The 56,801-nt window shown below is 44.6% G+C and carries 64 protein-coding genes (2 of these 64 only partly in view); 16 read left to right on the top strand and 48 right to left on the bottom strand.

The genetic code is table 11. From position 1 onward, the window contains the following. The 5 genes from galU to G6R08_RS07310 all read right to left on the bottom strand — a co-directional run. Positions 1-269, bottom strand: partial view of a UTP--glucose-1-phosphate uridylyltransferase GalU gene (gene galU / locus G6R08_RS07290; protein WP_163527376.1) — the 5' portion only. 610 nt of this gene lie to the left of the window's left edge; only the first 269 of its 879 coding nucleotides appear in the window; its start codon is at positions 267-269; its stop codon lies off the left edge, out of view. Positions 270-308: 39 nt separating this feature from the next. After that, complete coding sequence (locus tag G6R08_RS07295) at positions 309-1,076, bottom strand: tyrosine-protein phosphatase (RefSeq protein WP_163527377.1); 768 nt, start codon at positions 1,074-1,076, stop codon at positions 309-311. 486 nt (positions 1,077-1,562) lie between these two features. Continuing rightward, positions 1,563-2,321 carry a tyrosine-protein phosphatase gene (locus G6R08_RS07300; RefSeq protein WP_163527378.1) on the bottom strand — a complete coding sequence of 253 codons (759 nt, stop codon included), beginning with the start codon at positions 2,319-2,321 and terminating at the stop codon, positions 1,563-1,565. Positions 2,322-2,548: 227 nt separating this feature from the next. Then, the gene (locus G6R08_RS07305) at positions 2,549-2,863 is read right to left on the bottom strand and encodes a helix-turn-helix domain-containing protein (protein WP_163527379.1); all 315 of its coding nucleotides are present in this window, start codon (positions 2,861-2,863) and stop codon (positions 2,549-2,551) included. Between the two features lie 202 nt (positions 2,864-3,065). Continuing rightward, complete coding sequence (locus G6R08_RS07310; RefSeq protein WP_163531183.1) at positions 3,066-3,395, bottom strand: helix-turn-helix domain-containing protein; 330 nt, start codon at positions 3,393-3,395, stop codon at positions 3,066-3,068. 550 nt (positions 3,396-3,945) lie between these two features. Here G6R08_RS07310 and G6R08_RS07315 point away from each other — a divergent pair. Further along, the gene (locus G6R08_RS07315; protein ID WP_163527380.1) at positions 3,946-4,650 is read left to right on the top strand and encodes a CBS domain-containing protein; all 705 of its coding nucleotides are present in this window, start codon (positions 3,946-3,948) and stop codon (positions 4,648-4,650) included. Between the two features lie 314 nt (positions 4,651-4,964). On the opposite strand, the gene G6R08_RS07320 is transcribed toward G6R08_RS07315, so the two are convergent. Together G6R08_RS07320 and G6R08_RS07325 are read right to left on the bottom strand one after the other, a co-directional pair. Further along, positions 4,965-5,174 carry a hypothetical protein gene (locus G6R08_RS07320; RefSeq protein ID WP_163527381.1) on the bottom strand — a complete coding sequence of 70 codons (210 nt, stop codon included), beginning with the start codon at positions 5,172-5,174 and terminating at the stop codon, positions 4,965-4,967. A 69-nt stretch (positions 5,175-5,243) separates the two neighbouring features. Beyond that, positions 5,244-5,687, bottom strand: coding sequence for a hypothetical protein (locus tag G6R08_RS07325; protein WP_163527382.1), 444 nt, complete (start codon positions 5,685-5,687; stop codon positions 5,244-5,246). A 95-nt stretch (positions 5,688-5,782) separates the two neighbouring features. Between G6R08_RS07325 and G6R08_RS07330 the strand changes: the two genes are divergently transcribed. From G6R08_RS07330 to G6R08_RS07340, 3 genes are all read left to right on the top strand, one after another. Further along, positions 5,783-6,046 (top strand): hypothetical protein, encoded by a 264-nt coding sequence (locus tag G6R08_RS07330; protein WP_163527383.1) that lies wholly within the window; start codon positions 5,783-5,785, stop codon positions 6,044-6,046. 163 nt (positions 6,047-6,209) lie between these two features. Then, a complete protein-coding gene (locus tag G6R08_RS07335; protein WP_163527384.1) occupies positions 6,210-7,238 on the top strand; it encodes a DUF3231 family protein in 1,029 nt (342 codons plus the stop codon). After that, complete coding sequence (locus tag G6R08_RS07340) at positions 7,228-7,710, top strand: hypothetical protein (protein WP_163527385.1); 483 nt, start codon at positions 7,228-7,230, stop codon at positions 7,708-7,710. Before G6R08_RS07335 ends, G6R08_RS07340 begins: the two co-directional genes overlap by 11 nt. Before the next feature lie 224 nt (positions 7,711-7,934). Here the strand turns inward: G6R08_RS07340 and G6R08_RS07345 are convergent, their stop codons facing one another. From G6R08_RS07345 to G6R08_RS07360, 4 genes are all read right to left on the bottom strand, one after another. Then, a complete protein-coding gene (locus G6R08_RS07345; protein ID WP_163527386.1) occupies positions 7,935-8,684 on the bottom strand; it encodes a MerR family transcriptional regulator in 750 nt (249 codons plus the stop codon). Positions 8,685-8,775: 91 nt separating this feature from the next. Beyond that, a complete protein-coding gene (locus G6R08_RS07350; protein ID WP_163527387.1) occupies positions 8,776-9,129 on the bottom strand; it encodes a DUF4260 domain-containing protein in 354 nt (117 codons plus the stop codon). 530 nt (positions 9,130-9,659) lie between these two features. After that, the gene (locus tag G6R08_RS07355) at positions 9,660-10,355 is read right to left on the bottom strand and encodes a YetF domain-containing protein (protein WP_163527388.1); all 696 of its coding nucleotides are present in this window, start codon (positions 10,353-10,355) and stop codon (positions 9,660-9,662) included. A gap of 153 nt (positions 10,356-10,508) precedes the next feature. Next, on the bottom strand, positions 10,509-10,781 hold the full coding sequence (locus G6R08_RS07360; RefSeq protein WP_163527389.1) for a spore coat protein: 273 nt from the start codon (positions 10,779-10,781) through the stop codon (positions 10,509-10,511). Between the two features lie 269 nt (positions 10,782-11,050). Here G6R08_RS07360 and G6R08_RS07365 point away from each other — a divergent pair, with 269 nt between their 5' ends. Then, positions 11,051-11,524, top strand: a complete 474-nt coding sequence (locus tag G6R08_RS07365; RefSeq protein ID WP_163527390.1) for a YndM family protein — start codon at positions 11,051-11,053, stop codon at positions 11,522-11,524. A 61-nt stretch (positions 11,525-11,585) separates the two neighbouring features. Here the strand turns inward: G6R08_RS07365 and G6R08_RS07370 are convergent, their stop codons facing one another. Next, positions 11,586-12,911, bottom strand: coding sequence for an FAD-dependent oxidoreductase (locus G6R08_RS07370; RefSeq protein ID WP_163527391.1), 1,326 nt, complete (start codon positions 12,909-12,911; stop codon positions 11,586-11,588). 393 nt (positions 12,912-13,304) lie between these two features. Between G6R08_RS07370 and G6R08_RS07375 the strand changes: the two genes are divergently transcribed. Both G6R08_RS07375 and G6R08_RS07380 read left to right on the top strand, forming a co-directional pair. Further along, on the top strand, positions 13,305-14,708 hold the full coding sequence (locus tag G6R08_RS07375) for a spore germination protein (RefSeq protein ID WP_420810419.1): 1,404 nt from the start codon (positions 13,305-13,307) through the stop codon (positions 14,706-14,708). 321 nt (positions 14,709-15,029) lie between these two features. After that, positions 15,030-15,686 carry a hypothetical protein gene (locus G6R08_RS07380; RefSeq protein WP_163527393.1) on the top strand — a complete coding sequence of 219 codons (657 nt, stop codon included), beginning with the start codon at positions 15,030-15,032 and terminating at the stop codon, positions 15,684-15,686. Positions 15,687-15,947: 261 nt separating this feature from the next. On the opposite strand, the gene G6R08_RS07385 is transcribed toward G6R08_RS07380, so the two are convergent. The 6 genes from G6R08_RS07385 to G6R08_RS07410 all read right to left on the bottom strand — a co-directional run bounded on the left by G6R08_RS07385 (position 15,948) and on the right by G6R08_RS07410 (position 18,649). Next, on the bottom strand, positions 15,948-16,241 hold the full coding sequence (locus tag G6R08_RS07385; protein WP_163527394.1) for a hypothetical protein: 294 nt from the start codon (positions 16,239-16,241) through the stop codon (positions 15,948-15,950). Next, positions 16,228-16,659: a hypothetical protein gene (locus G6R08_RS07390; RefSeq protein WP_163527395.1), complete on the bottom strand. Its 432-nt coding sequence runs from the start codon at positions 16,657-16,659 to the stop codon at positions 16,228-16,230. The genes G6R08_RS07385 and G6R08_RS07390 overlap by 14 nt, the downstream gene beginning before the upstream one ends. Then, entirely contained in the window at positions 16,660-16,824 is a 165-nt protein-coding gene (locus G6R08_RS07395; protein ID WP_163527396.1) for a hypothetical protein, read from the bottom strand. It abuts the gene before it with no gap. Between the two features lie 391 nt (positions 16,825-17,215). Further along, positions 17,216-17,320 carry a YjcZ family sporulation protein gene (locus G6R08_RS07400; protein WP_079528214.1) on the bottom strand — a complete coding sequence of 35 codons (105 nt, stop codon included), beginning with the start codon at positions 17,318-17,320 and terminating at the stop codon, positions 17,216-17,218. A gap of 178 nt (positions 17,321-17,498) precedes the next feature. After that, positions 17,499-18,257 (bottom strand): 2-dehydro-3-deoxy-D-gluconate 5-dehydrogenase KduD, encoded by a 759-nt coding sequence (gene kduD / locus G6R08_RS07405; RefSeq protein ID WP_163527397.1) that lies wholly within the window; start codon positions 18,255-18,257, stop codon positions 17,499-17,501. Between the two features lie 281 nt (positions 18,258-18,538). Beyond that, the gene (locus tag G6R08_RS07410; protein ID WP_163527398.1) at positions 18,539-18,649 is read right to left on the bottom strand and encodes a YjcZ family sporulation protein; all 111 of its coding nucleotides are present in this window, start codon (positions 18,647-18,649) and stop codon (positions 18,539-18,541) included. A gap of 42 nt (positions 18,650-18,691) precedes the next feature. On the opposite strand from G6R08_RS07410, the gene G6R08_RS07415 reads away from it, so the two are divergent. Then, positions 18,692-18,853 carry a hypothetical protein gene (locus G6R08_RS07415; RefSeq protein WP_163527399.1) on the top strand — a complete coding sequence of 54 codons (162 nt, stop codon included), beginning with the start codon at positions 18,692-18,694 and terminating at the stop codon, positions 18,851-18,853. 50 nt (positions 18,854-18,903) lie between these two features. Here the strand turns inward: G6R08_RS07415 and G6R08_RS07420 are convergent, their stop codons facing one another. Together G6R08_RS07420 and G6R08_RS07425 are read right to left on the bottom strand one after the other, a co-directional pair. After that, on the bottom strand, positions 18,904-19,887 hold the full coding sequence (locus G6R08_RS07420; protein WP_163527400.1) for a class F sortase: 984 nt from the start codon (positions 19,885-19,887) through the stop codon (positions 18,904-18,906). Positions 19,888-20,157: 270 nt separating this feature from the next. Then, positions 20,158-21,495 (bottom strand): copper amine oxidase, encoded by a 1,338-nt coding sequence (locus G6R08_RS07425; protein ID WP_240339663.1) that lies wholly within the window; start codon positions 21,493-21,495, stop codon positions 20,158-20,160. Between the two features lie 476 nt (positions 21,496-21,971). Between G6R08_RS07425 and G6R08_RS07430 the strand changes: the two genes are divergently transcribed. Further along, a complete protein-coding gene (locus tag G6R08_RS07430) occupies positions 21,972-22,724 on the top strand; it encodes a sulfite exporter TauE/SafE family protein (RefSeq protein WP_163527401.1) in 753 nt (250 codons plus the stop codon). A gap of 80 nt (positions 22,725-22,804) precedes the next feature. Here G6R08_RS07430 and G6R08_RS07435 read toward each other — a convergent pair whose 3' ends face one another. Then, entirely contained in the window at positions 22,805-23,815 is a 1,011-nt protein-coding gene (locus tag G6R08_RS07435) for a DUF3231 family protein (protein WP_163527402.1), read from the bottom strand. A gap of 228 nt (positions 23,816-24,043) precedes the next feature. Between G6R08_RS07435 and G6R08_RS07440 the strand changes: the two genes are divergently transcribed. The 3 genes from G6R08_RS07440 (at position 24,044) to G6R08_RS07450 (ending at position 26,767) form a co-directional block, all read left to right on the top strand. After that, positions 24,044-24,349: a PadR family transcriptional regulator gene (locus tag G6R08_RS07440; RefSeq protein ID WP_163527403.1), complete on the top strand. Its 306-nt coding sequence runs from the start codon at positions 24,044-24,046 to the stop codon at positions 24,347-24,349. Positions 24,350-24,367: 18 nt separating this feature from the next. Further along, a complete protein-coding gene (locus tag G6R08_RS07445) occupies positions 24,368-25,570 on the top strand; it encodes a chromate transporter (protein ID WP_163527404.1) in 1,203 nt (400 codons plus the stop codon). A gap of 192 nt (positions 25,571-25,762) precedes the next feature. Then, positions 25,763-26,767 (top strand): DUF3231 family protein, encoded by a 1,005-nt coding sequence (locus G6R08_RS07450; RefSeq protein ID WP_163527405.1) that lies wholly within the window; start codon positions 25,763-25,765, stop codon positions 26,765-26,767. 78 nt (positions 26,768-26,845) lie between these two features. Here G6R08_RS07450 and G6R08_RS07455 read toward each other — a convergent pair whose 3' ends face one another. The 3 genes from G6R08_RS07455 to G6R08_RS07465 form a co-directional block, all read right to left on the bottom strand. Next, the gene (locus G6R08_RS07455; protein ID WP_163527406.1) at positions 26,846-29,920 is read right to left on the bottom strand and encodes an efflux RND transporter permease subunit; all 3,075 of its coding nucleotides are present in this window, start codon (positions 29,918-29,920) and stop codon (positions 26,846-26,848) included. Beyond that, positions 29,921-31,264: an efflux RND transporter periplasmic adaptor subunit gene (locus G6R08_RS07460; protein ID WP_163527407.1), complete on the bottom strand. Its 1,344-nt coding sequence runs from the start codon at positions 31,262-31,264 to the stop codon at positions 29,921-29,923. Positions 31,265-31,544: 280 nt separating this feature from the next. After that, complete coding sequence (locus G6R08_RS07465; RefSeq protein ID WP_163527408.1) at positions 31,545-32,168, bottom strand: hypothetical protein; 624 nt, start codon at positions 32,166-32,168, stop codon at positions 31,545-31,547. A 249-nt stretch (positions 32,169-32,417) separates the two neighbouring features. Here G6R08_RS07465 and G6R08_RS07470 point away from each other — a divergent pair, with 249 nt between their 5' ends. Together G6R08_RS07470 and G6R08_RS07475 are read left to right on the top strand one after the other, a co-directional pair. Continuing rightward, complete coding sequence (locus G6R08_RS07470) at positions 32,418-32,606, top strand: YjfB family protein (protein WP_163527409.1); 189 nt, start codon at positions 32,418-32,420, stop codon at positions 32,604-32,606. A gap of 84 nt (positions 32,607-32,690) precedes the next feature. Next, complete coding sequence (locus G6R08_RS07475; protein ID WP_163527410.1) at positions 32,691-32,858, top strand: hypothetical protein; 168 nt, start codon at positions 32,691-32,693, stop codon at positions 32,856-32,858. A gap of 21 nt (positions 32,859-32,879) precedes the next feature. Here the strand turns inward: G6R08_RS07475 and G6R08_RS07480 are convergent, their stop codons facing one another. The 4 genes from G6R08_RS07480 to fabZ form a co-directional block, all read right to left on the bottom strand. Beyond that, positions 32,880-33,194 carry a hypothetical protein gene (locus G6R08_RS07480; protein ID WP_163527411.1) on the bottom strand — a complete coding sequence of 105 codons (315 nt, stop codon included), beginning with the start codon at positions 33,192-33,194 and terminating at the stop codon, positions 32,880-32,882. 168 nt (positions 33,195-33,362) lie between these two features. After that, positions 33,363-34,721 carry an N-acetylmuramoyl-L-alanine amidase gene (locus G6R08_RS07485; protein WP_163527412.1) on the bottom strand — a complete coding sequence of 453 codons (1,359 nt, stop codon included), beginning with the start codon at positions 34,719-34,721 and terminating at the stop codon, positions 33,363-33,365. Between the two features lie 138 nt (positions 34,722-34,859). Next, complete coding sequence (locus tag G6R08_RS07490; RefSeq protein WP_163527413.1) at positions 34,860-36,176, bottom strand: S8 family peptidase; 1,317 nt, start codon at positions 36,174-36,176, stop codon at positions 34,860-34,862. A 569-nt stretch (positions 36,177-36,745) separates the two neighbouring features. After that, the gene (gene fabZ / locus G6R08_RS07495) at positions 36,746-37,168 is read right to left on the bottom strand and encodes a 3-hydroxyacyl-ACP dehydratase FabZ (protein WP_163527414.1); all 423 of its coding nucleotides are present in this window, start codon (positions 37,166-37,168) and stop codon (positions 36,746-36,748) included. A 91-nt stretch (positions 37,169-37,259) separates the two neighbouring features. Between fabZ and G6R08_RS07500 the strand changes: the two genes are divergently transcribed. Beyond that, complete coding sequence (locus tag G6R08_RS07500) at positions 37,260-37,412, top strand: lmo0937 family membrane protein (protein WP_163527415.1); 153 nt, start codon at positions 37,260-37,262, stop codon at positions 37,410-37,412. Between the two features lie 90 nt (positions 37,413-37,502). Here G6R08_RS07500 and G6R08_RS07505 read toward each other — a convergent pair whose 3' ends face one another. Further along, entirely contained in the window at positions 37,503-38,579 is a 1,077-nt protein-coding gene (locus G6R08_RS07505; RefSeq protein ID WP_240339664.1) for a class I SAM-dependent methyltransferase, read from the bottom strand. 1 nt (position 38,580) lies between these two features. Further along, positions 38,581-39,909: an FAD-dependent oxidoreductase gene (locus G6R08_RS07510; protein ID WP_163527416.1), complete on the bottom strand. Its 1,329-nt coding sequence runs from the start codon at positions 39,907-39,909 to the stop codon at positions 38,581-38,583. Positions 39,910-40,266: 357 nt separating this feature from the next. On the opposite strand from G6R08_RS07510, the gene G6R08_RS07515 reads away from it, so the two are divergent. Continuing rightward, on the top strand, positions 40,267-41,046 hold the full coding sequence (locus G6R08_RS07515; protein ID WP_163527417.1) for a DUF4878 domain-containing protein: 780 nt from the start codon (positions 40,267-40,269) through the stop codon (positions 41,044-41,046). A 94-nt stretch (positions 41,047-41,140) separates the two neighbouring features. Here the strand turns inward: G6R08_RS07515 and G6R08_RS07520 are convergent, their stop codons facing one another. The 18 genes from G6R08_RS07520 to atpB form a co-directional block, all read right to left on the bottom strand. Continuing rightward, positions 41,141-41,404: a DNA-directed RNA polymerase subunit beta gene (locus G6R08_RS07520; protein ID WP_163527418.1), complete on the bottom strand. Its 264-nt coding sequence runs from the start codon at positions 41,402-41,404 to the stop codon at positions 41,141-41,143. 19 nt (positions 41,405-41,423) lie between these two features. Continuing rightward, positions 41,424-42,266, bottom strand: coding sequence for a flagellar hook-basal body protein (locus G6R08_RS07525; RefSeq protein ID WP_163531189.1), 843 nt, complete (start codon positions 42,264-42,266; stop codon positions 41,424-41,426). A 58-nt stretch (positions 42,267-42,324) separates the two neighbouring features. Continuing rightward, complete coding sequence (locus G6R08_RS07530; RefSeq protein WP_163527419.1) at positions 42,325-43,152, bottom strand: flagellar hook-basal body protein; 828 nt, start codon at positions 43,150-43,152, stop codon at positions 42,325-42,327. A gap of 27 nt (positions 43,153-43,179) precedes the next feature. Then, on the bottom strand, positions 43,180-44,181 hold the full coding sequence (gene mreB, locus G6R08_RS07535) for a rod shape-determining protein (RefSeq protein ID WP_163527420.1): 1,002 nt from the start codon (positions 44,179-44,181) through the stop codon (positions 43,180-43,182). A 169-nt stretch (positions 44,182-44,350) separates the two neighbouring features. Then, positions 44,351-44,629 carry a sporulation transcriptional regulator SpoIIID gene (gene spoIIID / locus G6R08_RS07540; RefSeq protein WP_079528253.1) on the bottom strand — a complete coding sequence of 93 codons (279 nt, stop codon included), beginning with the start codon at positions 44,627-44,629 and terminating at the stop codon, positions 44,351-44,353. A 315-nt stretch (positions 44,630-44,944) separates the two neighbouring features. Then, a complete protein-coding gene (locus tag G6R08_RS07545) occupies positions 44,945-45,985 on the bottom strand; it encodes a stage II sporulation protein SpoIIQ (protein ID WP_240339665.1) in 1,041 nt (346 codons plus the stop codon). Positions 45,986-46,524: 539 nt separating this feature from the next. Continuing rightward, the gene (gene spoIID / locus G6R08_RS07550) at positions 46,525-47,565 is read right to left on the bottom strand and encodes a stage II sporulation protein D (protein WP_163527422.1); all 1,041 of its coding nucleotides are present in this window, start codon (positions 47,563-47,565) and stop codon (positions 46,525-46,527) included. Positions 47,566-47,701: 136 nt separating this feature from the next. Beyond that, positions 47,702-49,012, bottom strand: a complete 1,311-nt coding sequence (gene murA / locus G6R08_RS07555) for a UDP-N-acetylglucosamine 1-carboxyvinyltransferase (RefSeq protein ID WP_163527423.1) — start codon at positions 49,010-49,012, stop codon at positions 47,702-47,704. 34 nt (positions 49,013-49,046) lie between these two features. Then, the gene (locus tag G6R08_RS07560; protein ID WP_163527424.1) at positions 49,047-49,763 is read right to left on the bottom strand and encodes a YwmB family TATA-box binding protein; all 717 of its coding nucleotides are present in this window, start codon (positions 49,761-49,763) and stop codon (positions 49,047-49,049) included. 84 nt (positions 49,764-49,847) lie between these two features. Beyond that, entirely contained in the window at positions 49,848-50,081 is a 234-nt protein-coding gene (locus G6R08_RS07565; protein ID WP_163527425.1) for a DUF1146 family protein, read from the bottom strand. 385 nt (positions 50,082-50,466) lie between these two features. Next, positions 50,467-50,871, bottom strand: a complete 405-nt coding sequence (locus G6R08_RS07570; protein WP_163527426.1) for a F0F1 ATP synthase subunit epsilon — start codon at positions 50,869-50,871, stop codon at positions 50,467-50,469. A 91-nt stretch (positions 50,872-50,962) separates the two neighbouring features. Further along, positions 50,963-52,354 carry a F0F1 ATP synthase subunit beta gene (gene atpD / locus G6R08_RS07575; RefSeq protein WP_163527427.1) on the bottom strand — a complete coding sequence of 464 codons (1,392 nt, stop codon included), beginning with the start codon at positions 52,352-52,354 and terminating at the stop codon, positions 50,963-50,965. Positions 52,355-52,396: 42 nt separating this feature from the next. Further along, positions 52,397-53,263 (bottom strand): F0F1 ATP synthase subunit gamma, encoded by an 867-nt coding sequence (locus G6R08_RS07580; protein ID WP_163527428.1) that lies wholly within the window; start codon positions 53,261-53,263, stop codon positions 52,397-52,399. 126 nt (positions 53,264-53,389) lie between these two features. Continuing rightward, complete coding sequence (gene atpA / locus G6R08_RS07585) at positions 53,390-54,898, bottom strand: F0F1 ATP synthase subunit alpha (RefSeq protein WP_163527429.1); 1,509 nt, start codon at positions 54,896-54,898, stop codon at positions 53,390-53,392. A 22-nt stretch (positions 54,899-54,920) separates the two neighbouring features. Further along, on the bottom strand, positions 54,921-55,463 hold the full coding sequence (locus G6R08_RS07590; RefSeq protein WP_163527430.1) for a F0F1 ATP synthase subunit delta: 543 nt from the start codon (positions 55,461-55,463) through the stop codon (positions 54,921-54,923). Continuing rightward, positions 55,460-55,924 carry a F0F1 ATP synthase subunit B gene (gene atpF / locus G6R08_RS07595; protein WP_079529135.1) on the bottom strand — a complete coding sequence of 155 codons (465 nt, stop codon included), beginning with the start codon at positions 55,922-55,924 and terminating at the stop codon, positions 55,460-55,462. The genes G6R08_RS07590 and atpF overlap by 4 nt, the downstream gene beginning before the upstream one ends. A 239-nt stretch (positions 55,925-56,163) precedes the next feature. Further along, positions 56,164-56,376 (bottom strand): F0F1 ATP synthase subunit C, encoded by a 213-nt coding sequence (gene atpE, locus G6R08_RS07600; RefSeq protein ID WP_079528275.1) that lies wholly within the window; start codon positions 56,374-56,376, stop codon positions 56,164-56,166. Between the two features lie 39 nt (positions 56,377-56,415). Beyond that, positions 56,416-56,801, bottom strand: the 3' portion of a protein-coding gene (gene atpB, locus G6R08_RS07605; protein ID WP_163527431.1) for a F0F1 ATP synthase subunit A. It continues 337 nt past the right edge of the window; only the last 386 of its 723 coding nucleotides appear in the window; the start codon falls outside the window, past its right edge — the gene reads right to left on this strand; it ends in the stop codon at positions 56,416-56,418.

The following is a 56,801-nucleotide window of genomic DNA, read 5'->3' on the forward strand; positions in this document are numbered from 1 at the left end:
ACTTTATCAAGGAGCTCAAACTTTTCTTTTTTCATTAAATTATCTTCAAGTTCAAAGTTATTATCAAAATGATCCTCTATCGCACGCTTACCTTTACCGGTCACAATAATAATATCTTCAATGCCTGAAGCAATGGCTTCCTCTACTATGTATTGAATCGTTGGCTTGTCAACAATCGGAAGCATTTCCTTAGGCATTGCTTTTGTAGCTGGAAGAAATCTTGTTCCTAAACCAGCCGCTGGTATAATTGCTTTTTTTATTTTTCCCATTTAATACACTACCTTTCCTATCCTATAAATTTATTTATCTTAAAGTAACCCTAAAAATTTCTTCTTTTTCACATGCTGGGGTACTTCCGAAGCAAGAGCTTGTCCTTCAGCAACATACTCCGCATTTTCCGCAAATAAATAAACCATGGACTGACCATAGTTTTTTCGTAACTCCCTATAGGCATCCTTCATACAAAACCCTCTTGAAGTGGTGTTATGAGCATCAGATGCAATAAGGTGGGTCAAGTTCGCTTCGATTAATTTGTGAGTGAATTTCTGGATGTTCTTTCCGAAACGTCCGCTTAGGCTGGCTGCTGTGATCTGAGTGTATGCACCTTTTTTAACTAGGTTGTAGAGTGTGTCAGGATGCTGGATAATATGTCGATTTCGTTCAGGGTGGACGATAATGGGCTGATAACCTTCAACTTGCATGTCGAATAATAGTTTACTAGCATATCTCGGAACGGTATCCGAGGGAAATTCGACAAAAACGTAGTTTCCTGTTTTGTTTAATGTGAGGATTTCATCGTTTCTGAGTCCCTCTAACATGTCTCCATGGATTCGTGTTTCTTGTCCTGGTAAGACGGTTAATGGAATCTCATAATCTGACAAATGTCGATTGAGCTCAGCCACTTGGATCGTGATGTTGTTCTTGTAGTTATTGTAGGTCCCGTTCTGGTGGTGAGGTGTAGCGATAATCGTATGTATGCCGTCAGCTACTGCTGCTTGGGCCATCTTGATGCTTTCTTCAATGGACTGAGCACCGTCATCAACACCGGGGAGTATATGGCTGTGGATATCAATCAATAGTCCCTCTCCTCTCTAGTACTTATAATGTATATTTTGTTTACATCTTTAATTACTTTGTATTAAAGATATTATAGCAGAATTCCTTCGGGTCATGAAGGGGCTATTTGGAGAAAATTCCTAGATCGCTAACAATTTTAGGGAAAAATGCAATGATACCAACGGTGCATATGTCGAATTTCGTCGGAAACTTTTTTCCTAGGACTTTTCTAGTATGCGCTTACATTATAAATAGATTACTAATAATCCCTCACATCCGATTAGAATACTAGCAAATTGTTAATTACATATTACACTCATGTTTCATTCTATTTAATTTTTTATGATTCATTATTTACCGACAGATCTCGCACTTCTACCAAAGCAAAAACATACATTTCTTCGGATTATTTTGTGCTTTTTCCTAAAGAATTGATCGTGCCGTCCGATACCATACATACACAGTAAAAAGAGACCCCTGAGAGAGGTCTCTTTTCTATGCGTGAATTAGAAGATCCCTAATACCTTTTTCTTTTTCACTCTCTGCGGGGGTGCGGTTGCTAAGGCCTGGCCCTCCACAACATACTGTGCATTTTCCGAGAAGTAGTAGACCATCGATTGATCGTAGTGCTTTTTAATCTCCCGGTAGCCATCCTTGAGATTAAGTTCTTGGTGCTTCTGTGCACCTGACGCAACCAGGTGCACTAAGTTTGCATCGATCAATTGATGGGATAACTTCTTGACTTTACTGCCGTGCTTCCCTAGTAAGCTGCCAGCTGTAATTTGAACAAATGCCCCATTTTTTACGAGGGAATAGAGCAGGTTCGGCTGCTCGATGATTTGTTCGTTCCGTTCGGGATGCACGATAATTGGCTGATACCCTTCTACCTGCATGTTGAATAAGAGGGTATTCAAGTATCCCGGCACGTGGTCGCGAGGCAGTTCGATCAATACATAATCCCGTTCATTGACGGTTAAGATCTCGTCTTTCTGGAACGCCTGCCCTAGATCTTCATATGCGCGTGTTTCCTGTCCGGGTAGAACCGTCAGCGGAATATCGCGTTCCTCTAATTCCCGATTCAATTCCCTGACTTGAGTCAGAATAGTGTTCTTATCATTAACATGACTCCCATTGTTATGATGCGGAGCCGCTACGACTGTCTGTATCCCATCCTTTACGGCTTTCTCTGTCATTTTTATACTATGTTCCATCGTCGAAGGTCCCTCGTCAACGCTTGGAAGAATATGAGTGTGAATATCTATCATTTGCTAACATCATCTCCCCTTAGAAATTCTATACCTATTTTATTTATCTAGTAAGCTCGTAATGTTTTATATGTCTAACCATTACACTCCAGACCTATTACTCCATCCATTACCTTTATTTCTACCTGAGCAAACACCGGCATCTTCTCACCGCTTAGGAAATATGCACCATTTTGAAATTGAGATTCTTACAATAAAAAAAGAAGCAATCCCATACAGGTTGCTTTCTACCCTTCCATATCTTGATTCCGCTTTAAATATTCACGAAACTTTTCTTTCGATACTCCCAACCTCTGTGCCTCTTGGATTAAATTTTTCCAACCTTCATCAAGGAAGTCTTCATTCGTTTCCCCATAAAGCAGATAATTGAGGGATACATCAAGTTCTTTAGCGACCCTCTCTAAAAACTGAATAGTAGGGTTCGTTTGTCTGTTTCGTTCTATTGAGCTTACATAAGATTTGGCGAATCCCGACCGCTCTGCTAGTTCGGAAAGAGTCATCTTCCTCTTTTTCCTAATTTCTTTGATGTGTTCACCAATCACTTTCTGGGACCTCCTTTGTTAATAGGTAAACTTCCTATAATATTGTTCAAATATATCGGTAAAGATTGATTTTTGAATGGAAATTAGCTGGAGTTTGGTATACATTATCACACTTTAATGCAGTAAACCAACATTTAACATACACCTTTTTCTTCCACAAAAAAAGCGCTGGCTTTCCACCAGCACTTTTGACTCACATATTTTATGACTTTTGGTTAATTTTCCATTTATTAAACTCTAAATAATCGCGGAATTGTTCTTTGGAGATTCCAGAATTCATAGCTTCGTGGACGAGATCAAGCCAATCGTCATCTAAGCTTTCCTCTTTACCGGACGATTCTCCGTGGAGCAAATAGTTGATTGAAATGTCCAGTTCTTTGGAGATCTTTTCTAGAAATTGGACGGATGGGTTGGTTTGCAGGTTTCGTTCTATAGAACTGAGGTAGGACTTGGCTACACCTGCTCGATCGGCCAGTTCAGACAAGGACATGTGGCGGTCTTTACGGATTTGTTGAATGCGGCTACCGATCATGCTTTCACCTACTTTCTTAATTAACAAAAGTATAGCATAATTCATCCCCGTGTTCTATTTAAAGTACGAAAATCGTCAACTTGTCCTAGTTAGCGTAATTTTCGTAAGACTTTTTGCTTGAAAAATTGATTTTTTACTAGTCGTTTCGATCGGATTAGCTTGAGTTGTTGTCGAATGATAAACAGATATGGGTGCTGGTTGCAACGTTGCGGTGGTCATTTAGGAGGGTGGTGTTCTTTATTGGAGACAGGGAAGGATTTGAGTGGGTAGATTATACCCTGGGAATGACCAGATGTAATGACAGATGCTTTCTTTTGCAACTTTTTATCCCGCATTAACTGGCAGTAAAACCCCCACTTCTTGATTTTATTATAAACGAGGAATCTAAGTGGGGGATCAACCGCCAGTAAATGTCCGATTGGTTCAACTAACCATCAGTGGGAATAGAAGAAAACTCCACTGATGGAAGTTTCACTTTATAAAGAAGGTGTGTTCTTGGTTATACTAAGGGGTAGAGCAATCCGATGAGTACATAGGAGGCGTGAACGGTATGAGTGATGAGTTAGTGGAGCGATTTGAGCTGGCATTTAATCAGATTCATCAGCATTTGAAGGAGATGAATCGTTTTCCCAAGAACGATAATTTCGCAGAGCTGTTGAATCATTCGAAGGATCGCGGTGTGATTCGGGAATTCTATGATGTGCTGCGGCAGTATGCGAAACTGCGGAATGCGATTGTGCATGAACGTGTGCGTGATGGATATTACATTGCATCCCCTCATGTAGAGGTTGTAGAGGAGCTTGAGCATATTAAACAAACGCTTGATCAACCACCGCTCGGACTTGATGTAGCAACGCGTCCGGTGATGTTCTTCTATGAAGAAACAGAGCTGCTTCATGTGGTTGAAGCGTTTCGGAAGCATGGAGTATCACAGTTCCCGATCTATCGGGATGGAGCATTTGTAGGACTGTTGACAGATGCCGGGATCGTGCGTTGGCTTGGAGAATCGGTTGATGCTGGAGCTGTTGCAGTCGATCAAGTGACGGTTGGAGATGTGCTGCAGCACGAGAAGGTGCATAATGTGGAGTTTGTTTCAGAGACGGCGTCGGTGTTTGAGCTAGAAGACTTGTTTGAGTCGAGTCATGGGGATCGTGAGAAGCTGAAGGCTGTGATGATCACGGAGGGCGGCGATCGTGATGGGAAGCTGCTCGGGATTGTGACGCTGCTTGATTTGATAATGATGGATGGAGGGTGAGTGGCTTTTACTCACTCAGGGACAGTCAATTTCCAATAATTAAGAGCTCTGTCCTTGCACACCACGATCTTGATCGGAAATACGGAATGTAGGAAAGTTACGAAGGTGGTTTATTTTTCAATTCATCTAGAACGTCTCTAATTCTATTATAAATTTTGTCTCTTCTTTTTCTGTTTTTAGATATAATCTCTTGCATTGGTGTGAACATAATCGAACCTTTTTCTTTATTTAAGTTTTTCATTCTTATCACCTCTAACATCATCAGTATATGTTTCGCCAAAAACAAAAAGACAACCAAGGTGGTTGTTCACCATTTATACTGGTTGCTGTCTTTCTTCTTGCCTTTTGTCGTAATCCTCACGATATCTATCAACGATGCCAAGCATAATTTTACCGATCTCTTGACTATAAAATTCTACATCTTCTTTGTTTTTGGCGAGTCGAATACAATGCTCCAAATCCTTGATTTGGTCTCGTTCTTTTGGCGAAAGGTACTTTTCTAAGTTTCCCCTTTTTTGCATCACTCTTCCTCACCTCTTTGTTCTTCATTACCCTATTGGATGAGTGGTCAACCATCTTATCTATATTTGATGTCACCAAAAACCGTTAATACGTTCCAACTGTTCCAACCATGGAATAAGAGCTAAAAACACACCAAGGATGCTCCCCTTCCCTACTACAATCCTCCACAATGGTTTCCTTTTTATAGTCTCAGATACAAGGTAGGAAACGTATAAAAAAATCGAAGTGAACCATAGCACAAGGGCTTCTTTCTGATCTTGAATCTGATCGATCAAGTAGTCCACTTTCCATACTTCTTCTCCTGGCGGTGAGTATCGAATCTCTTTCCCTTCAGCACCTATCGCGTTATAGGATTGGATGAGAAGAGCATCTTTTTGTTTGGAAATGACCTCATAGCCATTGGGAAGATAGGAGAATTTATAGATCATGATGTAGGAAAGCAAAAGACCAGCTAATACGAAGCCAACCCTCAATAAATAGATTCTGATCTTCTTTACAGTCGACTCGTCGATCATTCTAGCACCACGCTTATTTCAGAACAGTTCCTTCCCTCCTTTATACGAAGGCTTTATCCAAAAGTTTCAGACTTAGCCTATATTAATCCTCTTTCATGTTTTACCTAGTTCAGAAACCTTTTCATTTTATCGGCGCTTTCTCCGATTTTATCGGCGCTTTCTCCGATTTTATCGGCGCTTTCTCCGATTTTATCGGCGCTTTCTCCGATTTTATCGGCGCTTTCTCCGATTTTATCGGCGCTTTCTCCGATTTTATCGGCGCTTTCTCCGATTTTATCGGCGCTTTCTCCGATTTTATCGGCGCTTTCTCCGATTTTATCGGCGCTAACCGCCGGGACAAGCCGGCGGTTAGCGCCTAGAGCGGACTTCTTAGATGAAGAACTAAAGCAGCTTCATCATAAGTTCGGGTAGTCACGTTATCGCTCCACTCTGAGCAGAGCATCTATGCCGCGATGAATAAACCTTCCCATTAGACAAATGCTAGGAACAAGTAGAAGACTGTCTAATTGGAGGAATTAGATCATGACTATAGATCGAACTATCAAACTGACGTCTGTCGAGCTTTCCCAGCTTTGGTCAGCTTATCTAAACGATACAGTTGCTATATGTAAAATCGAATATTATCTCAGAACAGTTGAAGATGGCCAAATCAAGGAACTTTTATCTGTTGCTTTACAGCAGTCAGAAGCACATATTAAGAGGTTGAGGACTTTTTTTAATGGAGACCATTATCCGGTTCCAAAAGGGTTTAGTAAAGAAGAAGATGTACATGTGAATGCACCAACTCTGTTTTCCGATGTGTACATATTAAATTGGTTAAACCAGTTTGGGAAACTGGGTTTGAATGCCTATAGTGTCAGTGTAAGCGTTGTAGCTAGAGAAGATGTTCAAAACTATTTCAGCGAATGTCTGTCTCAATCGAACGAAATGATTAAAATGAGCAATGAGCTTCTGCTTTCCAAGGGTCTGTACATGCATCCACCTCATCTGCCTATACCTAATGGGATCGATTTTGTACAATCCCAACAATTTCTTGCTGGCTGGTTTGGTGATGTTCGTCCGTTAACCTCACTTGAAATTACAAACCTGTACGGAAATATTCAGCGAAATGCCCTTGGAATTGTAACCATGCAGGGGTTTGCTCAAACTGCGCAGTCAAAGGAAACGGGGCGTCTTTTGAAGCGGGGAAAACAAATTGCAGAGAAACACGTTGAGGTATTCAGCTCTATTATGCGTAAGGATGACCTGCCTGCTCCCATGACCTGGAGTTCTGAGGTTACAAGTTCAACGACAAACGTTTTTTCAGACAAATTAATGTTGTATAAATCGTCCATTCTGACAGGCATTAGCATGGGGTATTACGGGATTAGTATGGCTGCTGTACAGCGGCGTGATTTAGGCGTTCAGTATGCCAGATTGATGGCGGAAATTGCTAAATTCGCTGAAGATGGTGCTAACCTTTTGATCAAAAATGGGTGGATGGAAGAGCCTCCTCGTGCTGCTGACCGTGATGAATTAGCTAATACGTATGCGGTTCGTGATGTCTACTAAAGCTGCACTGGAGAAAATTTTATGGAGTATTGCGCTCCCGGGGCTTGGTCAGCTGTTAAACCAGAAGTATGTGAAAGGAATCCTTTTGCTGATTGCTGAATTTGTAGTGAATGTGATGAGCCGCTTTAATGAGATCATTTTACTGAGTTTTCATGGGCAGATGGAAGAAGCTGTTAACATGGCTAATTATCAATGGCTAATGTTTTATCCTTGCTTGTATTTCTTTGCCATCTGGGATGCTTATAAGGACGCCGGGGGTGGAAAGGACATCTTTTCTTTTGTCCCCTTTGTCTTTACGGCTTATGTTGTAACGGTTGGGGTTATTTATTCACCGACCTTGACTCTATTTGGAGTCTTGTTTGGACCTGTTTGGCTGCCTATTCTGTTTGTGATTCCTGGTGTGCTCGTTGGGCTCCTGATTCGGATTCTGTTGGTAAAAATGATTCACAATCGTCAGAGGTCTAATACATAGTACCTCGGTCAAAAAATATACCCGCACTGTTTCTGAAGGAATGAAACGTGGGGGTTTTTTCTAACTCTTTTCAATCAGCAAAAATTAACCTCTCTGCTTTTTAAACAGAGAGGTTCGTATAGTGGAAAGCCTAATACTTACAGAGTTTTACAGAGGTCATAGTATAACTGACTACTTGATCTTGTTTGTTCACAAACCCTCTGAATTCGTCCTCCGCCTCACCTTTATTTACTATGCCGATCGGCGAACAGGGCCATCGCGTCACGCATAAACGCAGCCAGGCCTTCTCCATACTGGTCGATATTGTTCGTAAACCGCTCGTCATCGATATAAAGCTGGCCGATTCCTTTGAATTTCATGAGATCGTTATTGTTGATGCTATCGTTCAGGAAAAAGTACCATTCTTTAATAGCCGTTTGAGCTGTATCTGAATCTGGGGAGTCGTGACGCAGACTGGACAATTTGCGATAAATCGTATCCATTTGTCTCGACATGTGGTCTTTTTCCTGCTGGGACATCTTGTGGAATTTCTCATTCGACTGATCGACAGCTTCATCGCCCCAGCGCTCGCGAGCCTCTTTTTCATAAGGGTTGCGGGTGAAATCAAAGCCTTCAAATTTATCTTTGTTCGTCATATGAATCTCTCCTTTCTGTTGTTGGATCGTCTTCTCTACCGTGCGAATCATTCCGTCGAGACGGCGACGTTTCTCAAGCAGCATTTTCTGATGCAGCCGAAGCGCTTCCTGCTGGTTAAACTCCGGATTTGTGATGATCTCCTTAATTTTTTTCAAAGGAAAATCAAGCTCTCGAAAAAATAAAATCTGCTGCAGCGTTTCCAAATCCTGATTGGAGTAGAGCCGGTAGCCTGCTTCGGTCGTAGCTTCCGGCGACAGCAGACCGATGTTGTCGTAATGATGAAGGGTGCGGATACTGATCCCCACGAGTTCGGCAACTTCTTTCACTTTCATCGGCATCTGAAGGATCTCCTTTCATTTGGATTCGAGTTCGTTTCGCCTCCTCACTGATTGACTATAAGGTGTGACGTTACGTGAGGGTCAATAGGTGTTATGAAATTTTTTGTAAATGAGTGGTCTTCGAGTTTGTTGGTTCTTTCAATCCATATCCAAACATGCGATCCATGGCAATGTGGGCTATCCAAATCAGCCCCAGACTGAGCATGATTGATTTTGGCTGGAAGGTGTTTGCAATGAGGATGAGGAGCAGCGGTGGTGTATAAGTGTGGAAGGAATTGTATAGGTAAGCTCCTAGTTTATGGTTATACAGGTAGCCGAGTGCTGAGAGGTCAGGTGATAACAGTAATAGAACGAACATCCACCAACTGTAGCCTGTTTGAGCATAGAAATAGATAGAAGTGACTAGCATGATAAGTCCTTCTATATGTAATAATCGTTTGTTCACTTGGGTTCCCTCCTCGATATATATATTCTACTTAGATGGCGGATCCCCTTTATTGTTTTGATCCAAGATTTGGGTGGTCGTTTTTGCGTTAGGGACGAATGTTTAGGCGTTAGGGAAGAATGCTTGAGCGTTAAGGGAGAATCTTACCACGTTAGGGAAGAATGTTTGTGCGATAGGGACGAATCTTGCCACGTTAGGGATGAATGTTTGTGCGGTAGGGGCGAAACTTGGCACGTTAGCAGATACGATTGCTTGAGCGTTAGGGCCGAACCCTGTCGCGCTTGGGACGAATGCTTAAACGTTAAAGGCGAATCTTGCCGCGTTAGGTCCGAACACTTAAACATTAAGGCCGAACCCTGCCGCGCTTTGGACGAATACTTAAACATTAAGGCCGAACCTTGCCGTGCTAGGTCGCTACCCCCCTGAATTAGAGCGGAATCGATCATCGTTAAGCCGCCCCCCATAAGTAAAAAACTTCCACCTCAGGTCATCCAGAAACCTGAGGTGGAAGTTAATGGTATAGGTATATATTAATGAAGGGTGTTGCCTTTATCTACGTGCAGGGTGCCGTCTTGTTGGACTTCTGCGTAAAATACATCGGCTGGGGAATTCACTCCTGCTTGTTGCAGTTGTTGAGCCAGCCAATTTTCATCAAGATGCAGCTTCGATAAGTTTTTGGTATTCACCGTACCGTCAGAGATCACTTCAGCAGCCACCGGGTACACATTAGGTGTTGGTGCACGGTTCATATCGCCTTTGGTCAGCGGCTGTTGAAGGCCTTTTTTCAAAACAGAAAGCTTTCCATTTGTTTCAAAAATAGCATAGTCGACATCTTCTATTTTAAAAACGTTATGTTGCTGTCTTAACATCACTCGTAAAGTATCCATATCTAACCGTGTCTTGCGAAGTGCGTCTACTGACACTTGGCCGTCTTTTATGACTATGATCGGATCCCCGTTCGTGACTTTACGAATCGACTTAGATTTAATATCCAGAACGCCCATGAGCAGTGTGAAGGTCGCCCACCCTGCCAAGGCAATCACTCCATTACGGATACTTAAATCCTGGCTAACAGCAAGACTTCCAGCAATCGTACCAATCGCAATGGCTGAAATAAAATTAAAAAATGTCATCTGGCTGATTTCTTTTCGGCCGACTATTCGAGCCAGACAAAATAATACGATGAATGATACAGCAATCCGCAGAACTAATTCCCAAATTCCCATACTCACCTGTCCTTTCTAGCGTGCTTGTTTATTTATTTGTCAGTCTCACCTTTCCTATTCACCTTTGAAGTCAAATCTGGGGCACCCAAAGAGAGTACCTGTACTCATTAAGGGAAAAGGCTGCATTTCCATTTACTGGACATGCAGGGCAGCTTATTTTTGTGTCATTGACTTTTGGGCATTTTGCTGATCCATCGAAATTTGATTTTGCAAATCATAGGGATCGTAATATCCGTTATCAATCATATACATTGATACGTGTTCATGTTGTAAGATGGCGTCATCAAGATGCCTGTGCAGCGTCTTTCTTACTTCTGGTGTCGCACATTCAGCTATGGCCGCGGCATAATCTTTAATGGCCGATTTTGATGCAATTAACAGGTCACCGGCAATGACCTGATCTGTCATCTCATCCATGTTTGGCATATGTTCTCATCCTTTCTATGACCAAAAACCCTGAAGATCCTGAACATGTTGTTTAGAAGTATTTATATCCTGATTAAGGAGTTCTTTCAATGCTTCGTCCTGTACCAGGCTGCTCATTGTTGTTGATTTTGCTAAGCAATTATTTTTAAAGTTCAGTAATTCATGCACTTCCAATGTTTCGTGTAATCCCATCCCATAGGAAGAGCCAGATTAAAGACGAAAGGAATGGACAAAATATACTGAGTCCCTAATAAAGAAAGGAGAAAATAATGAAGCATATTAAAGCATTACTCATAAAGTTTGTCATGGTTACAGCCGTGCTATGGATCGTTTTAGGAGGTTTTTATGATGTTTCATTTGGCGACATCTTAACCACCAGTGTTTTATTAACCGTTGGTGCCTACCTCATAGGGGATTTGTTTATTCTTCCCAAACTGGGTAACACCGCAGCAACGATAGCTGATTTTGGGCTCGTACTGATGGGCACGTGGGTCCTTGGAGCTATCCTATTCGAGGCAGATGTCCCATTAGGAACCGCTTCGCTTATATCTGCTGTCTTGATCGCAGTTGGAGAAATGATTTTCCACCGCTATATGGAGAAAAGTATTTTACCAAATCAATCCTCTAACACGAAAGATGAGAGGAATTTTTCCCATCAAGGAAACCTGCAGACTGAATTTGGCTCAGATGTGGATATCAAACCAACCGCCAAGAAACCAAAAGAAACAGACGAAGAAGAGTAGGGACCTCCTACTACAAAAATCCTTCCTCATGGGAGGATTTTTGTTTTAATTGAAAGGAACTTTATCTTATAAGTCTTGCCGCTTTGATTCCTGAATACGCAGCGCCTTCCATCGTCGAAAAATAGGGCTGCTTCGTGTAATCACCAGCTAAGATGAGTCCGTCGACAGGCGTCTTTTGAGTGGGCCTTAACTGTTGATGGCCTGGCTCAAGGCTATGGAAATCATAGACATGATTGATTTGTCGATAGTCGATGATTTTATCCTTGAGGTCTAACCCAATTTTCTGCGCATCGAGTAGAACCTCCTTCAGCGTTTCCTCAGGTTTCTTTTCTAAAAATTTCTCAGGAGGCGAAAGAATGATTGATAAGCGGCCTTTTGATTGCTGGAATGTCGTTCTGGACTGCTCAGCAAAACTAGCCATGCATGTCAAAGGGGCGAATGTGGTGATATCCACTGGATAGGCGGGCTCGCTTAACTCAATCTGCATACACACAGCTGGCATCATGGGCAGGTTTCCGATCGGTTTAAACCATTCTTCTTCTTTGAAATGCTGCTCTAATAATGGCTTTGAAGCATGTAACGTGGTCGCCAAGATCGTATGGTTGGCGTAAATGCTTTCACCGTTGCTTAATCGTACCCCTTTAACTTGGTGATCTTCGTAAATAAGGGAATCCACCTTTGTATTGACCCTGACCTCGCCACCCTTCTGCTCAATCCAATCTGCCATCGGTTGACACATTATTTCTGTCATCCCTCCGAGAAAAGCACCGATTCTCATTTTATAAAATTTAGGTATGCCCGGAGCAAACAGTCCAAAAAACACATAGGCAGAGTAACGGTCAGGCGGCAGAAAATAAATGCCTGAACTCAAAGGAACAATCAGCTGATGGAAAGCATCTGGAGTGACCCCATGTTTAAAGGCATAGTCTTTAATATTGAACGAGTCCAGTTGTTTAGGCCTGGTTAGATAATCCATCATTCCTTTTATAAAGAAAGGAAGCAGGGAAAGCTTGTCCTTAACCGACAAATAGTCTTGATTGCCAATAAACCCTTGTATCGTTTTAACCATCCCGTGTACAGGGGCAAGTCCTAACACCAACGGCTTTCCGTTATTCATACGGACGTGTACTTTTTCTTCCCAAGTAAGAATGTCAGAAAGCTTGATTCCTACTTTTCTAAGTAAAAGGGGCAAATGGGAATAAAATCCTATGTACCGATGAAACCCCGATTCTACGTTCATCCCTTCTATGTCATAAGACGAAGTTCGTCCTCCGACCACCCCTGCTGCTTCAAGTAAAAGGACGCGCTTTCCTTTCGCGGCCAACTGAACCCCGCTCGCAAGCCCGGCCAACCCGCCTCCGACGACAATCGCATCATACTTCTCCATTCGAGCTCCTCCTGAATTGCTTTATTTCACCAAGTATTTGTTGGTTGCTGATTTTCTATTCAAATTCCTATTGTTTCACCCAAGATTAGAAGGTAAATTTTGCGTTAAGTCGTAATCTTGCGGAGTTAGGGAGGAATCTTCTCGAGTTAGGGAACTATTAGTCGTCCTTATGATTTTATAATAAGTACTCCTCCTGTGAACACAATCCACCCCAATACCCTCAATCCTCTTCGTGATTTCATTCCCAGTTCGTCTATTTTCTTACGGGTTTCATGTATGAATCCAGCTCCAATTGGGGAGAAATGTAATGGAGGAGGTGCACTCATGGGCTACGAAGGATATAGACGATCGAAACAGCCTGTTTATGATCGTTTTACAGATAACATTGATTTTATGAAAAAAGAGCTTGGGATCGGCGAAAGTTTCGATGCGATCCATCTGGACTTGAACTATGCCGGGCGCGATATGGGCATGTTTTTAATTGATGGTTTTGCGAAGGACAAAATCCTCCATTACCTCATGAAGCTGCTTGCTGGGCTTGACCCTGAACAGCTTGATGCTGAACCGTTAACGAAATTGATGAAAACCTATCTTCCGTACATAGAGATTAGTACAGAGGATGATTTGGATAAAACCGTATTCTGGGTACTAAGTGGCGCGACAGCGCTCTTTGTAGATGGCATTGATAAAGTTATTATTATTGACGCGAGGACGTATCCAGTCAGGAGCCCGTCCGAGCCTGATTTAGAACGCGTAACACGCGGGCCCCGGGACGGTTTTGTCGAGACGGTAGTCTTTAATACAGCTCTGACACGCCGGCGTGTACGCGATCCTTCCCTGAGGATGGAGTACATGTCGATCGGGAGACGATCGCAAACCGATATTTGTGTGTCGTACATTAAGGATATCGCCGACCCTCACATTGTTGACAAAATTAAGAGTTCGCTTAAAAAAATTGATACAGATGGACTTCCGCTCGGTGAGAAAACGGTGGAGGAATTTCTATGCGGACGAGGCTGGAACCCTTATCCGACGGTGCGTTACACCGAGCGTCCGGATACGGCAGCCATCCATTTGTACGAAGGTCATGTGCTTGTCATTGTGGACGGGTCACCGAGTGTGCTAATTACACCGGCAACCTTTTGGCACCATCTGCACCACGTGGAAGAATATCGGCAGCGTCCGATCGTCGGAGCCTACTTCCGTATCGTCCGGTTTCTGGCGATCTGGATGTCGGTCTTCCTGCTGCCGCTCTGGTTCTTCTTTGCTTCGAACCAGCATTTACTGCCCGAAGCGTTAAGTTTTATCGGACCGAAAGAAACGATACTGATCCCATTGCTGATTCAGCTCATACTTGTCGAGATCGGGATGGATATGTTGAGGATGGCAACGATTCATACGCCATCCTCGATGGCCACCGCCCTCGGTCTCGTCTCGGCAGTTATTATCGGGCAGATTGCCGTAGCTGTTGGGCTGTTTACCAATGAAGTCATCTTGTACATTTCATTTGTGGCGATTGGTACATTTGCAACGCCGTCCTATGAATTCGCGTTGGCGAACAGGATCTATCGACTCTGTCTGCTGTTTGCAACGGCCGCCTTTGGCTTAGTGGGATTTGTGATCGGTCTTACTCTGTGGATCGTCTCGCTTGCCCGCATCAAGTCATTCAACATTCCTTACCTGTGGCCGTTCATTCCGTTCAACTATCGGGCGATTAGAGATGTATTTTTAAGAGCTCCGATGCCACTGAAAAATAGACGTCCAAGTGCTTTCCATCCGAGAGATCCAGACCGTTAATCCCTAAAGGATACGACTCATCAGTCGTATCCTTTATTTGTGTGATAATCACCGCACAAACCACTATTCTTATATTTAAATAAGCAGAGGGATATGGATGTGGATAATCCCCGTTTAGCATGTGTATTAATTTTTCAAAAGGAATTTTATTATATATGAAACTGTCGTTACGACAGGAATGTTTTTTTACATGAGGGCTGGATAAATTGATAATAATTTACTTATATTTAAAGATCAGATGCACATAGTATAACTACATCAAAAATCCTTGGAGGCGTATTAATGGAACAAGACAAAAAGTTATAAACGGCAGGCATTGCAATGGGAAGCGATATAAAGGTCCAAACCTTAGGCGGAGCTGAGAAAACAACCAGAGACGTTATGAACATGGAATTAGTTAAAGAGATCATTAAAGATTGGAATGCCATGTCTAAAAACGTGGCGAACCTTACAATCGACCAGTACGGTCCCCCAAACGAAGCCATTCAAAGTCGATTAATCTGGTATAACAATGGACCATGGAAACGAACGATTGTTTATCGTGACGAAATCCCGCATGATTTCCCGCAGCCTCATACTGATGTGATCGAGAACTATATCAACTATTCTGTTCCCCCAGAAATGTTTAGTGAGCTTGCCAAATTTGATGGAAGTGTCATTGTAGAACGGACAAGGGGAGAGGTTTCATCTAGATGTGACATGGAAGCCGCTAACGTCCTTGCTCTTAACTTAATGCATGACATCGTTACAGGTAAGCTAAATGCTGAAAGGGCTAGGAATGTTTATTGTGACGTGACTTCAGCTTTTATGATGAACCGATCCGCTCCCTACGCAGAGAAACTCCAATTTGACGTTTCAAAAGAAGAGAAATTTGATACTGATCAAGTGATGATTGCTGACGAAATGGTGCGACAGGCTTATGAAAAAATTAAAGATATGGCTGAGCAGCCCGATCAAGAAAATACGCACAACCATTAATCGAGTAGGAGGAGGTGATTAGCCTCCCTCTTTTTAAGATCCCACCTCACAGTTAAACACCTTTTCGGCTAACAGTTCCTACTGCCAAGCCTGTAGTGAACTTTCACTACCAAGTTATAGATCATGCCTGGCACACAAAAATAAAGAATACGAGGGGAAGACGTATCCTTTATTTTTGTGCAGCTGTATCCATTATATTAGCTGTCATCACGACGGGTTCAAATGAACATATCTCATGCCGTACATGGCAAGGAGGGAGAATTACTCTCCTTTTTGTTGAGAACCATCGACTAATAATAGAACCGCCGTAATAATATGCATCGTCATTCCCACAAACGGAATCCATCCTACAACCGATGTAACAATCCCTAGTATCGGTCCGTGGATCTTAACATCATTCTTAACACTAACAATTAACGTAGCAATGTGTAATAACAACATCACAGCCAGCGGTGTCCACGCCAGTCCGAGGATGATACTTCCCCCAATGATTGGAATTCCTAATAACGCTTCCAATCCACCTGAAATAAGTTTTAATACTTTAGCTGCCATCATATGAATTTCCCTCCCGTTGTTCCACAACCTGTTCTTTCTCTTTCGATGCGTTTATTAACGCTATCGATCCTGCAATAATAATCAATACACAAGGGATTAAATGAAATAGATTAATAATTGCTCCTATAATCCCTAAGACTAACAACCATACGCCGCTATTTTTCACCCCTCCATCCAAACTGCCAGGCGTTGACTTCACAAGGGTGATAATAAAGATAGCTATCGTAAGAACGCCCTGTGTGATTGAAACAATTAGCCCTATCCCCAAGGCCTCATCAGTCAACGGGGCATAATACGGCTGATCCGCATCCACCATTCCCGCAAAAAAATAGGTTCCAAAGAAGAACCACATAACGGATCCGATCATCCCCAATATCGAGCCGATTAACCCTAACACGAATATACCTGTTTTATTCACCTATTTTCCCCCTTCCACTTCCTCATCGTATTCATAATTTAGCTCTTTGCTCCTTCTCTGTGCTCCAACATCGAACGCATTTTCGCCCTTAGCAGACGCTTTCTGCAAATAAGTAATGTCAGTCAGCTTATTTGGTAAAAATAGATCACGAACATTCTTATGCACGTTTTCCCTCAAATAGGCTTCTTTCTTTTCGACATCTGTCGAATTATAGAATTCGCCCTACAAACTCCATCGCAGAATTCCCTACTATAACCCGCTAATAATCTGATCAAAAGCAATGCAGACCCTAATGCTCATTAGAGACTTCATACTATTTACCCTATATCGGTACCTTTTGGAGATATTACTCGTACATACGTATGTAAAAATCCTCTAATAGCATAATTACTTTTTCCCAATTTGTAAAGTTTTTGTAATTTTCTTCTAACGCAGCAACTCTTTCAATGAACCTCCTACAACGTTGAAAAAGCTGACGAATTTATCGTCAGCCTTTCTAAAATTCAGGAATCAGACTCTGGGGGAGAATCGATCCTGACTCATGAATCCATTCAAATTAAAAACCACCGTACCCACCACCGAAGGCACTAGCTCCAACGATGATTAGTAGAATGAAAAGGACTACAAGCAATGCAAATCCTCCACCATATCCGTAACTCATTATCTCACCCCCTTTTTAACTACACTATGATGAGAGATCAATAATGAGTGGACCATAAGCCACCCCATACCAAAAATAGGTTCCCGTACAGATATGGAATAAAAAAACCACCTCAGGTCATCCAGAATCTGGATGACCTGAGGTGGTTAATAATGTAAATGATTGCTGCTGGCCGTTATTATCTTCCCATCCAGCCTCCATCTACGACGAGTACTTCTCCATGGATATAGTCTGCTGCTCTTGTTGCTAAAAAGACTACGGCCCCCGCTAAATCTTCGGGATTTCCCCATCGTCCAGCAGGGATTCGATCTAAAATTTCTTTACTTCGTTGTTCATCTGCAATGAGGGCCTCGTTCATTTCTGTAGCAATGTAGCCTGGCGCCACGGCATTCACGTTAACGCCTTTGCTCGCCCATTCATTGGAAAGAGATTTCGTAAACATAGCCACAGCCCCTTTACTGGCTGCGTAGGCAGGCACTCTTAAACCGCCCTGAAATGACAGAAGTGAAGATAGATTAATAATCTTCCCATAGCCATGTTCTAACATCTTCCTGCCAAATGCCTGGCACAGGAAAAAAACAGCCTTCGCGTTGACGTCTTGAACAAAATCCCAATCTTCCTGGCTGAAATCAACGGAATCGGCTCTTCTCTGGACCCCTGCATTATTAACTAAGATGTCAATTTTTCCATACAGGTCGAGCGATTTAGAGACTAATTCATTAATCTGATCGACTTGAGATAGATCGTGTCGAATCACTTCACAGCGTCTTCCTTTTCCTTCAATTTCCTTGATGAGTTCGTCGGGAGCTCCGGAGCGGCTGACAATTAAGATGTCTGCTCCTGCTTCGGCCAGACCTAAAGATACGGCTTTCCCTACACCTTTATTGCCCCCGGTTACTAAGGCTGTTTTTCCTTGTAAGTCAAAGTAATTGTTCATGGGACCTCCTATACTATGTACTGAATGAGTTATTTCTAAGATGGCTAATCTAACTGTAATACTGCCTGTAAAAATCATTCGAGTTTCTATAAGTACACCAAAAAAGTCCAAATCGGTCAATCTACTAATGACCGGCAGAAAGTGAAGAGTCTACACCCTCCCTTCTGTCATACGGGTTTTTGGGCTTATTAAAAAAGCTAACGAGAGTCTCTCGTCAGCTTTTAAAGTCAGTAAACCGATTGCTGGGGGGAGAATCGACCCTGACCCATTTTCCATTCAAATTAAAAACCACCGTAACCGCCGCCGAAGGCACTCGCTCCAACGATAATTAGTAGAATGAAAAGGACTACAAGCAATGCAAATCCTCCACCAAATCCATTTCCGTAACTCATTATTTCACCCCCTTTTTAACTACAGTATGTAGGGAGAGCTATTTGGAGTGGACAATAAGCCAGACCTTATCAAAATTAGGTTTCGGTAGAGTAATGAGAAAGAATATGGGGATGGAGTTTTACTATCTCAATCAAATCCCAATCAAACAAAAAAAGGAAAATCAGCAAAAGAAAACCACCTCAGGTCATCCAGATTCTGGATGACCTGAGGTGGTTATTAATGGTAATTGGTTCAGGTATGGTGGGAGGTGGTTTTATTCGGCTTTGGCGTGTTTAGAAGGTTCTGATTCGGTTCCGTCCAGGTAAACGGTTGTCACGTAATACGTGTATTTTGATGCTTCAGGATCGGTGTACGTTTTGCGTTCGTGTTCGGAGATGCTGGCTACTTTTTTGAAGTTCTCGCCATCTTCACTGCGATACACACGATAGCCTGCCACCCCATCGACACGGACTGCATGCCATGTTACGAAAGTTCCGTTCACTTCCACATGGGTAGGGGCTTTAATCTCGTAATCGGCGTCTTCTTTGGACTGCTCTTTGTCGTTATCCAAGGAAGACTTCAGTTCTGTGTACACTACCAAACGCTCTTCATGGGTACCTTTGTCATAGTTGAAGTTTCCTGTGCACGTAATCAGGTTGAGCCTTTTTTTATCGGTTTTCCCGAAAACTTTCTCAATTGGTGCGTCATTACGGGGATAGCTTTCGAGTTTTTGTACGACAAACGTCAGCTCTTTTCCTTCTTCATTCGTGACAATGACCTCATCACCTTTTTGTAAATCATCCAGATAGAAAAAGACGGCTGGCCCGGATTGGTTATCGACGTGCCCGGCCATGACAGCGTTCCCGGTGTTGCCTGGCTTCGTGCCCGGCTCGAACCATCCGACTGTCTTGTCATCTTTCGGCACGCCCATTTGTCCGCTGTCGAGGATGCCTACTTTGGATACAGGCGCATCAATGTCGAGACTAGGAATCTTCAAGTTAGTTGGAACGATACCGCTGCTCGTGTCTGGTTTATCCGTTTCAAAATCAACTTCTTTGACGTCGCCTGATTGATCAACGAGCGTAAACTCTTCAGATTCCAGGGAGAGATCAGAGGCTTCCTGTTTTTTATTTTCAGAGGTTGTTGTTTCAGCTGTCGGATCATAGGGGGAGGTAAAGTTCGCCCATACGTTTGAATTATACCCCGCCAGCAGCAGGGCCCCTAAGCCTACAATGGTAAAATACGTTCTCCACTTCATACCCATCACCTTTTTTGAAATGTATTTATCATCACGTTGCGCATTTTTTTATGAAAAGAGGAGAGGGTTGCCCCTCCCCTCTAGCTTATCATGTTCCGGCGCGTATCCTTTGCATATGACCTTGAGAGGGTTTTAAGGAACTCGCCGTTGTTGTATCAAAATTTAGTGAGGACAGTCGCATTCACCTTGATCCGAAGATGAGGTAAATGCGGGTGTCCTTTAGGCTCCCCAAAGGCTGGACCCCCTGAGGAGCTTTGTAATGCTACTTGTTTATTGCTGTGCTTTTTTTCTAATCATGAAGCCGCCTGAGATCAAGACAAGGGCTCCAAATGCTGCCCATGTCCAAAGACTGTTTGTGGCTGTACCGCCCATTCCGGTCTTCGGCATGTCAGATGGCATTTGCTCAGCTGAGAATTTATCAGGCATTTGTTTGACAATCGCGTCACTTAGTTTTTCACCTACGCCAAACATGAAGCCATATCCATCGCGGAAAGACTCATATGTTGCTTGGTAATCGCCAGCTACATAGTGATCAAATGTTTGGATAACATCTTCTTCATGTGCCCAAAGTGCATTCGTTGCAGCATCAGCTGGCAAGTTTCCGCCCGTTGCTTTACCTAGGAACTCACCTAGCGTTTCTGCAAACGTCTGCAGGCTTTGCTCCGCTGCCATACGTGCTTCTTCATCATTTTCAAGTGTTGCAGTTACAAGTTGCCCTTGTGCTTGGATGTGGTTTTTCTGCCAGATTTTCTGGAACTGTGAGGCCGCTTCCGCACCATAAATAGATTCAATAGCTTTCGTGAAATCATGCGTATTCATGTTTTCTGCCCATGTTACAAAATCATAATCTTCTGCCTGATTATAGCCTTTTTGCATTCCAAGAATGGCTAGAGCGAAGTGCTCGGCAGCCAGACTGTTCAATTGAGAACGCAAGTCAGCGGCTGGTGTTACTGCTTTTGTTCCTTCAAATTTTTCAGGCATTTGTGTAACAATTGCGCTTGATAGAGCTTTACTGATCGTAAACATACGGTCGAACCCTTCACGGAACGCCTCATATGCTTTTTTGTATTCTCCAGCTACATAATAATCAAATACGTTAATCACATCTTGTTCGTGTGCTGCTAACACTTTTGCTGCTTTTTCTTGAGGAAGGTTACCTTCTGTTGCTTTAGCAAGGAATGAACTGAATTGCTTTACGAATTCATCAACTTCAGCTTCAGCTGCCTGACGAGCTTCCTTGTCATTGTTCACTTTTGCTTCAACAAAATCAGGTGTGTAATCGTTATGTCCAAGAAAAATGTCTTCAAACTTTGCGGCTGCTTCTTCCCCATAAACCGAAGCAATCACCGGAGTCATATCCTTTGCGTTCTGATCAAGTTTTTTATAAACTTCATCAGCATCTTCGGCATCATTGTAATCCTTAATCATAGCGGTTGTCGCTAATACAAAGTGTTCAGATAGTAATTGATCCAGTCCTGCACGCAAATCAGCGGCTGGTGTCTTTGATGTCGGTTTATCATGTGTTTCCCCTTCATGCGCCATCGCCAGAGATGGGATTAATAGCATGATTGCCATAAACATTACGACTGCTTTTTTCAATGTTTTCAAGTGAGTCACTCTCCTTCAAGTATTGTCTGTCCTGTTTTTCTTACTAAGCTATCGGGAGCGGATTACAACTGGATCACTTTTTCTATGAATTTTTTTAGGTTATTTGCGGATTTTTTGAAAAAAGCTGTCGTGGCGGGGTGTTATTTAAACACTAAAGGAAGGAGATCTTGCACTGAAAACAGGTTAGGGAACAATCTTCCAGCGTTAGAGGACAATCTTTTTAGTTAGAGAACAATCCTGCTGAGAACAGAAACAATCACTGACCACAAAAGAACAATCCCCCACCGCTGCAGAACAATAAAGTGGAAACAACTTCCACCTCAGGTCATCCAGTAAATTTCCACCTCAGGTCATCCAAATTAAGGGAATTACCAAAGTTTATACGATCCAAAGCAGTTCGAATCCTGTCATAAAACGGCTAAATATCGTATAATCTACCAATAACCAACACAGTTACAGGACAAAGGATGAAACAAATGTCGATTCTCTCATTCATAGCGATACTAGCAGCAGGCATTGCGGTAGGATTCATCAACGTCATGGCGGGCGGCGGCTCACTACTGACGCTGCCGCTGTTGATCTTCTTCGGGCTTCCGTCCTCCGTAGCAAACGGAACCAACCGGATCGCCCTCATGGCGCAAAACCTTGTCGCCATCACCTCTTTTCGAAAAAGCGGATACTTTGATTGGAAGCTGGGATTGCGGCTGGCGATCCCGGCCTTCTTGGGTTCGATCGTCGGAGCAAGATTCGCCATCTCCCTTCCCGACGAACTCTTTAACCGCATCTTATCCGTCGTGATGCTGCTCGTCTTAGCCATCATCGTTTGGAAGCCGCATAAGCGACTATCCCAAACATCGGAGCAAGACACTGTTGCCAAAAAAATCGGTCTCATCCTGGCGTTCTTTCTCGTCGGTGTCTACGGCGGATTCATTCAAGCAGGCGTCGGGTTCATCATCATTGCAGCCCTGACATTGATGTCCGGACTTTCCCTTGTGAAAATTAATAGCTTAAAAGCATTCATCGTCGCGGTCTACACGGTTTCCGCATTAGTCATCTTTATTATCAACGACCAAATACACTGGGGATACGGATTAACATTGGCCCTCGGTACAAGTATCGGTGCTTTTCTCGGCAGCCGATTTGCTGTGAAACGAGGAGAGAAATGGATACAGCGAATTTTAATCGTCGCCGTGCTCATAATGGCCATCAGACTATTCTTCTTTACTTAATAAGGAAATAAAACCAATAACCCCCACCTCAGGTCATCCAGAATCTGGATGACCTGAGGTGGGGGTTTATTCCAATTACTTTATTTTTGATTAGTTAAGTTAACCCGGTCTGCTGCCAACGGAGGCTGCTCTAACCACCCGTTCTTGATCAAAATATTGGTACCATCTTCAGCATACAATCCAATTTGTCCAATGAGACGTGCGTACTGTACCGCCAAATCTCTCCTTTGCACAACGGATAGCGCAGCTCCGTAAAATCCGGCAGCTGTCGAAACCAGTGTAACCACATGAAATAACATCAATTTATCCGAAAAAGGAGGAGTCGTGGAATTGGTGACTTCAGATTTCCACTCCCTTGGTGTAGGCAAATTCTCTTTAGACAAGATCGAATCAAGAATTTTCACTTGTTTTTGACAGAGTGTTTTTCCTTTTTGTAAATACTTGCGAAGTTCTTTTGACGGGGTGACTTGACTGAATCCAACTTCCAACACGATTTTAACCATTAATTTTTGCGCATTAAAAAAGAGGCCATCGATCTCTATAGCATTAAGAGGCCGTTGTTTGCCGATCCATCCGCTTAAATAATTTTGGTTTCTCACAAAATCAATCTGCTCTGGCGCGTTAAGGCTGGGAGGTCTGCTGAGAATCCCCTTTTGCACCATAAGTTCGACGATTTTATCGTATAGTTCCATCGTTTCCTCATTACATTGAATAAAAAAGCTCCTTTGATCGCCGCGGACAGACGTACCTGTTGCCGCGGCGTAACCCGTTAAGCCGTGCAATGTCATAATGTACATATAATATAAAGTTAGATCATCTGAAAATAACGAAGGGGCACTGTAGTTTACATCTTTCTTTGTAAACCCCTGTGGAACAGGAAAAACAGCTGCATTAAAAAATTCCGTAATTTTTTCAACATGTGACTTTGATAATCCTACAGCAAATTCTAAAATTTTTCGTATCTCTTGATCTTCTGTCTTTTCAATAAAATAACTTATAACTTGAATGGACATGCTGTCACTTTGGTATTGTGTCCATAAATTAGCCAATTCTGAAGCATTTAAACGAACATTATCCTTCCCGTTTTCCATAAATAAACCTCCGCTTCTAAACCCACAATTAGATAGCTTATTGTTTCACCTAATGACCGGAATATTCTCGAGATACTTATAATGGAAATATCCCCCACCTCAGGTCATCCAGAATCATCCAATTCAAGCAAAGCAATTTAAGGGCTTGCTTTTTCCTGAATTAAATTATACAATCATAATCGAAATTCGATATTGGTATTCGATATTATCTATAAAAGGAGTGATTAGTTGGATAACAAAGTATTGCGCAAGCTATTTCTCGGATTTATTCACATTCACATTTTGCACCATGCCAAAGAAGAAGCGATTTACGGGTCATGGATGCTCGAGGAACTGCGTGAACATGGCTACGAAATGAGCGCCGGCACGCTGTATCCGATCCTGCACAATATGGAAGTCGATCAACTGCTGAACAAAGAAGAAGTGAATGTAAACGGGAAAATCAGAAAATATTACCGAATCACTGAAAAGGGCGACACTGTGCTTCAGGAAGCACGCGAAAAGGCATATGAACTTTTCAAGGAAATTAAGTAGATAAACCGAGGTGAGGATATGGATAAACAATCAACCAATAAAAGTACGTTTCACATCTTATTAGAGATTCTATTGGCTTCCACAAAATTAGGGTTTACCTCGTTTGGCGGCCCTGTTGCCCATTTGGCTTACTTTAAAGATGAGTATATCGACCGTCGAAAATGGCTGGATGATAAAACGTACTCAGATATCATTGCCCTATGCCAGTTCCTGCCTGGGCCAGCAAGCAGTCAGGTCGGGATTTCAATAGGGATGCTGCGTGGAGGAATATTGGGAGGAATCGTGTCGTGGATTGGTTTCACCCTTCCTTCCGTTATTGTGCTCGTCGTATTTGCCATGCTCTATCAGACCTTCACATTAGGAGATGCAGGATTCATTCATAGTTTGAAGATCGTAGCGGCGGCCATTGTACTGCACGCGTTAATCGGCTTAGGGAAAAAACTAACCCCGGATAAAACGCGGCTTGCTATCGCCATTGCAGCGGCCTTTGTTATGCTGCTTTATCCTTCCGCATGGATGCAGATTCTCATCATTGTAGCGGCAGGAGTGCTCGGTTTAACCCTTTTTAAAGATAAAGCTGAGTCCAACGTCAAGCCTTTCTCTGTTAACATTTCTAAAAAAACAGGCGTGATTTCGCTAGGAATTCTCGTCTTTGGTCTCGTCGCCCTCCCCATCATGACAAAACTGACTGACAACCCATTGCTAAGTATTTTTGATATCTTCTTCAGAGTAGGGTCATTGGTGTTTGGCGGCGGTCATGTAGTCTTGCCGATGCTTGAGCGGGAAGTTGTGCCAACAGGTTGGATGTCACCTGAAGAATTTTTAGCTGGCTACGGCATGGCACAAGCTGTACCTGGACCACTATTTACGTTTTCCAGTTATTTAGGAACGATGATGGAAGGAATCGGCGGCGCTATCGTAGCTACGATCGGAATATTTTTGCCATCGTTTCTACTCGTTATCGCAGCCTTACCGTTTCTGAACGAATTGCGAAAACGCTCTTCCTTCCAGGGAATTCTCATGGGTGTGAATGCCAGTGTAGTAGGGATTTTATTAGCGGCGTTCTATGACCCTGTAATCAAAAGTTCGATCTTCGAGGCATCCGACTTCGCCCTCGGTGTCGTCCTATTCGCCTTGCTGAACATCTGGAAAGTCCCAGCCTGGCTCATCGTCATCCTAGGCATAATCGGCGGCTACCTCATCAACCTAATCGGCATTTAAACGAAAATTCCCCAATAAATTACCACCTCAGGTCATCCAGAATCTGGATGACCTGAGGTGGTAAAATGCGGTAATTATATCCAGTTTAACAGCTGCAGCCTCTTATTCGCGAAGCTTTTGGCCCAGGATGTATATTCATAGTAAACGAACTCAAAATAATGGATATACTCTTCTAGAGGAGCTGGAATTCTTATGACAAGTCAATCACAGCTGACGGCACCTGAAATCGCGAACCTCTGGATATCGTATCAAAATGATTCGATGTCGACCCATATGATTTCTTACCTTGCGAAACATACAGAGGATCGGGAAATCCGTTCCGTTCTCGAATACGCGATTCGCCTTTCCAACGAACATATAACGAAAGTTACGAAGCTTTTAAAAAAGGAGAAGTACCCCATTCCTGCCGGTTTCACCGAAAAAGATGTGAACTTTGATGCCCCAAAATTATACTCAGACCATCTCTGCCTGTATTATATGATCGATATGTCCAAATTCGCTTTACCTGCTTACGGGTTGGCTTTATCGACCACCACACGGGAAGATGTAATGGCTTTCTATTCAACGTGTTTAAATGAAACACAAGAACTTTTTAAAAGAGCGAAAAAGTTAGCCATCAAAAAAGGAATTTTTATCTTTCCCCCAAATTTACCTACCCCAAATTCCATTGACTTCATTAAGAGGCAGGATTTTTTATCGGGATGGTTTGATAGACGCCCTCTTTTAGGAATTGAGATTTCAGATCTTATTTACAATGCCAAGCGAACAGCTTTAGGAGAAGCTCTCGTGACCGGTTTTGCTCAGACCGCTAAAAAGAGCGAGGTTAAGAAGTACTTTGAGCGGGGACGAAAAATGACGAAAAAGCATTTCGAAACGTTCAGGTCTATCCTATTAGAGGAAGATTTACCACAAGGGACGAACCTTCTGACATCAGAAGTGACGCCTTCGACGATCGCTCCTTTCTCAGACAAAATGATGATGTACCATGCGACCACCTTTACCGCTTCCGGCGTCGCTCAATATGGATTCTCTGTATCATCAAGCCCAAGGCGGGACCTCGGATTAGCCTACACACGCCTAATGGCAGACACCGCGCTTTACGCAGAAGATGGTTCAAATATAATGATTGATAACGGATGGATGGAGCAGCCCCCCGGCTCAGTAGACCGCGATAAATTAGTCAAAAGCAACAAATAATCCAATCCCAATAAATACCACCTCAGGTCATCCAGAAAATGGATGACCTGAGGTGGTAACTTTTTTACATATAACCAACTAGTCTTCTTGTTTTTTGAAGTAGCCGGTGATTTTATTGGATAGGTCGTCAAAGTAGGTGTAGACGACGGGGATCAGGATAAGCGTGAAGAAGCTTGAAACGGTCAGCCCAAAGATGATCGTTACAGCAAGCGGCTGCTGTGCTTCAGCGCCTTGCCCGATGCCGAGCGCAAGCGGCAGCATGCCTAACACGGTCGTAAGCGTGGTCATCAAAATTGGTCGCAGACGGTTTGGTCCCGCTTCTAAAATCGCTTCCCTGCGATCATATGAATTTCTTCGCAATATATTAATGTAATCAACGAGCACAATCGCATTGTTGACGACAATCCCCGCGAGCATGATAATTCCGACAAACGCTGGCAGACTGAATGGCAAGCCGGTGATAAATAACCCTCCCGACACCCCTACGATCGTCGCGGGCAGCGAGAACATAATAATCAACGGGAATAGGAAATTCTCAAACTGGACCGCCATTACGGCATACACGAGAAAGATGGAAAACACGAGCGCAAGCGCCAGATCACCAAAGGCATCGCGCATGTCTTCCGCTTGTCCGCCAATCGAATATGAGTAGCCTTCCGGAAAATTCAAGCTGTCGAGCTGCGCGCGAACCGCTTCAGTCGTACTGCCGAGGTCACGGCCCACGACGTCCGCTTCCACGTTTACCTGCGGCTGCTGCCCTTCCCGCAATAAAGAAACAGGGCCTTGAACTTGCTGCAAGTCGGCAATCGTTGCCAAGGGGATAATTGCTCCGGTCGGTGTCTGTACCGACATCCCTTCTAAATCAGCAATCGTTTGGCGTTCTTCTTTTGGCAAAATCAATCGAACATCAATTTCGTTGCCGCCCTCACGATATCGGGTGGCGATTTGTCCGCTAAAGGCGAGCTGAATCTGGTTGATGACTTGCTGATCACTTAAGCCATACTGAGCCGCCTTCTGGGCATTCACATCGATTTGCATTTCTGGACGTCCTTCATCTGTAGAAGAGGTCGGTTCACTGATCCCCTCCACATCTTCCATTAAATAGACAACCTGACGAGACAACTGATCGAGCACTTCGTATTCGGGGCCATTCAGCTGGATCTGCAACGGCGCACCTGTGCCAAGTCCGGCTTCCATTTCACTGACCGCTATATCGGCCCCCGCTATACCTTGTAAAGCTTCGTTAATGTCTTCCGTGACAGCCTTTGTGGTCTGCTCGCGTTCTCCCGGATCAACAAGCTGTATCGTGTAGGAGGCAAAGTCAGAAGAACTGTTGCCCACTCCACCGCCGATGCCTCCGCCGCCAATCGTCAGATAGCTCACGTCTATGACGTCACTAAATTCCTTGAGACGATCGTCCACCTGGTTGGTAAACTCTTGAGTGGTTTCTATTCCTGTCCCCTCAGGCATGTTAACACTAACTTGCACTTGTCCTTGGTCAGAGGGCGGAATAAATTCCGTGCCGATCAACGGGATCAGCGCGACTCCAATCGCCACACTGATCACGGTCGCAAGCACCGTTGTTTTTCTATACTTCAACACTTTTCGTAACAAGCTGCGATACGCATCGTTTACCTTTTCTAAAAATCGGTCGAACCAATAGCGGCGGCCGCTTGATGCAATTGTCTTCGTTAACAGCTTCGATGACAGCATTGGTACGAGCGTAACCGATACGGCAAGCGAGGCGATCAGTGCAAACGACACCGTTAACGCTAAGGGCGTGAACAGCTCCGAGGCGATCCCTTCCACAAAAATAATCGGCAAAAATACAACGAGTGTCGTCGTTGCGGAGGCGATGACAGCGGGAGCCAGTTCAGAAGCACCCAGTTTCGAAGCTTCAGCCATCGAGTATCCACGCTGCCGATAACTATAAATGCTCTCTAAAATCACGATCGAGCTGTCGACCATCATACCAATTCCGAGCGCCAGTCCGCCCATCGTCAGAACATTGAGCGTTTCACCTGTGAAATACATCAAAGTGAACGTTGAAATAATTGCGATCGGAATCGAAATCCCGATAACGAGCGTCGCACGGATACTTTTCAAAAACAACAGCAAGATGAATACAGAGATAATCCCGCCGATGATAATATTTTTTACTACACTATTGATCGAAGTTTTGACAAATTCACTCGTGTCGAGCACGACTTCCAGTTCGACATCTTCCGGCAGCTCACTCTTCGCTTCTTCCATGGCTGCATGAATCTGATCCGCGGTTTCGACTGTATTACTATCGGTTTTTTTCAAAAATGATAACACAACGGCCGGCGTGCCATTCACCTCAGAAATCGTATTCGACGTAGCAAAATTCTCCTCGACATCAGCGATTTGATCAAGGGTGAGGCTGGCGCCATCTGGTGTTTGGATAATCGTCTCGCGCACATCCTCAATGCTTTCGTACTCCCCACTGATCCGAATTTGCAGATCCTTCTGCCCTTTTTGAATGTTGCTGGCAGAAGCGGACTGATTCGAGGAATTTAACGCTTGAATAATCGTCTGCGCATTGAGTCCGTATTGCGCCATTTGGGCGCGGTCGATCAGCACTTGAACTTCACGCGTTCGCCCGCCTTCAACTGTGACGGAGGCCACTCCTTCCTGGCGTTCAAATAAGGGAATGAGTCGATTCTCGGCCAATTTCTGCAAATTTTCCGGCGTATCGCCTGACAATCCAATCGTCATGATCGGCAGCTGCTGGGGATTGAAACGCAGCACGCTCGGCTCTCCTGCCCCCTCCGGCAGTACACTCGTTACGGAATCGACCTTCTCCCTTACTTCAAGCAACGTGCTGTCAAGATCAACTCCTGTATTAAACTGCATCATCACAAGTGATGCACCTGCTTGAGACCGTGATTGCAAGACTTCAAGCCCTTCAAGCGAGCTGACTGCAGATTCAATCGGACGACTGACCAATTTTTCAACTTCTTGCGGGGCTGCACCTTCGTAACTCGTTGATACCACAGCGATCGGCAGTTCAATATCTGGAAAAAGATCGATCGTAAGCGATCGCAGTGATACGAAACCAAGCCCGAGAATGGCAGCGACAATCATGATCACTCCGACCGGACGCTTGACGGATTCGTTTACAAGCTTCACTTACGCGTCCTCCTTCATGATCGTCACATTGGCGCCATCACTTAAGGTCAGCTGGCCGCTCGTCACGACAGGTGCCTCGATGTTGACTTCACCTGCAATCGCGGTTTGATCAGTTTGTGATTCAATGACTTCCACATCGACACGTACCGCTTTCTGGTCGACCACCTGGTAGATGTACGATTGGCCGCCCTCCTCGGCTACAGCATCAGTCGGAACAATCAACGTATCCTCGACAACCGTTTCTGGTAAAAGGAACGTCGCCATCATACCCGGTTTGATCGTTTTATCTGGGTTCTCAACGGTTGCTTCAACAGGATAAAGCCCTGTCTCATCAGGAACCGATGGAACATAGCTGATCGTAGACGTCACCGGCTCCTCTAACGTATCAATTTGAACTTGAAGCTCTTCCCCTTCAGCAAATAACCCAAGCTGTTCCGCTGTCACGGCTGCTGTGATCGTCATTGGGTTCAAACTGACAATCGTCGCGAATGGCTGCTGATTCGTGACCATATCGCCTTCACCAGCTTTCAATGACGAAATTTCTCCGCTGGCTGGAGCTGTGATCACTTCATTAGCGCCCTGCTCCTCCGCTTGATTCAGCTGTACTTGTGCTTGTTCAACTTGAAGTTCGGCTTGCTCAATGCCGATTCGAGCCTGTTCAAGCTGCTGCTGTGCCTGATCGACCTGCGCTTCAGCCTTGGCTACGGCTGAACTGCTTGACGCTCCCTTTTCACCGATCAACTGTTGATACTGAGCATATGCTTGATCAGCACGAGTTTGCGCTTGTTCGTAAAGCACTTCCGGGACGGTGCCTTCTTCAACTAACTGCTTCGTCTCATCGGCCAGGGCTTGCGCCTGTTCATATTGCTGTTTGACAGCCGCAGCAGCTTTGTTACCTTGAGTGGCTTTGGCATTGGCCGCCTTCTTAGCGATTTCTACTTGCTCTTTCGCATTCTCTACTCCGGCCTCCGCTTGTTCGTAGGCAATTTGAGCGTTTTCCAGCTGTTTCTTCGCTTGCTTCACTGCGAGCTGCTGGAGTTCAACTTGGCTGCCCCTATTGCCAGGATCAACGACGCCGACCGTCTCGCCTTCTTCAATGCGGTCTCCCTTGGCTACGTTTAATGTCACCAGTTCTCCGGGGACGCTCGAGATGACGGGAGAGGTGTCCGCGGTCGTCGCCCTCCCGACTATTTTTCTTTCCATAATGAAGTTATCTTGAATAATTTCAGTGGTTTCGACGGGTGTTGTACGGGTTTCGGCTGTTTCTTTGTCGTTGTCTGTATCGTTGCAGGCGGTAAGTGTTGTGATGGTCAGCAGGAGGAGAAGGTATGTAAGACGTTTCATAGGTTCGATTTCCTCTCTTGTGTGGTGGTCATAATTATGGATAATGTTACTAAACTGCGAACGGGATTGCAACTTGTCGAGTGGTGACAGATTGATGAATTTTGTTCAGAAAAATGGAAAAACCGCTGGATAAGGATCGTGTGTCGAGTCGATGGGAAATTTCCGCGTTTTTTAGATTATTTCCCCGGAAATAATCTATTACCCAAGAATACTAAATTATTTTATCGAATTGAGGCATAGAAAACCGCCTGGCTCATGTAGAGCCAGGCGGTTATGTACCTTATTGCATCGTGTTGCCGAGTTGGGCAATGATGAGGTCAAGCTTTTTCACTTGTGCAAGCTGCTCATGATCCGGGAATTTCTCATCAAAGTGATGGAAAATCGGCATGAGGGCTTCGTCATCGAGCAACTGCTTGTACGTTTGATACGTATGTTGATACTGCTTAATGTAGCGTTTCATCTTTTTCTCAAAACCTGCTAAATGATAGGTAGATGAGAAGTCAAAGGCTTTCGCGATGTCGCTGTCATAGGAAGGGAATTCCGGGTTGATCGCGTGCAGCATGGCTGCGGCGAGTGGGAATTGCATCGTTGGATTGCCTTTATGGTTCTTAATCTCGTACAGGCGTTTCGTTATGTGCACGATATTCGGGCGTTCTTGTTCGCGCTGTTCTTCCATGATCTTAAAGTATTCGGATTCGAATTCTTTCGTGAGGCTGGGGTTGTCCAGCTTGAAGAAATGGCGAAAGACGAATTGATAAATCGTGTCGTCCGGAACGTACGTGTCGGCGAACTCCTGGCTGAGATAATCGTAAACATCGACTTTTTCTCTAGGAATGTTGTTTACGACTGCTTCTTGATCATCTAATAAAAATTGCTTGATGTCTGCGGCTGTTCTGTATTTCATCGATTTTCACCTCTCCTTTTCCTATTCCACACATACTCCTTTGGGAAACTTCTGATTTGAAAAATTACGCCGTAGAATGAGGGGGATTTATTTGTCTATAGAAGGTCGAGCATCCTCTAGTAGTTTCTATTTTACCGAAGTGAGGAGGTGTTGCCAAGTTCGCGGACAAATCGTAAACGTATTGTAAAAGTTGAAGGGTTGAAAGTTCGATAGAGAGGACGATATAAGCAAGGAAAGGAGTGTGATGTGATGGATATTGCAGCGGCTTCAATCGTGATGAGTCAGGCGCACGTGAGACAGCAGGCAAGTCTTGCTGTTATGGATAAGGCGATCAAAACATCGCAAAGTGATGCTAATCAAATGATCCAGATGCTGCAGCAGTCACCACCTGCTGTTCCCCATCCTACTCACGGGAATCAAATTGATGTGAAGGGGTAAAGAGGAATAGGCAGTAAATTCCTTTGCTGAACTCAGGGAGGAAATTGCTGCCTGGACCTCACCAAACCAGGGAGTGTGATTAAAGTGGCAAAGCGTTTAGTTGTGACCGGATTCGGCTGTTTCTTTGCTGGAATTTCCTTGTTGCTGCTGGACTTTTGGACTGAATTCGCCCCTATATTAACCCTCGGAGGCATCAGTCTCGTCGTCATAGCTGTCTTTTTACAAAAAGGCGAAAAAAATAGCCGCTCTTAAGAAGCGGCTGTAGTGAATGGATTATTCGTTGTTCTGGTTTTCTCCATTTTCCATCGTGTCTTCGTTCGATCCGTCTTGGTTTCCATCATCGGTGTCTGTACCGCCATTATCGTTATTGCCTTCTTCTGTACCACCATTATCATTGTTGTTACCTTCATCATTCTGCTGCTGTTCTTCACCCATATCGTCTTCCTCAGGGGGCGTCCCTTCTTCCGTAGCATTATTGCCGTTCTCTTCTGTTTCTTCTTCTGCTGGCTGTTCTTCTTCAGAGGCACAAGCTCCAAGAACTGAGATGGCTAGAAAAGCAATGAGTAGTTTTAGGGCAATATTCTTCATATTCATTTCCTCCTTTGGTTTCGTTTACGACTTCTAGTTTGCCCGAGGCATTTGGCAGTTATACCAAATCCTAGCAACATAGCAGTATGTAGTATCTTCCCATCATATAGAAGCCGCCAGGGCGATAAAGCTCCTGACGGCTTGGTGTCAAAATTTTTCTGACTTCAGTTAAGACGGTTTAATCTGTTCCAGCACTTCTTGCAATTGTTGAATGCTTACCTTGACCATATCCTCATACAAACCTAAGATTAATTGTCCATATCGATCACCGGGAACGGCCCATTTTCCATTTAAACCGACCCAGTCTGGGGCACTGCCGCGGGTGACAAGGTCAAAACGCGGGTCAACTAGAGGGTAGCCGTCTGGCAATGGTTTGGTGGAGGCATAGGCATACAAGTGCTGCAAATGCGCCAGCACTCCTTCTTTTGGTGTATCAAAACTTGCCCCTGAATTATCAGGGCCTGTGGCACCGATTCCGGCGTAGTTATTCTGTCCTTCATTAACCACCCCTGTGAAACGGAAATAGTCTGTTTCATGAAGGGCTTGCGCGAAAGCCACATCCCCTCTTATTCCATAGACTTTGCTCAAAGTTTGATAGTAATGTCCTAATAATGGAGCATCAGGATTTACACTTCGAGCGAAACGATCCATTTGCTGTGAGGATAACATTCCGGGGCCTAAAATGCTGTAGCCCGAAACTTCCTCCTCACTGTCATCATTGCCTCCGCTGCCGTCGTTACCTTCTACATCAATATAAGCATCTGAGATTCCAGCTTCTTTTACTTTGGCCAGCCGTTGTTCAGCATTAATTCGGCTTGAAAATGCACCCGCCTGAACACGATACCAGATCTGATCAGAGATCGTTACCTGATCAACAAAAGATGGAATTCCCTTGGAATCGAGATAATCGACGCGATCCTGTGCATTTTCACGTTCTTGGAAAGAACCTGCAATGATTCTATACAACGTCTTTGGGGTTACTTTTTCAAGATTAAAGACACGGGCAAGACCATTCACATGGCCGCGAGCCACCTTTTGACGATAAGCAGAGCTTTTCAATTTTGCAGCATCGGTTGGATTGTCAATAAAGCCATTCTCCGTTAACAGTGCCGGCATAGCTGATTCACGTAAAACGTGAAAGTTGGCTTTCTTCTGACCTCGGTCTGGCAATTCGTTGACGGCCGTAATCTCCTCGTGCATAATGTCCTGATATTGAGCGGTTTGGGACGAATCTGACAATCCGATATAAATATAATCCTCATACCCTCTGGCAGAACCATTAAAGGCATTAACGTGGATCGACAAATAGTAATCGGCATTCCATGCGTTCGCTTCATTTGTCCGCTGATCCAGGCTCTTCGTGATGTCCGATGTTCGGCTCATCTTTAAATCAACATTACGGTATTCACTGTTTAATATACTGCGAATCTTCAAGGCAATATCGAGTGTAAGATTTTTTTCCATTAACCCGCTTCCAGTGGCACCTGAATCACTTCCGCCATGTCCCGGATCTAAATATAACTTCAAGGTTTCATCTCCTCCTTTTATTTTTTTAAAAAAATGATAACGGATCTTTCAGCTGCGATCCGTTATCCATGATAAAGATATTTGTCCAACACCTCCATCCCCTTTGCGACATAGAGTTCGAGAGTACGGGGTTTTTATCTAGGCGTCGTCACTAGAATCTACTGCTTTCTCGGCATCTACATAACCTGCACCTTGAACATATTCTGGTAATCCTCTATCGATTGCTGTATCAAGCAGCCGCTGTTTTACCTGATCTGGTGTTTCTTCTGCATGAGCTTGAAGGATCAAGGCAACAATCCCTGCACAAATCGGGGTCGCCATCGATGTTCCTGATAACGAAAAATATTCGTCATCCACACGACTCGACTTCGACGTTTTATCTAAAAACGAACCAGGTGCTCGTAACGAAACAATGTTAACACCTGGGGCCAGGACATCTGGCTTCGATACTTCCCCGCATGCCGGACCACGGCTTGAGAAAGGAGCAATATCTTCATCAGTACGATTGATCGTATTCTGATCGTCCATGGCTCCCACCGTGATCACCTTCGAACTGATCCCTGGAGTTCCGACCGTTCGTTGGTCAGGTCCGGAGTTCCCTGCAGCTACACAAACAACAATGCCGCTTTCCCATGCTTTATCAACAATTTGAACAAGAGGGTCATTACAGTCTGATTCATCTGCTGCAGCCCCTAGGGAAAGCGAAATGATATCAATTTTATGCTCCTCTTTGTTGTCGATACACCATTGTACACCAGAAACAATTGTAGAGAGTGAGCCAGACCCCATTTGGTTCAGCACCTTCACTCCTACAATCCCCGCTTCAGGGGCAGTTCCACGGTATCTTAAATCTGAAGAAAAACCGTTACCTGCCGCGTCCCCGGCACAATGGGTTCCATGTCCATTATCATCATAAGGTTCGAGTTTGTTGTTTACAAAATCTTTAAAGGCTACAATTCGGTTCGTCGGCTGTGTTAAATCCTCGTGGGGATAAACGCCTGTATCCACAATTGCAATGTTGACGCCTTTCCCGGTAATGCCTTTTTGGTTCAGCTGTTGCGCATGAACCGACGGGGAGGCTACATCCAGTAAAGCCTTCACTTCGCGGTCATAGTAAATTTTCTTAATTTGACAGTCATTGTTCATCAGTTTCTCGATCGTCTTTGCGGTCAATTCGGCTGAACAACTGGATGTGCTCGGAAACTCCTGCATAATCTTGGATTTCCCATCCAGTTCAACTACATCATGAACCTTGTTTAACGCTGAATACATGTGTTCGAATTCAATAATAACAGGAAGTTTCTTCGATTTTTTTAGTCTATTTTCTATAAATCGGTGTAGAAAACAAGGAGTACGACGTAAAGGTTTATACAGATGGATTAATTGGTGGCGCAATTCTTTGTCGAATTTGTCGCTATGCTCGCGCGCTAGTTGAATCATAGAGAATCCTAACATTCTATCACCTCCTTTTATCGTCATGCTGTATTCTATGAAAAAGTTAAGAAGAAATGGCGGTATTTGTAGGGTTATGAGTGAAAAAAGGCGCTTGTCTGATAGAAAATTCTATGGATTTGGAGGTTTTTACTGAAAAAGAGTATACGCCGCTGCATGGCTGGCGATGGATCGCAGGGTAAAACGTGGAGTTATAGGGGGAATTTATTGTGCGTTGCGTCGCTGTCCAAGTGAAAACTTCATCCTGGCGTTAAGGCAGTATCCAATCGAGTTAGGGCGTTATCCCTCCTCGATAGGTCGCTATCCCTCGGCGTTAGGACGCTATCCCCTCTCGATAAGTCGCTATCCCTCAGCGTTAGGACGCTATCCTCTCATGGTTAGCCGCTATTCCCCGCGTAGAGCGCACACCCCCTCACGCTAAATCGCTATCCCTCAGTGTTAGGACGCTATCCCCTCTCGATAAGTCGCTATCCCTCAGCGTTAGGACACTATCTCTTCTCGATAAGCCACACCCCTCTCAACCATTCAAGGACCAATAAAAAAACCGCCCCAGCAGGACGGTTTCTCATTTATTATTTAAGAGCAAACATGATTTCCGCTTCACAAGCGGTTTCGCCGTCTACGGTAGCGAGAGCTTTCCCTTTGCCCATCGGTCCTTTGAGGCGAACGATTTCAACTTCCAATTTAAGACGATCTCCTGGTTTGACTTGACGCTTGAAGCGGCATTTGTCGATTCCAGTGAAAAAGGCGAGTTTGCCTTGATTGTCTTCTTTTTTCAACATCGCGACAGCCCCCATCTGTGCAAGGGCTTCGGTAATAAGCACACCAGGCATGACAGGGTAATCGGGAAAATGGCCCTGGAAGAAAGGCTCGTTGACGGTGACGTTTTTATAACCGACGGCGCGCTTGCCTTCCTCTATTTCTTCCACCTGATCAATCAGCAAAAATGGATAGCGGTGCGGGATGATTTCTTTAATCGCTTGAATATCTAACATAGGAATACTCCTTTCAGTACAAACTATACCTATTATAATAGTATCCACCACTTTCGACAAAACTTTCTTGAGGGTGAAAGGAGGAATCCCCATGCTTTGGACGATTATTATCATTTTACTGGCTTTTTGGCTGATTGGTGTGATCATTGATATCGCTGGCGGGTTAATTCATTTGCTGTTGATTGCGGCGATTATTTTTCTCGTTGTTCGCTTGTTCCGCAGAAGCGGCCGGCCGCGCGATTAAGATCGCTGGTACTATGGATCAAGTAATGATAGCTCGTGTTTTGCTCATGAAGTTAATTGCACATTTGCCGTCCACACAACCTCCCCAAGGCTAAGAAGTCAGCTGGCGGTTGCTGGTAAACCGTTGCCCCGCTCCTCCGTCTTCCTGATATCGGCCAATTTCTTTCACACGGATGCTCGGAGTCAGCCAGAACGTGTACCAAGATCCTTCTTTAATGATCGGGTCAAAGTCGAACAGGTCGAAGCGGCACGTTTCGGCTAGATCATTGAGTTCATCTGTATTCGGCAGGGCGAATAAGTTCGAATGGGCGACGAAAAAGCTGTTAAACGCTGAAGAGAACTCTTCCCCATGCTGTGTTTCATTTACTGGTGTGACTACTGAGATCAAACCGTCTTTATTGAGGTAACTGTACAAATGATTCAGCAGCTGCTCACGTACGTTTGGTTGAATATAGTGAAATACATTGTGCAGCAAAATCACGTCAACACCATCTTCTTGCGGGGTCCAGTCCATCACATCCGCTACTTCAAAGCTGAGATTCGGATAGCCCTCTGCTAACTCGCGGGCACGCTCCACGACGTCTTGATTGAGATCAACACCGATCATTTGAACGTTTGGGTATGTCTCGGCTAGTTTTCGCAAATACCCCCCATGGCCGCAGCCCAGATCAACGATCGTGTCTAGCTCCCTGTCGTGTATCATCTTTTTTATTTTATTAATCGAAAAGTTCTCGAGCAGTGCTGATGTTTCGGCCACTACTTCACCGTGGCGTTCATGGTCGAAGTAGGCGCGTTGATTGGTTCTCATGTAATCCGGATAGTTGAGGAGTGTCGGCATGTGGAGTTCCATGACTTCCTTCAACAGGGCTTTCACACCGGTGGAGGCGTTGTCGCCCATCAGTGAGGCACAGCGTTTCTTGGAGGTTCGGAAGCGATGGTTGGGGCGTTTCTTCAAATGTTTCACGGCAACTCCGACGCGGACCCAGGATGAGAGCAGGTCATATGGATAGCCGGTCTCATCGCTAACGTCGGCGATAGTTTTCGCTTTGGCGAAATCGTCAAACAGGCCGAGTTCTGCCCCTACATAGGCATGCCACCCTGGTAAAAATGACTCGTTTTTCTTCATCCATTTTCTCGCTTGCATCGCGGTAACCCATTCGTTCATCATGTCACACCTTCCCTTTCTGTGATGTTCTCCACGGGTAATCCTCCGCTTCACTGAACAGAAATTGCTGTTGCTTGCGATCGCTCACCTTTTTCCTGCGGGCGGGAAGGATACTCCCTTGGATCGCCCGGTCAACCAACGTAAACGGCCATTTTCCGAGACCTGATATGTTTAACATTTGCTTGACGTGAAGTTCGTCATCGTCATACATCCGCTGCATCGCACGCATGCGAATGCTGCGCCACCACTCATACGGGACCGAGTATACGAATGCCGACAGATGACTGAGGTTTAACAAAAATTCCACTCGCGGCTTGCGGACATCTTCATAATAGTGCAGATGCTTATGGAATGGTTCTCCTTGCTCCTTGCACCAGGCGAGCAATTCGCCGAGCACATCAGCGTCCTGAATGGCGAGATTCATCCCTTCCCCGGCCATCGGATGTACCGTATGAGCCGCATCGCCGATTAAGGCCAGATTGCCTCTGTAATAGGAGTCCACGTGGTACGTAAACGGGATCATCAGCTGCACAGCCTTCCAATCCTGAATGGCTCGTACACCTTCTGATAACTCCGGCTCTAATTCACTGTATGCCTGGTAGAGATAGGACAGACCTCGCTCTTTGAATTGCTTGAACGTGCCTGCTTTAATGAGGTAAACCGTTCGTACTTGCTGATCAGGAAGCGGGAAAAGTCCGAGAAATTGGTCCGCAGTCGTAATCATTTTTCCTTTTGTAAAATCGCAGGGGCGCGGGATGGTCACTGTGAGAAAATGATGGTTGTAGTCACGTCGCTTCACACGCACATTCATTTCCTCACGAGTAGGAGAACTGCGACCCTCTGCCCCGATATACACATCCGCTTCGATATATTGAATTGATTTCTTTTGTCTCACTTTAGCCATGCCATTTTCAAACCCGAGAAACCGCGTGCCAGCTAAGTAGTGGAAATGCTCAGCATAAGCTGTACCTTTTTCCCGCAAAATATCCTTTGTCGTTTCATGAGGTACCATGAGCGAATGATCATACTTGCTGGCCACCCGGCTATAATTGAGCTCTGTTAATTGAATCTCACGAGGGCGGGCATGCGCTTGCCGCTCCACTTCAAGAAACCGCAGTTGATCGATCACATGACCGCTCGCCTCCGTTTCCGCCAGCACATCAAGCCGATCTAAGATCGCAAGCGTCTTCGGCTGCAGCAGCTCCCCTTTATAAGCCGACGATTTTTTCGCAAGCTGCTCGACCACCGTGACATGAACGCCCCGACTCGCCAATTTGACAGCCAGAGCCAGTCCGCCTACTCCACCGCCAGCAATGAATACGTCTGTCTTCACAAATCGCACCCTCCCTGAATCCTTCTATAACAAATTCATTCCACAAATTGGTCAAAAGAAAACCTTTCTGCAGCCGGCTGAACTCTGCCCGTTTGCGTTAGAGGACAATCATTCCTTGTTAGGAACAATGCTCTCGAGCACGGGAACAATCATTGTTCGTTGCAGGACAATCACGCTGAGAACAGGAACAATCGCCGACCGTTAGGAAACAATCTTGCAGCAATCAATAACAATCGGCAACCGCTATAGGCCATCCTACCGCAGCCGAACCCAATCATCTGAAATTCTTCTAAGAATAACCATCAAACCTTGGCAAATAATAACGAAGAAGAAAAAATCGCGAAGGAGGCCATACGAATGAACAAACTAATCGTTAACATCGCCCTTATCCTTTTGTTAGCAAGCGTCAGCCTCGGGATCGGTTCAACGGCACACGCTGAATCGTCCAAAGAACAGGCCTTAAACGCTGTTGAGCAATTTCTCAATGCTCAGAAAAATTGTGATGCTGAGGAAATGATGAAAACATCTGAACACTCTCAAAAGATCAGTAATGTTAAAGAATTTTATACTGGATTTTGTAAAGCCCACCCACTGGAGCATGCAGAAATTACTGACTTGAACATGGTGAATGATACGACAGCCATTGTCTCGACTCACTCCACCTATGAAGACTTAATCGCAGTCGGAACAAACCCTGTCATCAAAATAGAGGGACAGTGGAAAATCATTAGAGGTGTGTACGGTCCAGGATACGTCGAATTCCCTGACAAATCGAACCGCAGAGTAACCGAAGATAAAGTCAGGCAGGCCATTGAAGATTTTTCAAAAGCCGTCAACTCTGGCGATGTCAAATCCATGAAAAAATATTTGAAGCCTTTATCTCAATCAGACAAAGCCCAACTCGATAAACATCTCAGGGCTATTTCCGAAGGACCTGTCCCAGAAGTAACAGCACTCGGCGTCAGAAAGATTTCTGATTCAGCAGCCATGGCTCAAATTGAAAAGAAATACGAACATTTCCGCTCCACGAGCAACGTCCTCATTTGTAAGGAGGATGGACAGTGGAAGGTTGTCTTTGGCGGTCATCTTCAAAACGCCATGATTCCTACAAGTGACGAAGTTGTTGAAGTGAAATAGAGATCTTTATAGAGAGACCAAAAAAACGCACGAGCTAGAAAGCTCGTGCGTTCTATTTACAGCAGTCTCATCATAAAATAATGAGGACAACCATCTATTCCTTTTTCATAACAAGATTCCAAATCCGCTCCCACGTTGACCAATCCAGCGCATCGAGCGGATTTCCATCACCGATGACACCATAGCCGACGACAAGTCCGATCAGCAGGGCTAGAACACTAAGGACAAGCACAATCACAAGGCGCAGCCATATCGGCAAAATCCGGCGGCGTGTCTTCCTTGATGTCTTTTTCTTTCCTTCTTTGTGCTGTTTGCGCAATGGTTTCTTCTCTTGTTGTTTTGCTTCTTTTGTCGCCATAGTTGTCTAGCTCCTTACCTTATGACCTGAGCTGGCTGATGAGTCCCATCATTTGATCGCTCGTGGAAATTGAGCGTGCATTGAATTGATAGGCACGCTGGGCCATCAGCATGTCTGTCATTTGTTTTGAAATATCTACGTTAGAAGTTTCGAGAGTACCGCTTTGTAATTGACCGTCCACGTTCTCGATAATCGCTTCACCTGCAAGGACGCCATCTGCAGGGAGAGAGAAGCGATTGTTTCCTGCTGATTCAAGCACACGAGGACGGATAGCTTCTACGATCCCAAGCTGAGCTTCTACGGCTGTATTGCCATTTCGAGTCACGAGAATCGCACCATCTTCGCGGATTTCCATACCTTCCATATTGTCAGCCAGCTGAATCGGTTGTCCATCTTCACCTAAAACAGGCAGTCCATCAGCGTTAGCCAGGAGAACTTGTCCATTGCCTGCTGCGCTGAGGTAAAAGTTCCCAGATCGTGTGTACTGTGTTTCAAATCCGTTTTCTGTCGCTACTTGCAATTGAAACAGATGATTGTCTTCAAGTAAAGCGACATCCAATGCACGATCGGTTTTTTTCAAATTCCCCTGACTCAAATCGATATTCGTATGGGCAACCCTTGCACCTGATCCAACACGAATCCCGTCAGGCGTCAGCCTGTTTTGCGCTCCTGTCTCATCAGCCGCCTCTTCCTGCCCCTCAGTCACGAGATTATCGATTTGCTGAAACAATAACGAAGAGAAATCAGCTTGTCTGCTTTTATAACCCGGCGTGTTCGTGTTGGCCAGATTATGGCCGATAATATCAAGTTTATGTTGAATTTGCCCCATCGTTACGGAGGCCTGCATCATCGTTCGATTCATCAAGGCATTATTCTCCTTTACTTCAAGTCTTACATTCTACTAGTTTAAGAAATCCTGCCTAGCCTAATCTGGCTATCTCGGTAACGGTTTTCTGAAGACTCTGGTCATACGCCTTCAGCACACGCTGGTTCAATTCAAAGGAACGGTATGTATTCATCATTTCTGTCATAACTTGAGCCGGGTCTACATTGGAACGTTCAAGAAAACCCTGTCTTATTGAAAAATTGACCTCTCCGCCTGCACGTGCATCCGCTAGTGGCGCGGCGTCTTCTCCAGGCGAGAATAGACCACTTCCGACTTTTTCTAAGCTAAAGGAATCTGGACTGTAGGATAGGCCTAGCTGTGCAGTGACACCTGCTGCGATCAGAGTGCCATTTTCCCTAACGTCAAACTCCATGCCGTCCGTTTGGATCGGGTTGCCGGCATCATCGAGCACATAATAACCTTGAGTCGTCGTCAGGAAACCCTCACCATCAACGGTGAAATTACCGTTTCTCGTATAACGCAGATTGCCTGCTTCATCCTGCACATTAAAAAATAGGGAGCCGTTCTCGTCTGGTAAATTGCCATTTAAGAGAGCCAGGTCTGTTTGGATCCCTGTCTCCCTTAAATCGCCCTGAGAGAATTTCGGTACTGTTTCCTGCATGTACACACCGGTATGAAGAGAGCCGATTGATTTCTCGGTTGGAAGAGTCAGTCCTCCATTACGTGTCGGAACGGTAGTTTGGTTCATTTGCTGAATTAATAATTCAGGAAAAGCACGCATCGTTCCCTGATCTGCTTTATAACCTGGTGTATAAGCGTTGGCCAAGTTGTTCGACAATGTTTCCTGCATGCGCTGGTTTGCCATCATTCCCGAGGCTGCTGTATAAAATCCTCTCAACAAGACGATCTCTCCCTTACTAAAAGTTCCTTAGCTGATTTTATGACGAGTCACTTTGTCTATGTTTTCCAGCATGATTCCTGTCCCTTTGGCTACACAGTCCATAGGATCTTCTGCGACAAAAACAGGAACTTTAAGCTCTTCTGCCAGCAGCTGATCAATGCCATGCACTAAGGCACCGCCGCCAGTCATGATGACACCTCTGTCAATAATGTCTGCTGACAGTTCTGGCGGTGTGCGCTCAAGGACTTGCTTCGCGGCCTGTACGATGGTCTGGACAGATTCGCGGAGGGAGGCCTCGATCTCTTCGGAATTCACCGTGATCGTACGCGGCAGTCCAGTCATCATATCACGACCGCGAATTTCGATTTCTTCCTTGCGTGCCCCTTTAAATACGGTCGCCACACTTATTTTAATCGTTTCAGCAGTCCGTTCGCCGATTAACAGCTTGTAATGTTTCTTAATGTAACTCAAAATGTCCTGGTCGAATTTGTCCCCCGCCATTTTAATGGAGGAAGCGGTCACGATATCCCCCATGGAAATAACAGCAACATCTGTCGTACCCCCGCCGATGTCCACGACCATATTCCCGCTCGGCTGGAATATGTCCATGCCAGCGCCAATTGCCGCGACTTTTGGCTCTTCTTCAAGGTAAATCTTTTTACCGCCGGATTTTTCCGCTGCTTCTTTAATTGCTTTTTGCTCGACTTTCGTAATATTGGTCGGGCAGCAAATCAACATCCGAGGCTTGGATAAAAAGCCGCGCACGTTTGTTTTTTGAATAAAATGCTTGAGCATCGCTTCTGTGACATCAAAGTCAGCGATGACCCCGTCTTTCAATGGGCGAATCGCCTCGATGTTTCCTGGTGTGCGTCCCACCATTCGACGAGCTTCTTCTCCCACTTCAAGAACCTTGCCAGTATTTCTGTCCATCGCTACAACAGAGGGCTCATTTAACACAATGCCCTTCCCTTTTACATGAATAAGTACGTTCGCTGTTCCTAAGTCTATTCCGATATCTCTTGCAAACATCTTCGGTTGTTCCTCCCTATTTCTAAAAAACCTATTCGGTCCAAATTTCATTAAACATAAGCATATCTAATTCTATATTCTATCACAAAGTTACATAATTCGTCGCATTTCTCATGAAAAAAGTTCCATAACCATGAAGGATGATATAGGCGGGAGGTTGGATACACGTCTAGTGGGTTGGTTCTGCAGGTGCATCTTCGATAATGGTACGATATTTCATTCGTGTCGCTTCTCCTCCACGAAGATGCCTGATATCCTTATGATGATCGAGAATCAGCTTAACTTGTTTGGCTAAATCCGCATTAATTTCGGGCAGACGCTCAGTCAAGTCTTTGTGTACCGTGCTTTTCGACACTCCAAATTCTTTCGCAATCACTCTTACCGTCTTCTTCGTTTCGACAATATACTCCCCAATCTTGATCGTCCGTTCTTTGATGTAGTCATGCACATCACTCGCCTCCTGTGATTGACTATCCAAGGGGTCGCTTCTCGAGACAAGTTTAGAGTTAGTGGGCGTTCTTCAGTGGTGTAAGTATTTCTCTAGTTGTGGCACCCTGGATGCTACCGACTGCTCGGTTATCCTCATTGTATTACTCGAACTTCTCAGATATGTCAAAAGGCGGGGGAGCATCCTTTTTTATTTCTTCAAACATGGGCGAGTGAATTGTTGCTGCCTGTACGGAACTTCATGATAAAGAATACACAGAATGGAACGTTGTTAGACATAAAAAAATGGAGGTTTTGAAAAAACCCCCATTTTTGCTTAAGCGTTTGTAGTTGCAGCAGATGAAGAGCTGTCTTCTCCTGGTGCTGGCTCTTCTTCCTCACCAGTTGGTGCTTCTTCTGAAGGAGTTCCACCCTCTTCAGTTGGAGTTTCGCCTTCAGTTGGCGCATCCCCTTCGGTTGGAGTTTCACCCTCAGTCGGGGCATCCCCTTCAGTTGGAGTCTCTCCTTCTTCTGGAGCTGGCTGCATTTGACCTTCACTATCAGAAGATTGGTCCGGCTCGATCTCAGTATCTGGATCTTCTACATTCGCTGACGGCTGATTCTGTTTTTCAGCAGGATCAGTTGTTGACTGCTCCTCTTCACCAGAAGCATCTCCGCCTTCTTCAGTGCTAGCCTTTTCTTCTTTAGCTTCTATTTTGCTTACTGCTTTTCCGAAGAAATCCTCCGGGTTCAGTGGCTCACCATCTTTTCTTACTTCAAAGTGTACATGGACACCATCTGCTTTGCCAAAAGAATTCTGACCAGCTTGTCCAATCACATCACCTTGTTTCACTTCAGAACCTGCTTCTACCTTCACTTCAGATAGACTAGCATAAACGGTTGATACTTTATCGTCATGACTGATTTGAACGACGTTTCCATAGAGTGGATCCTCTTTCACCTCAGTAACAGTACCTGATAGAGATGCTGTTACATCAAAAGTTTCTCCATTCGCTTTTGCTAAATCGATTCCTTCACTCTGATAATACTTATTGTTGTAAAGTACCAGTGCACTTTCTTGCGCTTCTTTTGATGCATCATAATCAAAGAACTTTGTTACGACAGTTGTTTGCTGCTCGCTGGCAACAGGCATTTGCAAATTCTCTTCCTGACCGGTAACGGGAACGGATTCTTGATCTTGTACGTCGACATCGTCTTGTACACCTGTTTGATTTTGATCCTTCATCTGTTCGGCTACGTCACTTGAGCTTTGCTGGAACCAAAACACCCCTACAAGTACCAAAGCTGCTACGGTAAGATACAATGCTGGATAGATCCACTTCTTGCGCATTAAGCGTTTAAACTTTAATTTAGTCACGCTTTTCTTTCCTTCCTCTCTCATGTTCATCACCTCAAAAATCATTCTGATCACTTTTAAGGGAATCTATACATGAAGAGGAAAATTTTTGTTAAGAAAAGCGGAAAGGGGCGTTTAGACACGAAAGAGGAAGTTCGAATAAGAACGGCTTCAAGGAAGTTCGGTTAAAACTGGCACGTCCTGTGCCAACACCGAACTACCCCACATCCTGTGGGGCATGTGCCAATGTCGAACGACCCTACGTCGTATAGGGCCTGTACCAAATTCGAACTGACCCGCGTCCTGTGGGGCCCTTTTTCAGAAAGCAAAGGAGCGGCTGCATTCTCTGTACGCCGCTCCTTTGCTGAACTTATTGGACCTTTCAAACCATATAATGCCCTAGCGAAGCATGATAACTCCCTGTCTCAAAACTATAACGACCTATCTCAAAACTATTCCTCCCTAACGCAAGAACATTCCGACCTAACGCGGTAACATTCGTCCCTAACGCCAAGACACTCCTCAAGCAAAACTCGCCCTCAAATAAGAAGAACGCTCTCTTAATTTACTGTCTGCTTAGCAGTCGTGATCGCAGCCGTCTGCTTGCTCATCGGGGAGATTTCAGTGTTTTGATAGTAATGGTGGATGATTTCCTTGTAATTCTTACCAGCCTTGGCCATTCCGTTAGCCCCATATTGACTCATCCCCACTCCGTGACCGTACCCTTGAGTAGTGAAGATCACGTGATTATTCTTTACTTCCATCGTAAAATCACTAGATTGCAAGTTAAAGGCCTCACGAATTTGCCGGCCTGAGAAGGTTTCACTGCCAATCGTGATTTGATCGACACGGCCACCTTCAGTTTTGGTTAGTTCCATATTGGAAAGGGTCGGCACGATATCTACACCTAAGGAGGACTCCAACCCGCTGACGGTAACAATTTTTTGATCGTTAAACTTCGGTGATGCTTTATCCCATGGGCTTGCTACACTCTTTAAATAAGGGATCTCATTTTTCCAATAGTCCTCGGAATTTTCTGTATAACCGTTGCTTGTGGAGAAAAATGCTGCTTCAATCGGCTGCTGTTTATAAGTGATGATTTCTCCAGCTGTTTCCTTTACAGCTCGATTAATTTTACTTATGTTTTCTTTATAATTCTCTCCCCATAAATCACGAAGCTCCTGATCACTTTTATACACTTGGTGCTGGACGGTATCTGTCACATCTGCGTTCTCTGATACAGGTTCCCCCTGCGCGAGATGCCGGGTGATGTACGTTCGTGCAGCAAGGGCCTGTGCTTTTAGAGCCTCAAGTTCGAAGCTTGCCGGCATTTCAGAGGCTACCACCCGTGATACGTATGTTTCTAAAGGAACTTCTTCGACTTCTTTCGTCTTACTCCTCAGTACGTGAATACTAAATGGAGATAGACTGGCTGGCAGCTCTGTCACGGATTCATCTGCAGCGGATGGAGCTTGTGTTTCTTCGACTGTTGCTGTGTCGTTTGAGCCTGTGAATGGCACCACAATCAGTGTGGGGATCAAGAGGATCCCTAAAAAAATACTGCTTATTACCATGATGCCAATGCGATTCCTTCTTTTCATATCTCGTCCTCCTGAACCAATAGTAGACCCTCTACTAAAATGTATCCACGTAAGTCAGATGATAGAACTAAAAAAGCAATCCCCACGTCAGAAATTTGACAGGGAATTGCTTGATGAGTAAGTGATTAAGAGAAAATTATAAAGTCGATATTGATTCGCTTGGCTCAATCTCTTCCATATAGGATTCTTCTTCGTTAATACGTTCAATATTAGCACCGAGCTGGGCAAGTTTTTCAGTAAAGTCCACATACCCGCGATCTAAGTGTTTCAGTTCAGTTACACGTGTATATCCGTCCGCTACAAGACCTGCTAAGATCAGAGCAGCTCCGGCTCTTAAGTCCGTTGCCTGCACTTCAGCACCTTGTAGTTTAGATGGACCCTCTACAATGACACTACGGCCTTCGATCTTCATCTTCGCATTCATACGGCGGAATTCCTCCACATGCATAAAGCGGTTCTCAAAGACCGTTTCGGTAATGACACTGGTTCCTGTTGCATTAACCATCAGTGCCATCATTTGTGACTGCATATCTGTTGGGAAGCCTGGATGCGGCATCGTTTTAATGTCCGTTGCCTTAAGCTTCTCTGGACCAATGACTCGCAGACCATCATCTTCTTCCTCAATGGTCACACCCATTTCTTCCATTTTTGAAATAACTGAACGTAAGTGTTCCTGCATCGCTCCTTGTACGAGCACATTTCCTCCCGTAATCGCAGCGGCTACCATAAAGGTTCCAGCCTCTACTCGGTCGGGAATAATCGTGTGTGTCGCGCCAAACAGCTTATCGACTCCCTCAATTCGGATTGTCTCTGTACCTGCGCCGACAATGCGCGCTCCCATTTTGTTCAAGAAGTTAGCAAGGTCAACGATTTCAGGTTCTTTTGCACAATTCTCAAGAATTGTTTTTCCTTCGGCTAGTGCAGCAGCCATCATGATATTCTCTGTAGCTCCTACGCTAGGTACGTCCAAGTAAATCTTAGCTCCTCGTAGACGCCCGTTTACATGTGCCTCAATGGACCCATTTCCAACGGTAACCTCTGCCCCCATTGCTTCGAAACCTTTAAGGTGTTGATCAAGCGGACGTGAACCGATTGCACAGCCTCCAGGTAGAGCGACCTTCGCATGGCCATAGCGGGCCAATAGTGGTCCCAGAACGAGTACGGAAGCTCTCATTTTGCGAACATATTCTATCGGAGCTTCGGTTGTCAGTTCATCTGAAGCGTCTATAGTCACTGTGCGACCTTTCATATCTACATCTGCGTTCATATGTCTAATGACTTCATTAATAGTATAAACATCCGCTAAAGCAGGGACGTCGTGCAAAACACTTTTTCCTTCACTTGCAATTATACTTGCTGCGATGACAGGCAGTACGGCATTCTTTGCACCTTCAGCTCTTACAGTGCCTTTAAGCTGCCTTCCACCACGGACGATGATTTTTTCCAAGGTTCATTCTCCTCCGCGTCCATATTCATTATTATTAATATTCAGCAGTTATGATAGGTGTGCCAATTGTAACGATTGTTCGACCGCCCAATGTTCGCGTCGCGAATTGGACATTCATCGCCCCATTCGGTAATGGGATGGCTTGGTTCCACCTTGATGTGTAGCCGGATCTGCTAGTCCAGCTTTGTTCGGTAGCTGCTTCGATCGTTGTTATATTGAATGCTTTTTTGAATTTCTGATAGATTAAAACATCATCAATAATACCACCATCTTCAGCTTTAAGACAAGTGTATAAAGTGACATTTTCTGAAAAAAACCGCTTCTGAATCTGGTTGATTTGCTGCATGATTTTCTTAGTCGTTAATGTCTGTGTACCCCCGGTAGTAAGTGAGTAAACCAATTCTGAAGAAATGGTCTCATCTCTTGGGGTAATCACTGTAAAATGTTCGATAAAATCAGAACTTTTTTGACCGTTTGTAAAAGTTTTTTTACGAGCCAGATTGGTTTCTTCTTCTATTACTTGGCCCTCGGAAACATAAGCCTTTATTTGCTGGATGACTTGTTCTGCGTCGTCTGTGTTGATGGATTCTTTAAGGACAACCTTATATTCAGTAACGTGAAGCTGTTCACCCTCAGCAAATGCCGCCAACTCTAGTAACGGTGAAATATCCGTCTGCTCTCCAGCCGTTTCCTGCGGGTGAACACCTGATAACAATGTTAAGGTTAGTAAACCAGCCCATAAAATTTTCATATGTAATTCCTCCCCCTCGTAATACTACAAGTGTGAACAGGGAGAGTGAGTTTCATACGATACATTTCATGACACGTTCTGACATTAAAATAAATACACCAAACTATTCGACCAGTTGATAAGATCCAAGAAGAAGTTACTAACTGATGTAGCAATGGCAATCGTGATCAGTATCATTAAGACTCTGATTTCGAAGATACGTCCTTTTCTAAAAAACGCATCTAGATTTACTGCCTGCAGGACCTTCCAGGTGATGATAATGAAGATAATATGAGAGGTCATGCTGAGGAGTGCATCTTGTAGTAGAATTTGATCCATTCGTCGAACACCTCACTGACGGATCTACCGATTTTGCACACATATTAAACAATTACATGAGATAGATAGTTTGTCAATAAGTTAGGGTTTATTCGTCATGATCCCTGTGAACATTGTGTGAACACCTATATAAAGGCAGTCCAATCGACGAGGTTCGAACTTTTACATAAGCATGGAAGAATGTCGCAACAAGATCTGTCAAAATGATTATTACCTCAGACAGAAGAAAGTATTTCCCGGGGAATAATGACAAAAAAGATGAATAATTTCCTCCTAGACCATGCTTACTAAAGTCGAAATCAACCGCACCTGCCGATAACCTCCATTCTTGTCGAGGATGAGTCTTTTTGCAATAAAAAACTGCTTTCGTAATGAAAGCAGTTTTTTAGAAGTTATTGTCGTGCACATCTAAACGGTTAATGGCTCGTTTGAGTGACAGTTCAGCTCTTCTCATATCAATATCGGATTGTTTCTCAGCCATCCGCTGCTCTGCGCGCTCTTTGGCTTTGCGGGCACGATCGATATCGATGTCGGAAGGTCTCTCAGCAGATTGTGCCAGAATCGTTACTTTATCCGGGCGGACTTCAAGGAAACCGCCGCTTACAGCAATTCGATCTGATTGTCCATTCCCTTTGAGACGAACAGCGCTGATGGTTAAGGGAGCGACCATTGGAATGTGGCCAGGCATAATACCAAGCTCCCCGCTTTCCGCCTTACAGCTAACCATGTCATATGCGTCTTCTAGTATCGGGCCATCAGGAGTGACAACACTCACCGTTAGTGTTTTCATAGCTATTCCTCCTTAGGCAGATCATAAGTGCCCGGGCATCAGGCGCGGCAATGATTCCCCAGCGCCTGAATGACACTTTAAAATGATATGCTTATTGCATTTGTTTAGCTTTTTCGACGACTTCTTCAATGCGACCGACTAGACGGAAGGCATCTTCAGGAATATCATCATGCTTGCCATCAAGAATCTCTCTAAATCCTTTTACCGTTTCAGCTACAGGGACGTATGAACCCTTCTGTCCTGTAAACTGCTCGGCAACGTGGAAGTTTTGAGATAGGAAGAATTGTACACGGCGTGCACGTGACACTGTTAGTTTATCTTCATCTGATAGTTCATCCATACCAAGGATCGCAATAATATCTTGTAATTCTTTATAACGCTGCAGAGTCTGTTGAACTTCACGAGCTACTTCGTAATGATCGTTCCCTACAACTTCAGGGTCAAGGGCACGTGAAGTCGAAGCTAATGGATCCACGGCTGGGTAGATTCCTTGCTCAGAAAGTTTACGCTCAAGGTTCGTTGTGGCATCAAGGTGGGCGAACGTTGTCGCTGGCGCTGGGTCTGTGTAGTCATCGGCAGGCACGTAAATGGCCTGGATTGATGTAACAGAACCTTTGTCCGTTGATGTGATACGTTCTTGCAGTTGACCCATCTCTGTTGCCAGCGTTGGCTGGTAACCAACGGCTGATGGCATACGGCCAAGCAAAGCTGATACTTCAAGTCCGCCTTGAGTGAAACGGAAAATGTTATCGATGAAGAACAGTACGTCCTGTCCTTGCTCATCACGGAAGTATTCAGCCATTGTCAGACCTGTCAGGGCAACACGCATACGTGCACCAGGCGGTTCGTTCATTTGACCGAACACCATGGCTGTTTTTGCAATTACACCTGAATCTTTCATTTCGTAGTACAAGTCGTTTCCTTCACGTGTACGCTCCCCAACACCTGCGAATACGGAAATACCACCGTGTTCTTGGGCAATGTTGTTAATGAGCTCCTGGATTAAAACGGTTTTACCTACTCCGGCACCACCGAACAAACCGATTTTACCACCTTTTACGTAAGGGGCAAGCAAGTCTACAACTTTAATTCCAGTTTCAAGAATTTCGGTTTCAGTTGCCAGATTTTCAAAGGTTGGCGCCTGACGGTGAATTGGGTCACGGCGAACATCGCTAGGAAGCGGTTCGTCGAGGTCAATTTTTTCACCTAATACGCTGAATACGCGTCCTAGGGTCACATCCCCTACAGGAACAGCGATCGGACCGCCTGTATCAGTAACCGGTGTTCCACGCTGCACACCTTCTGTGGAAGACATGGCAACAGTACGTACAGTGTTGTCCCCCAAGTGAAGGGCAACTTCTAGTGTAAGGGCGACGTTTTCTGATTCTACCACCACGGCGTTGTTAATTTCAGGAAGTTGACCTTCGCCAAACGTTACGTCAACTACGGGTCCCATAATTTGGGTTACGCGTCCTTTACTCATCGATTTCCCTCCTAACTTACTATTCAAAAAATCCACAGATCTCTATTCGAGGGCGGCGGCACCGCCGACAATTTCAGTGATCTCCTGGGTAATGGCTGCTTGACGGGCACGGTTGTAAGAAAGTGAAAGGTCGCCAATAAGATCATCGGCATTGTCCGTTGCACTCTTCATCGCTGTCATTCGGGCAGCGTGCTCACTCGCTTTTCCATCTAGCAATGCACCATAAATTAAGCTTTCAGCATATTGAGGCAGCAGGACTTCCAGAATTTCTTCCTGGCTCGGCTCATACTCATAGGAGCTTGATGCCGCTGCTTTGCCTTGCTCACCTAAATTTGTCAATGGCAGTACTTTTTTCTCTGTTACTTCTTGGGTAATCGCACTGACATAATGGTTGTAATACATATATAACTGGTCAATTTTACCATCTGTATAAAGCTGGACGGTTTCTGATGTGATTGTGCTAATATCAGCAAAATCAGGCTGATCAGATATTCCGGTCACTTCATTATCAATCGGCATATTACGTTTTCGGAAAAAGTCACGACCGACACGGCCAAGCGTAATCAAGGTGTACTCGTCAGCAGACGTATGATTCTGTTTGATCTCCTGGTACACTTTGCGCAGAACACTACTATTGTAGGCTCCAGCTAAGCCTCGGTCTGAAGTGATGACTATATATCCTGTTCGCTTCACTTCGCGTGCTTCAAGCATGGGGTGCTTTATTGTACCTCCGCCGGCAGCAATGCCTGTTACGACTTCCTGAATTTTTTCACTATAAGGAACGAAAGATCGCGCATTTTGTTCGGCTCGGTTAAGCTTGGAAGCAGAAACCATCTCCATTGCTTTCGTAATTTGCTTTGTTTTCTTCGTTGAATTAATTCGACCTTTAATATCTCTAAGGGATGCCACGTTGTTTCACCACCCTTTCTAGTGTCAAGCTGTAACAGCTCTCCGGAAACTTCAGTTATCCCTTTGCTGCAGCTAACTTGTGGTGCTGCATGGAGGCTTTTGTAAGCTTATCTAGTTACGATTCTATTAATTAGAAACGACGAAAGTCTTTTTAAATTCCTGAACGGCTCCGTTCATGTCATCCTCATCAGCCAGTTTTCCTGTTTGACGGATTTCTTGAAGCAGTTCTTTACGGTTGTTATCTAACCAAGTGTGGAATTCAGACTCGAAACGAGTAATATCCTCAACAGGAATGTCGTCTAAATGCCCTCTTGTCAGAGCAAAAATGATCATAACTTGTTTTTCAACAGCTAGAGGCTGGTGAAGTCCCTGCTTCAGTACTTCTACTGTACGGGCACCACGATTAAGCTTAGCTTGTGTTGATTTATCAAGGTCAGAACCGAATTGAGCAAAGGCCTCCAGCTCACGGAAGGACGCTAAGTCAAGACGAAGTGTACCGGCTACCTTCTTCATGGCTTTGATCTGGGCAGAACCACCTACACGAGATACAGAAAGTCCGGCGTTGATGGCTGGACGTACACCTGAGAAGAATAGGTCGGACTGCAAGAAGATCTGACCGTCGGTAATTGAGATTACGTTTGTTGGAATATAAGCTGAGATGTCGCCGGCTTGCGTTTCAACGAATGGCAGTGCTGTTAGAGAACCGCCGCCTTTCGCATCACTCAGTTTAGCGGCACGCTCAAGCAGACGGGAGTGTAAGTAGAATACATCCCCTGGGAAGGCTTCACGGCCCGGCGGACGACGAAGCAGCAAGGAAAGCTCACGGTAAGCGGCTGCCTGCTTAGAAAGGTCATCGTAAACGACAAGAACGTTTTTACCGTTGTACATGAATTCTTCACCAAGTGTTACCCCTGCATATGGCGCTAAGTATAGCAGCGGTGCAGGCTGGGACGCACTTGCTGTAACAACGATCGTGTAATCAAGCGCTCCGTGACGGCGCAGTGTTTCAACGGTACCGCGGACGGTTGATTCCTTTTGACCGATGGCTACATAAATACAGATCATATCCTGGTCATGCTGGTTCAAGATCGAGTCAACTGCAACAGATGTTTTACCTGTTTGACGGTCCCCGATAATTAACTCACGCTGACCACGGCCGATCGGAACAAGCGCATCAATCGCCTTGATTCCTGTTTGAAGCGGCTCATCAACTGATTTACGATCCATTACTCCTGGTGCAGGAGATTCAATCGGACGTGTTGAAGTTGTTTCAATCGGTCCACGGCCATCGACTGGCTGTCCAAGCGGGTTTACGACGCGTCCAAGCATTTCTTCCCCAACTGGAATTTGCATGATGCGTCCCGTACGACGAACTTCATCGCCTTCTTTAATATCTGTAAATGGTCCCAGAATGACAAGACCAACATTACTTTCTTCCAAGTTCTGTGCCAATCCCATGACACCATTAGAAAATTCAACGAGTTCTCCGGCCATGACGTTGTCAAGACCATGAGCACGTGCGATACCGTCACCTACTTCGATAACTGTACCTACGTCGTTAACTTCAATATCTGATTCGTAGTTTTCAATTTGCTGCTTAATCAGCGCACTGATTTCTTCAGCTTTGATGCTCATGCCATTTCACCCCTATCATCTTTTATACTTTCGAGACTAGCTCACGTTCCATACGACTTAGTTTTCCTCTGACCGATCCGTCAAAAATACGGTTGCCGACACGAAGGCGAATACCGCCAAGCAGAGAGGTTTCTACTACATTCGTAAGGTTTAATGAGCGCTTGTCGACTTTTGGTGCAAATGTCTTAGAGATTCGCTTGATTTCACGCTCTGAAAGTGGACGCACAGAATAAACGGTTGCGTCTGCGATCCCATTTGCTTCATTCATTTGTAAAATGAAGTGATCGACCACTGGGAGGATAACCTCTTCTCTATGCCTGTCGATTAACAGCATAAGTGTATGAAGAATCTCCTTCGATACATCCTTAAAGGAATCATTGATCAACTGCTTCTTCTGATCAACCGTCACACGCGGGTGCTTCAAAAATGTAATGATATTTCTATTGCTGCGAAAAACTTCTTTGATCGCACGTAATTCTGTATCAAATGTCTCTAACTTTGATCGTTCTGAACCGAGTTGAAAAAGAGCGGTGGCATAACGCTTAGCAACGATCGTTTCACTCATCGCTCTTCTCCTGCCTCGTCAATGTATTGATTGATTAGTGCTTCTTGATCTTTTTCAGATAGTTCTTTTTCAATCACTTTCGATGCGATCATAACAGACATAGAAGCCACTTGATCTTTAAGTGTTTGAACAGCTTTATCACGCTCTTGCTCAATTTCCTGGCGAGCAGAAATCTTGAGGCGGTCTGCTTCTTTACGAGCAGATTCGATAATATCGCGTTCTTGTGCTCCAGCTGTCTTACGTGCATCTTCAATTATACTTTGCGCGTCTTCACGCGTTTTTTTCAACTCTTCAGAAGCTTGTCGCTGCATTTCGATCGCTTCCTGGTGGTTCTTTTCAGCAGAATCTATTTCATTTGAAATATAATCTTCACGTTCTTTCATCATGTTCATGAACGGTCCCCAGGCGAATTTTCCTAATAGCGCAAGCAACACTAGGAAAAGAATCAGCTGAACGAGCATATCACCAACGTTCAGGCCACTGGCACCTAGGACGAATAATCCTGTAAAAGTTTGCACATTGCTCACTCCTTTCAAGCACGAATCCGTAATGGGCTATACATGACAAAAACCAGGGCTTAAAGATATTTAAGTCCAAGTTTTCATTTCGGTAATAATGGGTATATACATTTTAGCTGGTGTAAAGGAAAGGCGAAGTCTGTCTTACGGTACTTCGCCATCTCTCTATGAACGTTACCTAGTTATTGTCCCATTACGATAAATGCAATAACAACACCGATGATTGGAAGTGCCTCAACTAGTGCAACACCAATGAACATAGTTGTTTGAAGAACGCTGCGCAATTCTGGCTGGCGAGCAATCCCCTCTACTGTTCTACCTACGATTAAACCGTTACCAATACCTGCACCTACTGCTGCAAGACCTACTGCAATTGCCGCTGCAATCAGACCCATGTTAAATTCCTCCTCATATATTTTAATAGATATTTTTTATTAATGGTCAGAACTCACCTTGTGAGACATATAAACCATTGTCAACATTGTGAAAATAAATGCTTGGATAAAGCCTATAAATGTACTGAACGCTTGCCATGCAAGCAATGGTAAGAATCCACCTAGGAATCCTAAGATACTTGTAGACGCTATTCCTGCTAGAAGTCCAAGTAAAATCTCCCCTGCGTAAATGTTTCCATACAGTCGAAGACCCAGCGTCAATGTATTCGCAAACTCCTCAATAATCTTGAAAGGCAATAAGAACGGAAGCGGACGGGTAAAGTCTTTTCCGTATTCTTTGGCTCCCTTGAGCTTCACACCATAATAGTGAGTGAGTACCACTACCATAACAGCTAATGTCATTGTGATCCCTGGGTCAGATGTTG

Origin of the sequence: Halobacillus ihumii (assembly GCF_902726645.1) — a bacterium.
GTDB lineage: Bacteria > Bacillota > Bacilli > Bacillales > Halobacillaceae > Halobacillus_A > Halobacillus_A ihumii.

Excerpts from the sequence above, each read along its gene's own strand:
- G6R08_RS07420 (WP_163527400.1), bottom strand. The coding sequence starts at position 19,887 with ATGAAGTGGAGAACGTATTTTACCATTGTAGGCTTAGGGGCCCTGCTG.
- G6R08_RS07435 (WP_163527402.1), bottom strand. The coding sequence starts at position 23,815 with ATGGAAAACGGGAAGGATAATGTTCGTTTAAATGCTTCAGAATTGGCT.
- G6R08_RS07520 (WP_163527418.1), bottom strand. The coding sequence starts at position 41,404 with ATGGCGACAAAAGAAGCAAAACAACAAGAGAAGAAACCATTGCGCAAA.
- G6R08_RS07560 (WP_163527424.1), bottom strand. The coding sequence starts at position 49,763 with ATGAAAATTTTATGGGCTGGTTTACTAACCTTAACATTGTTATCAGGT.
- G6R08_RS07355 (WP_163527388.1), bottom strand. The coding sequence starts at position 10,355 with ATGGGAATTTGGGAATTAGTTCTGCGGATTGCTGTATCATTCATCGTA.
- G6R08_RS07330 (WP_163527383.1), top strand. The coding sequence starts at position 5,783 with ATGTTTTACCTAGTTCAGAAACCTTTTCATTTTATCGGCGCTTTCTCC.
- G6R08_RS07370 (WP_163527391.1), bottom strand. The coding sequence starts at position 12,911 with ATGGAGAAGTATGATGCGATTGTCGTCGGAGGCGGGTTGGCCGGGCTT.
- G6R08_RS07430 (WP_163527401.1), top strand. The coding sequence starts at position 21,972 with ATGTCGATTCTCTCATTCATAGCGATACTAGCAGCAGGCATTGCGGTA.
- G6R08_RS07335 (WP_163527384.1), top strand. The coding sequence starts at position 6,210 with ATGACTATAGATCGAACTATCAAACTGACGTCTGTCGAGCTTTCCCAG.
- atpE (WP_079528275.1), bottom strand. The coding sequence starts at position 56,376 with ATGGGTCTGATTGCAGCGGCAATTGCAGTAGGTCTTGCAGCAGTAGGT.
- G6R08_RS07445 (WP_163527404.1), top strand. The coding sequence starts at position 24,368 with ATGGATAAACAATCAACCAATAAAAGTACGTTTCACATCTTATTAGAG.
- kduD (WP_163527397.1), bottom strand. The coding sequence starts at position 18,257 with ATGAACAATTACTTTGACTTACAAGGAAAAACAGCCTTAGTAACCGGG.
- G6R08_RS07310 (WP_163531183.1), bottom strand. The coding sequence starts at position 3,395 with ATGATCGGTAGCCGCATTCAACAAATCCGTAAAGACCGCCACATGTCC.
- G6R08_RS07500 (WP_163527415.1), top strand. The coding sequence starts at position 37,260 with ATGCTTTGGACGATTATTATCATTTTACTGGCTTTTTGGCTGATTGGT.
- G6R08_RS07590 (WP_163527430.1), bottom strand. The coding sequence starts at position 55,463 with ATGAGTGAAACGATCGTTGCTAAGCGTTATGCCACCGCTCTTTTTCAA.
- G6R08_RS07360 (WP_163527389.1), bottom strand. The coding sequence starts at position 10,781 with ATGCCAAACATGGATGAGATGACAGATCAGGTCATTGCCGGTGACCTG.
- G6R08_RS07380 (WP_163527393.1), top strand. The coding sequence starts at position 15,030 with ATGGGAAGCGATATAAAGGTCCAAACCTTAGGCGGAGCTGAGAAAACA.
- G6R08_RS07450 (WP_163527405.1), top strand. The coding sequence starts at position 25,763 with ATGACAAGTCAATCACAGCTGACGGCACCTGAAATCGCGAACCTCTGG.
- G6R08_RS07340 (WP_163527385.1), top strand. The coding sequence starts at position 7,228 with ATGTCTACTAAAGCTGCACTGGAGAAAATTTTATGGAGTATTGCGCTC.
- G6R08_RS07400 (WP_079528214.1), bottom strand. The coding sequence starts at position 17,320 with ATGAGTTACGGATATGGTGGAGGATTTGCATTGCTTGTAGTCCTTTTC.
- G6R08_RS07410 (WP_163527398.1), bottom strand. The coding sequence starts at position 18,649 with ATGAGTTACGGAAATGGATTTGGTGGAGGATTTGCATTGCTTGTAGTC.
- G6R08_RS07315 (WP_163527380.1), top strand. The coding sequence starts at position 3,946 with ATGAGTGATGAGTTAGTGGAGCGATTTGAGCTGGCATTTAATCAGATT.
- spoIID (WP_163527422.1), bottom strand. The coding sequence starts at position 47,565 with ATGAAAAGAAGGAATCGCATTGGCATCATGGTAATAAGCAGTATTTTT.
- G6R08_RS07505 (WP_240339664.1), bottom strand. The coding sequence starts at position 38,579 with ATGATGAACGAATGGGTTACCGCGATGCAAGCGAGAAAATGGATGAAG.
- G6R08_RS07375 (WP_420810419.1), top strand. The coding sequence starts at position 13,305 with ATGAAAAAAGAGCTTGGGATCGGCGAAAGTTTCGATGCGATCCATCTG.
- G6R08_RS07565 (WP_163527425.1), bottom strand. The coding sequence starts at position 50,081 with ATGGATCAAATTCTACTACAAGATGCACTCCTCAGCATGACCTCTCAT.
- G6R08_RS07325 (WP_163527382.1), bottom strand. The coding sequence starts at position 5,687 with ATGATCGACGAGTCGACTGTAAAGAAGATCAGAATCTATTTATTGAGG.
- G6R08_RS07300 (WP_163527378.1), bottom strand. The coding sequence starts at position 2,321 with ATGATAGATATTCACACTCATATTCTTCCAAGCGTTGACGAGGGACCT.
- G6R08_RS07570 (WP_163527426.1), bottom strand. The coding sequence starts at position 50,871 with ATGAAAACACTAACGGTGAGTGTTGTCACTCCTGATGGCCCGATACTA.
- G6R08_RS07480 (WP_163527411.1), bottom strand. The coding sequence starts at position 33,194 with ATGAAGAATATTGCCCTAAAACTACTCATTGCTTTTCTAGCCATCTCA.
- G6R08_RS07465 (WP_163527408.1), bottom strand. The coding sequence starts at position 32,168 with ATGAAATACAGAACAGCCGCAGACATCAAGCAATTTTTATTAGATGAT.
- G6R08_RS07490 (WP_163527413.1), bottom strand. The coding sequence starts at position 36,176 with ATGTTAGGATTCTCTATGATTCAACTAGCGCGCGAGCATAGCGACAAA.
- G6R08_RS07515 (WP_163527417.1), top strand. The coding sequence starts at position 40,267 with ATGAACAAACTAATCGTTAACATCGCCCTTATCCTTTTGTTAGCAAGC.
- G6R08_RS07470 (WP_163527409.1), top strand. The coding sequence starts at position 32,418 with ATGGATATTGCAGCGGCTTCAATCGTGATGAGTCAGGCGCACGTGAGA.
- G6R08_RS07365 (WP_163527390.1), top strand. The coding sequence starts at position 11,051 with ATGAAGCATATTAAAGCATTACTCATAAAGTTTGTCATGGTTACAGCC.
- mreB (WP_163527420.1), bottom strand. The coding sequence starts at position 44,181 with ATGTTTGCAAGAGATATCGGAATAGACTTAGGAACAGCGAACGTACTT.
- atpA (WP_163527429.1), bottom strand. The coding sequence starts at position 54,898 with ATGAGCATCAAAGCTGAAGAAATCAGTGCGCTGATTAAGCAGCAAATT.
- G6R08_RS07385 (WP_163527394.1), bottom strand. The coding sequence starts at position 16,241 with ATGATGGCAGCTAAAGTATTAAAACTTATTTCAGGTGGATTGGAAGCG.
- G6R08_RS07460 (WP_163527407.1), bottom strand. The coding sequence starts at position 31,264 with ATGAAACGTCTTACATACCTTCTCCTCCTGCTGACCATCACAACACTT.
- G6R08_RS07525 (WP_163531189.1), bottom strand. The coding sequence starts at position 42,266 with ATGAATCGAACGATGATGCAGGCCTCCGTAACGATGGGGCAAATTCAA.
- atpF (WP_079529135.1), bottom strand. The coding sequence starts at position 55,924 with ATGCTCGTTCAGCTGATTCTTTTCCTAGTGTTGCTTGCGCTATTAGGA.
- atpD (WP_163527427.1), bottom strand. The coding sequence starts at position 52,354 with ATGAGTAAAGGACGCGTAACCCAAATTATGGGACCCGTAGTTGACGTA.
- fabZ (WP_163527414.1), bottom strand. The coding sequence starts at position 37,168 with ATGTTAGATATTCAAGCGATTAAAGAAATCATCCCGCACCGCTATCCA.
- G6R08_RS07345 (WP_163527386.1), bottom strand. The coding sequence starts at position 8,684 with ATGCCGATGAAAGTGAAAGAAGTTGCCGAACTCGTGGGGATCAGTATC.